Origin of the sequence: Pseudomonas sp. BTN1 (assembly GCF_001907715.1) — a bacterium.
Taxonomy (GTDB): Bacteria; Pseudomonadota; Gammaproteobacteria; order Pseudomonadales; family Pseudomonadaceae; genus Aquipseudomonas; species Aquipseudomonas paracarnis.
This window is the reverse complement of the sequence record NZ_MPBM01000024.1, coordinates 167,240-223,324: the sequence shown is the minus strand read 5'-3', so window position 1 is coordinate 223,324 and position 56,085 is coordinate 167,240. Positions and strand designations below refer to the sequence as shown.

The following is a 56,085-nucleotide window of genomic DNA, read 5'->3' as shown; positions in this document are numbered from 1 at the left end:
CTGTTCGATAAATCGGAAACGTCGTTCGAACTTGGCATTGGCACCGCGCAAGGCGGTTTCCGGGTCGACCTTGAGGTGACGGGCCAGGTTGACCGCGGCAAACAGCAGGTCGCCGACTTCATCGGCGATGGCTGCCGAGTCGTTATCGGCCATGGCTTCGAGCACTTCGTCCAACTCTTCGCGCACGTTATCCACCACCGGCAACGCGGACGGCCAGTCGAAACCGACCTGGCTGGCGCGCTTTTGTAATTTGGCCGCACGGGATAACGACGGTAAGGCGGTGGGCACATCATCGAGCAGGGAGAGTTGCTCGGGAGCGTCGGACTTTTCTGCGCGCTCCTCAGCTTTGATCTGCTCCCAGCGTTCCTTGACCTGTTCTTCGCTCAACTGCGGGATATCCAGCGGTGCGTACAGGTCGCCGGTTGGGAACACGTGAGGATGCCGGCGAATCAACTTACGGGTGATGCCGTCGATCACGCCGGCAAATTCGAAGCGCCCTTCTTCCCGCGCCAGTTGGCTGTAATACACCACTTGGAACAGCAGGTCGCCCAACTCACCTTGCAGGTGATCGAAATCGCCGCGCTCGATGGCGTCGGCCACTTCATAGGCCTCCTCCAGCGTGTGCGGGACGATGGTCGCGTAGGTTTGCTTGATGTCCCACGGGCAGCCGTATTGCGGGTCGCGCAGGCGGCTCATCAGGTGCAGCAGGTCTTCGAGTGAATACATCGTATCTCTTTCCGCTGAAAATCCAATGTGGGAGCTGGCTTGCCTGCGATGCTCGCGACTCGGTGCTTCAGTTAAACCGAGGTGATGCTATCGCAGGCAAGCCAGCTCCCACATGAAGCAGCTAACACAATTCAGTTCGCGCCCATCCAGCTATTCATGGGGTGCGGTTGCGCCGGGTTTCGATGATGTTCGGCAACTGGGAAATCCGCCCCAGCAACCGTCCCAGTGCGTCCAACCCCGGAATCTCGATGGTCAGGGACATCAACGCAGTGTTGTCTTCCTTGTTCGAACGGGTGTTGACCGCCAGCACGTTGATCCGCTCGTTGAGCAGCACTTGCGAGACGTCACGCAGCAAGCCGGAACGGTCGTAGGCACGGATGATAATGTCCACCGGATACGTGAGCACCGGCACCGGCCCCCAGCTGACCTGGATGATCCGCTCCGGTTCGCGCCCGCCCAACTGCAGCACCGAGGCGCAGTCCTGGCGGTGAATGCTCACGCCACGGCCCTGGGTGATGTAGCCGACAATGGCGTCGCCCGGCAACGGCTGGCAGCAGCCGGCCATTTGCGTCATCAGGTTGCCCACGCCCTGGATCTGGATATCGCCACGCTTGCCCGGCTTGTAGCCAGTGGCTTTGCGCGGGATCAGCTCCAGCTGTTCGTTGCCGCGCTCAGGCTCGACCAGTTGCTGGGCCAGGTTGACCAGTTGCGCCAGGCGCAGGTCGCCCGCGCCGAGGGCGGCAAACATGTCTTCGGCGATCTTCATGTTGGCCTTTTCGGCCAGCTTGTCGAAGTCCACCTGAGGCAGGCCCAGGCGCGCCAGTTCGCGTTCAAGCAAGGTCTTGCCGGCGGCGACGTTCTGGTCACGCGCCTGTAGCTTGAACCAGTGGACGATCTTCGCCCGCGCCCGCGAAGTGGTGATGTAACCCAGGTTCGGGTTCAGCCAGTCGCGGCTCGGCGTACCGTGCTTGCTGGTGATGATCTCGACCTGTTCACCGGTTTGCAGGCTGTAGTTGAGCGGCACGATGCGCCCGTTGATCTTGGCGCCGCGGCAGTTATGCCCGATTTCGGTGTGCACGCGGTAGGCAAAGTCCAGCGGCGTGGCGCCCTTGGGCAAGTCGATGGCGTGGCCGTCAGGCGTGAAGATATAGACCCGGTCCGGCTCGATATCCACCCGCAGTTGCTCGGCCAGGCCGCCGATGTCGCCGAGTTCTTCGTGCCATTCCAGCACTTGGCGCAGCCAGGAGATCTTCTCTTCGTACTGGTTGGACCCGGCCTTGACGTCGGTGCCCTTGTAGCGCCAGTGCGCGCACACCCCCAGCTCGGCCTCTTCGTGCATGGCGTGGGTGCGGATCTGCACTTCCAGCACCTTGCCTTCAGGGCCGATCACGGCGGTGTGCAGCGAGCGGTAGCCGTTTTCCTTGGGGTTGGCGATATAGTCGTCAAATTCCTTGGGGATGTGGCGCCACAGGGTGTGGACGATACCCAGCGCGGTGTAGCAGTCGCGCATTTCCGGCACCAGCACGCGCACCGCACGCACGTCGTAGATCTGGCTGAAGGCCAGGCCCTTGCGCTGCATTTTGCGCCAGATGGAATAGATGTGCTTGGCGCGGCCGCTGATGTCCGCGTCCACGCCGGTGGCCTGCAGCTCCGAACGCAACTGGCCCATCACGTCGCTGATAAAGCGCTCGCGGTCCAGGCGCCGCTCATGCAGCAGCGTGGCGATCTGTTTGTACTGGTCAGGTTCCAGGTAGCGGAAGGACAAATCCTCCAGCTCCCACTTGATATGGCCGATGCCCAGGCGATGGGCCAGCGGCGCGTAGATGTCGAAGACTTCGCGGGCCACACGGTTGCGCTTTTCGTCATCGGCGGTCTTCACCGCACGGATCGCGCAGGTACGCTCGGCCAGCTTGATCAGGGCGACGCGTACGTCGTCGACCATCGCTACCAGCATTTTGCGCAGGTTCTCTACCTGGCCCTGGGTGCCCAGCACCATCGACTGCCGCGGGCTGAGGCTGGCGCTAATGGCCGCCATGCGCAGCACGCCGTCGATCAGCTTGGCCACCACCGAACCGAAACGCTGGCCAACGGTGGCCAACGGAATATGCCCTTCGCGTACGCCGCGATAGAGCACGGCGGCGATCAGCGAATCCTGGTCCAGCTTGAGATCGGCCAGGATCTCGGCGATTTCCAGGCCAGTGCGAAAACTTGAGGTGCCTTCGGCCCACAGGTTCTTGGCCGCATTGTCTTGCTGTTCAGACTCACGAGCGAACTCGCAGGCTGCTTTCAAGGCTTCACGGTCCAGTGCCGGGTCGACACTGACGGCATGATCCAGCCATGCCTCGAGATTGATACTGCCGTCGGTGTTGATCGGCTGGTGTGCTCTCACCTGTACCATCTTGCTTACCTTCCCTACGACGCACCTTCGATGCGCCAAAATCATCGCCGACTTTACTGCGAGCTCCGTGGCAGTGTTCAGGCCCTGGAGAACGCAGGCCAGTCGGATTAAACGGGCATCCTAGCCCGCTTCAAATAACGCCATGGCCTCGACATGCGCGGTCTGCGGAAACATGTCGAGGATCCCGGCACGCTTTAGCCGGTAGCCTTGCTTGACCAACTCAACCGTGTCCCGCGCCAGCGTGGCTGGGTTGCAGGACACATACACCAGGCGCTTGGCCCCCAAGGCGGCGAGTTTGCGCACAACCTCCAGGGCACCATCGCGGGGTGGGTCCAAGAGTACCGCAGAAAAGCCCTGTTTGGCCCATTCTGCGTCGGTCAAAGGCTGGGACAAATCGGCCTGAAAAAACTGTGCGTTATGCAAATGGTTGCTGACGGCATTGAGGGCCGCACGGTCCACCATGGCCTGTACGCCCTCCACCGCCACCACTTCGCGTACGTGGCGAGCCAGTGGCAGGGCGAAATTGCCCAGGCCGCAAAACAGGTCCAGTACCCGTTCGTCGGCTTGTGGCGCCAGCCATTGCAGCGCTTGGGCGACCATCGCCTGATTGACCCCGGCGTTGACCTGCACAAAGTCGCCCGGACGGTACGCCAGCTCCAGATCCCACGCCTCCAAACGGAAGCCCAGGGCCTGACCCGGCTCGACGGGCTCCGGCTGCCCTTCCCCGTGCAGCCACAATTGGGCGTCATGGAAGGTGCAGAATTCCTTGAGGATCTGCAGGTCAGTCTCGGACAACGGCGCCATATGCCGCAGCAACACGGCGATGGACGAGCCGCTGAACAACTCGACATGCCCCAACCCCTGCGGTTTGCTCAAGCGACGCAGCATCGTTGGCAAACGCTGCATGATCGGTTGCAAGGCCTGTACCAGCACCGGGCAATCATCGATAGCGACGATGTCCTGACTGGCCACGGCGCGAAAACCCACTTCGAGTTGCTTCGCCTTGGCGTCCCAACGCACGGCTACGCGGGCGCGGCGCCGATAACCGAACTCCGGCCCGCTCAACGGCGCGGCCCACTCTTGCGGTTCGACACCTGCCACCCGCGACAGTTGCTCGGCGAGCATGCGCTGTTTCAGGGCAAGTTGCTGGTCGTGAGGCAGATGCTGCACGCTGCAGCCGCCACAGCGGCCAACATGAGCGCAGGGCGCAGGGCGCCGCAGCTCACTCGCCTGGAACACCCGCTCGGTGCGCGCCTCGACCACTTTGCCATGGGCGCCCAACAACCGTGCTTCCACCTCTTCGCCGGCCAACGCACCATTCACAAACCAGGTGCGGCCTTCAAAGAACACGATGCCTCGGCCATCATTGGCCAGGCGCTCGATGGTCAGGCGTTGTTTCTTGCCCACCGGGATCTGCGGGGCCCGGCTGCCGCCCGTTGGCTGGAAGCGCAAGCCTCTCTCGTGCTTGGCCATCAGTTGGGTTCGTCGAAAATGCCGGTCGACAGGTAACGGTCGCCTCGGTCACAGATGATCGCGACGATCACCGCGTTTTCCACTTCTTTGGACAAGCGCAACATACCGGCCACGGCGCCACCGGAGGACACGCCGCAGAAGATGCCTTCTTCACGGGCCAGGCGGCGCGTGGTGTCTTCGGCTTCGCGCTGGGCCATGTCGATGATGCGGTCTACCCGCGTGGCGTTGTAGATCTTCGGCAAATATTCTTCGGGCCAACGACGAATACCCGGGATGGCCGCGCCTTCCATCGGTTGCAGGCCGACGATCTGAATCGCTGGGTTCTGCTCCTTGAGGTAGCGCGAGTTGCCCATGATGGTACCGGTGGTGCCCATGGAGCTGACGAAGTGGGTGATGGTGCCCTGGGTCTGGCGCCAGATCTCCGGGCCGGTGCTGGTGTAGTGCGCCTCGGGGTTGTCGCCGTTGGCGAACTGATTGAGCACCACGCCACGGCCTTCGGCGGCCATGCGCTCGGCAAGATCGCGGGCGCCTTCCATGCCTTCTTCCTGAGTCACCAGGATCAGTTGGGCACCATAGGCGGTCATCGCCGCCTTGCGCTCGGCACTGCCGTTGTCGGGCATGATCAGCACCATCTTGTAACCCTTGATCGCTGCGGCCATGGCCAGGGCGATCCCGGTGTTACCGGAGGTGGCTTCGATCAGGGTGTCGCCGGGTTTGATCTGCCCACGCAACTCGGCGCGGGCGATCATCGACAGTGCCGGGCGGTCTTTGACGGAGCCGGCCGGGTTGTTGCCCTCGAGTTTGAGCAACAGGGTATTGCTGGTTTCACCCGCCATGCGTTGCAAGCGGACCAGGGGCGTGTTGCCGACACAATCGGCGATTGTTGGGTACTGCAAGGTCATGGCGTATTCGCAATCCAGACTGCGGGGCGCACATCATACCGGGAAAGGCCGGCGGGCCATATCACGCAAAGTGTGGTGCTTATGGCTTAAAGGCATAAGCCGGGTTTATGTCGGGTCGCCATGGTTGCGCTGGAATACTTCATCGCCCATCGCAGCAATCTGCCCTTCGATCAGCGCTTCAAAGGGTTTGAGCAGTGGCTCAAACGACGTCGGCGCTTCCAATACCTGCAACGCTTGCGTGATTGCTTCGACCGTCGACAAGGCGCCAGGCCCCGGCGCCTTGCGCAAGCGATAGCGGGAAACGCCGCCTTCGGCCAATGTCACCCGGGGCAACGCCGCCAGCAAGGGGTTGAGGTGCAGCAGTTTGCGCGCCTTGCGCCAGGTGCCATCGGGAACCACCAACAGCAGTGGCTGATCGTCAGGTGCGTAGGCGTGCAGCGGCTCGGCTTCATCCGCCGGAAACAACAGGCGTGCCCGATAGCCAGGCGGGTTCAATAGCGTCGCCAGGTCATCAAACACCTCCCCCACCACCAACTGCGCGTTGTTCAGGCCCAACGCCGCCAGCCGCGCAGTATTGAGCGCATGGCCGACCTCGCTCGGGTGCTGCAACACCAACACGCGGGTGCGGCTGTCGAGGTGGGGGATCAGCGCACACAGGCAGTGCGTGGTCGGGCGCAGGCAGCGCGGGCAATGGGGTCGGGACATGGTGTGTTCAGGCCTGGTTGAGCTGGGTCTTGAGCAAATCGCGGAAGGTCTGGATCAGGGGCTCGCGGCTGCGGCCACGGCGCATGATCAGCGAAAACGGCGCCTGGTAGCCGAAGGTGGCCGGCAGCAAAACGCGCAGGTCGCCCTTGTCAGCCCAGGCCTGGGCGTAGTGTTCGGGCAGGTAGCCAATATAAGCGCCCGACAGCACCAGAATCAGTTGCGCCTCCATACTTTCCACCGTGGCAGCGCTGTGCTTGAAGCCGTGGCGCGCCAGCTCGGCCTGGCTCCAGTAACCTCGCCCGACCATGCGTTGCTGGGTGATCACTTGTTCCGGGATGCGCCGCTCGTTGAACAATGGGTGCCGGTTGCTGCAATACAACCAGTGCTGTTCGCGGTACAGCGGCATGTAGACCAGCCCGCTCATACGGTTGGAGAACGCACCGATGGCCAGGTCCAGGCGATTGTCCTGGACCCCCAGTTGCAATTCGTAGGGGCTCATCACCGACAGGTGTAAATGCACTGCCGGGTGCTCCAGGCTGTAGGCGCCAATCACTTCGGCGAACGGCAAGGCCTTGTCGCTGACGGTGGAGTCGAGCACCCCGAGCTTGAGGGTGCCGCGCAATTCGCCTTTCAACGCAGCGGCGTATTGCTCGAAACCTTCGAGTTCGCCCAACAGGCGCAGGGTTTCCTGATGAAACAGCTCGCCCTTGCTGGTCAGGCTGAAGCCGCCACGGCCACGATGGCACAGCACCAGGCCCAAGGCTGACTCGAGTTGGCTCATGTAGGTGCTGATGGCCGACGTCGACAGGTTGAGCTCGTGCTGGGCGTTGGCAAACCCTTGGTGGCGCACGACGCTGACGAAGATGCGCAGGAGTTTCAGGTCGGGCAAGGCGTTGGCCATGGGGGCTCCAATGAAGCGTGACGCAGAGCATCACAGGATGCATCCCCACGCAGAGCGTGGGAACGATCAACTGTAGGAGCGAGCTTGCTCGCGAAAAACCTGAGAACGCCGCGTACATTCCGGATGTGCGCATCATCGTTGACGTTTTTCGCGAGCAAGCTCGCTCCTACAGAGACCATGGAGTTTACCCCAGGCTTTAGTTTAGAAAAATCTGAACTAAGTATTTGCCTCTGCCGATTCTTCCTAAGCCAGGCTTTTCGCAGAATCGGCCATCAATAAACAAAACAACGATGAGGCAATCCCGTGGACAAGATTTTCCACCAACCACTGGGCGGCAACGAAATGCCGCGCTTCGCCGGCATCGCCACCATGATGCGCCTTCCCCACCTGCAAACCGCCAAGGGCCTGGACGCCGCCTTCGTCGGCGTGCCTCTGGATATCGGCACCTCGCTGCGCGCCGGTACGCGCTTCGGCCCACGGGAAATCCGTGCCGAGTCGGTGATGATCCGCCCCTATAACATGGCCACCGGCGCTGCCCCCTTCGACTCATTGTCGGTGGCCGATATCGGCGACGTGGCGATCAATACCTTTAACCTGCTCGACGCGGTGCGCATCATCGAAGAAGCCTACGACGAGATCCTCGAGCACAACGTCATCCCCCTGACCCTGGGTGGCGACCACACCATCACCCTGCCGATCCTGCGGGCGATCCACAAAAAACATGGCAAGGTCGGGCTGGTGCACATCGACGCCCACGCCGACGTCAACGACCATATGTTCGGCGAGAAAATTGCCCACGGCACCACCTTCCGCCGCGCCGTGGAAGAGGGCTTGCTCGATTGCGACCGCGTGGTGCAGATCGGCCTGCGCGCCCAGGGGTATACCGCCGAAGACTTCAACTGGAGCCGCAAGCAAGGCTTCCGTGTGGTCCAGGCCGAAGAATGCTGGCATCACTCCCTCGCGCCGCTGATGGCCGAAGTGCGGGAAAAAGTCGGCGGCGGCCCGGTGTATCTGAGCTTTGACATCGACGGCATCGACCCCGCCTGGGCGCCCGGCACCGGCACCCCTGAAATCGGCGGGCTGACCACCATCCAGGCCATCGAAATCATCCGTGGCTGCCAGGGCCTCGATCTGATTGGTTGCGACCTGGTAGAAGTTTCGCCGCCTTACGACACCACCGGCAATACCTCGTTGCTGGGCGCCAACTTGCTGTACGAGATGCTCTGCGTACTGCCTGGCGTCGCGCATCGCTGATAAGGCGAATGCGCTGAGAACAATAAAAACCGCGTCTTCACACTCAGAACCAAGGGGATCGCACAGATCCCCGACAACGATGTACCTGACTTTCGCTCGCGTGTTTACCGAGCCAGCTGCCGCCTGATCGCCCATAAAAAATATAATCGGAGAACCGCCGTCATGGCTTTGGATTTATTCGTCGTACTCATCTACGCCGCCGGCATGCTGGTGCTCGGCTACTACGGCATGCGTCGCGCCAAAACCCACGAAGACTACCTGGTCGCCGGCCGTAACCTCGGCCCGTCACTGTACATGGGCACCATGGCCGCTACGGTGCTGGGCGGTGCCTCCACCGTTGGCACCGTGCGCCTGGGGTATGTGCATGGTATTTCGGGTTTCTGGCTGTGCGCCGCGCTCGGCGCGGGCATCATTGCCCTGAACCTGTTCCTGGCCAAGCCGCTGTTGAAGCTGAAAATCTTCACCGTCACCCAGGTCCTGGAAAAACGCTACAACCCCATGGCCCGCCAGGCCAGCGCGGTGATCATGCTGGCCTACGCGCTGATGATCGGCGTGACCTCGATCCTGGCCATTGGCACCGTGCTGCAAGTGCTGTTTGACCTGCCGTTCTGGATGTCGGTACTGGTGGGCGGCGGCGTGGTGGTGGTGTATTCGACCATCGGTGGCATGTGGTCGCTGACCCTCACTGATATTGTGCAATTCGTGATCAAGACCGTCGGCCTGATGTTCATCCTGTTGCCGATCTGCCTGTACCGCGTCGGTGGCTGGGATGAACTGGTGGCCAAACTGCCGGCGTCGAACTTCAGCTTCACCGCTATCGGCTGGGACACGATCATCACCTACTTCATGATCTACTTCTTTGGCATCCTGATCGGCCAGGATATCTGGCAACGGGTCTTCACCGCCCGTGACGAAAAGGTCGCCCAGTACGCAGGCACTTTCGCCGGCTTCTATTGCATCCTGTACGGCCTGGCCTGTGCGCTGATCGGCATGGCTGCCCATGTGCTGATCCCGGACCTGGACAACGTCAACAATGCCTTCGCCGCGATCGTCAAAGCTTCGCTGCCGGACGGCATTCGCGGCCTGGTCATCGCCGCCGCGCTGGCCGCCATGATGTCCACCGCCAGCGCCGGCCTGCTCGCCGCCTCCACTGTGTTGACCGAAGACCTGCTGCCCCGCCTGCGCGGCGGCAAGGCGTCGAGCCTGCGCATCAACCGCCTGTTCACCCTGTTGACCGGCATTGCCGTGCTGGGTATCGCATTGGTGGTGAACGATGTGATCAGCGCCCTGACGCTGGCCTATAACCTGTTGGTGGGCGGTATGTTGGTACCCTTGATCGGCGCGATCTTCTGGAAGCGCGCGACCACCTCGGGCGCAATCACGTCCATGAGCCTGGGCTTTGTGACCGCGCTGGTGTTTATGTTCAAGGATGGGCTGGATGCAAACACGCCGATCTACTACAGCCTGGCAGTGGCGCTGGTGAGCTTTGTACTGGTGAGTTTGCTGTCGCGTCGGCCGGCCAAGGTGGCGGCTGCGGTGGTTTGAGCTATAACAGGGACGGGGATATTTTCTTCAGCGGGCGCGACGTCGGAGGTCGCGCCCGTTTTTTTCGCCTAGTGCAATACAACTGTGGGAGCGGGCTTGCTCGCGAAAGCGGTGTGTCATTCAACCTTTCCGTTGGCTGATACACCGCTTTCGCGAGCAAGCCCGCTCCCACATTCTTTAGCGGCGACGGGGCCGACGTTGCTCGTCATCCGTGCGAATCGGCACCGGTTGCAGCGGAGGCTCGATCAAGCCCAACGCAACGCCAAGGTCGTGGAGCCAGTTTTGGATTTTCTCTTTCATGATTGCCCCCTTTGAGGGTAGTGCTGGCCGGCGTGAGTTCTGTCGCCGTTTCCTACAGTGATAGTAGCCCTAAGTCCTAGGTAATGCTTGAAGGAAACCACAACGAACTATTACTGAATTGATCCGAATCCTGACGGATCGTTCAAGCAATCGCGCGAGTGTCTTGCACGCACAGTGGGTTGCCGTCTTGCTGCAGGTCGATCCATGCATTGAGGTTAGCGCCGAGCATACCCTTTCGCCACATCAGCCAGGTGGTCGCAGTGGCAAAAGGCCCGGTCAGCGGATGAACGGACACGCTGTCCTTGCCGGGAAGGCTTGCGAGCATGGATTCAGACATCAACGCCACGCCGGAACCTGCGATCACGCAAGCGAGCATGCCTTGGTAGGACTCGATCTCGATCGCCCGCCCCATCGCCACTCGCTCATGGGAAAACCAGGTTTCCAGGCGCGTGCGGTAGGCGCAACTGCGCCGGAACGTGAACACCGCACGGCCCGCCACATCCTGGGGGCCACGCACCGGCGGATGATCGGCCTCGCAAATCAGCACCAGGCGCTCTTCGCACAGCGGTACGCCATCCAGGGTGGTGATGGTCAGCGGGCCGTCGACGAAGGCTGCGTCCAGGCGCCCGGTAATCAGCCCTTCCAGCAACTCCCCACTGGGTGCCGACTGCACCTGAAGGTTCACCATGGGGTAAGTCTTGTGATAGCGCGCCAGCAGCTTCGGCAAATGAACTGCGGCGGTGCTGTACATGCTGCCCAATACGAAATCACCGGCCGGTTGCCCGCCTTGTACGGCGCCGTGGGCTTCATCATGCAGCGCCAGCAGGCGAGTGCTGTAGTCCAGCAGTACCTTGCCCGCCGGAGAAAGCTGCAAACGCTGGCGCTCGCGCACGAACAGGTCGACACCCAATTGCTCTTCCATTTGTTTAAGCCGGGTCGACAGGTTGGACGGCACGCGGTGCAGGCGCTCGGCGGCACGGGTAATGGAGCCCTCTTCCGCCACAGCCTGGAAAATGCGCAATTGACTGAACTCCATTACTTTCTCCAAAACTGAACAAGTTACTCACTATTATTCAATTTTACAGAAAGTCAATCCGTCTTAGCCTGCAAGGCATTCGCTTCTTTGCAGGAAACCTGAACATGTCCCCGCTGATTCGTTTACTCGCCAGCTCCGTCGCCCTGATGATGGCCATGGGCATTGGCCGCTTCGCCCTGACTCCGCAAATGCCGCATTTGCTCAGTGAAGGCCAGATCGACCTGACCGGCGCCGGCCTGCTCGCTGCCGCCAATTACCTGGGTTATTTCGTCGGCGCGGTGGACTCGATCTTTGCCCGTAGTCATCAGCATGTGCGCGGGCGCCTCTACGGCGGCTTGTGGCTGTGCGTATTGCTGACCCTGGCGTCCTACTGGGCTAACGGGTTCTGGCCGCACTTGTTGCTGCGCTTTGGCGCCGGGGTCGCCAGTGCCTGGGCCCTGGTGATGATTACCAGCCTGAGCCAGCCACTGGCGATTGCCGCCGGCCGCCCGCGCCTGGGTGCGTTGGTGTTTGCAGGGCCGGGGTTGGGGATTGTGCTGACGGGGCTGCTGGCGTTGGTTTCCAACCTATTAGGGCAAAGCTCTGCCACGCTGTGGTTGCTCTACGGGACGGTAGCGCTGGTGATGCTGCTGGCGATCCTGCCGTTTTTACCCAAGCCGGCCGTCACTGTTACCCAGATCTCCAGCGCGGGGAGCAACGGCAGCATCGCGCACCTGTGCTGGATTTATTTCCTGTACGGCCTGGGCTACATCATCCCCGCGACTTTTCTGTCGCAGATGGCCAGCGCTCAATTCAACGGGGCCTGGCAGGCCGATCTGTTCTGGCCCTGCTTTGGCCTGGCGGCCGCGCTGGGAGTGGGGGTGGCCAGCCTGCGCCGCAAGCACCCGAACACCACCCGTCGCTGGCTGATGGCGACTTTATGGCTGCAAGCGGCCGGGGTATTTGCCTGCCTGCTGGGCAATGGCTGGGGCTTGGCGCTGGGCGTGTTGCTGTGCGGTGCGCCATTTTTGGCCTGCATGCAGTTGGTGATGGCGCGATTAAGGGAGGTCGCACCCCATGGCTACCAACGCAGCACGGGGCTGCTGACCGCCAGCTTCGCCGTCGGCCAATTGAGCGGGCCACTATTGGCGTCGGTCAGCAGCCACCTCAGTGGCGGCCTGCAACCGGCGTTGGTCGCTGCCGGTACCGGGTTGTTATTAGCCGGTTCAGTACTGATCAACCGCCCTCTACCGCCGCAGCCGATTTGCACACAAGTGGCCAGCGGTGCAGCAAATGGCGGTTAGGCACGTGCCCCACGCCATGTCCATCAGCGCCAACCCGGCGGACCAGCCTTGAAGCGTGGCCCAGTTGCTCAGGTCATAGGTGCCATAGGCCACCAAGCCAAGCAAGGCGCCCAAACGCGCAGCGCGCTGCCAACTGGCGCTGGGCAAGATCACCAACACCACGCAACCGAGGACATACAGGAGATAGAACAATATCGCAGGCAACAGGCGTGGCTGATCAAGCATCAGCGTGCCGAGCAGGGATTTATAGGTGGAGCCCATGAGCACGCCAAGCCAGAGGCCGTCGAGGACCAGGAAGGCGAGCAAGGTGCCGAGGTAGGCAAAAACCGTTCTTTTCGACATGACACAACCCTGTAGGAGCGAGCTTGCTCGCGAAAAACGTACATCCGACGCCACACTGCGCCTGGAATATTTTCGCGAGCAAGCTCGCTCCTACAGGAGAGCAGCCTGTACTCAGCTTAGTTCAATGCGGTCCGCATGAATCACGATCTGCCCTTGCTTGTAGAGCGCACCAATGGCCTTCTTGAAGTTGCCCTTGCTCACGCCGAACAAGTTGCTGATCACCGCCGGGTCGCTTTTGTCGCTGACCGGCAGGGTGCCGTTGTTGTCACGCAACTTGGCGAGGATCTTCGAGTTCAGGCTGGAGGCCGCTTCCTGGCCCACCGGTTGCAGGCTCAGGCTGATGTTGCCATCGGCGCGGATCTCTTTGATGAAACCCTTCTCTTCCTTGCCCGGACGCAGGAACTTGAACACTTCGTTCTTGTGGATCAGGCCCCAGTGCTTGTTGTTGATGATCGCCTTGAAGCCCATGTCGGTGGCTTCGGCCACCAGCAGGTCGACTTCCTGGCCCACCTGGTAGTTGGCTGGCGTCTTGTCCAGGTAACGGTCAAGGCGAGCGGTGGCGGTGATGCGCTTGGTGTGCTTGTCGAGGTAGACGTGCACCACGCAATACTCACCTGCGGTCAGCTGGCGTTTTTCTTCCGAATACGGCAGCAGCAGATCCTTGGGCAAACCCCAATCAAGGAATACGCCAATGCTGTTGACTTCCACAACTTTCAAACTGGCGAATTCACCGACTTGAACTTTGGGTTTTTCGGTGGTGGCGATAAGTTTGTCATCGCTGTCCAGATAAATGAAAACGTTGAGCCAGTCTTCATCTTCACTGGGAATATCTTTAGGGATATACCGATTAGGCAAGAGGATTTCCCCATCTTGCGCACCATCGAGGTACAAACCAAAGTTAGTGTGCTTGACCACTTGCAAGCTGTTGTAGCGCCCGACTAAAGCCATTTCCAATACCCTCATTGCGTGGGCGGCATTCTACCCGAGTTGGGCCCTGCACGCGCGCGCGCCTGAAAAATCGCGGGCTGGCATGGCGTTCCAATGGCAGCGCCCCACTCGTCTGATCGTTCGGTTCACTTTGAGCAGGCCATCAGCGGGCCACCCGGCCTGTGGTTTCCAGCTAAAACAGTAAGTTAGCGCTTTATTTCGGCGTTGAACTTCGGCTATTTCCAGCGCTGGATATTAATCCTGAGGGATATTTGCCAAGCAATTGTCAAGTATTTCCTGTACGATGCCTGGCCAAGTTAATTTTCTACAGGTTAGTGGCCGCCATGCGTGTAAAAGCATCCAACAGCAAAGCAAAGCCAGCTCCCGCCGTTGAAACCAGCGAATCGATCAATAGCCAGATTGCTGCGTTCCTCAAGTCCGGCGGCGAAATCCAGCAAATTGCCAAGGGCGTGAGCGGCCAGACTTTCGGCCCGTCCAAGCAGATCAGCCTGGGCAAGAAGTAATAGTCATACCCTCGCACTGTATCTGGTCCCTAAGCGTCTTGCCTTCAAGGCGCTAGGACTAGAGTTGCAACCCCCTCCTCACACCTTCAATACGCAGCTAATCGACGAACGGGCCTCAACGCCAGGCATTCGCCGGTATCCTTGCACACGTCTAGCACGGGCATCCGCCTGAATCTTTCCGTTACTGCTCCTCGCTTTTCATGGAGTGAAGCATGCTTAAACGCTGTATTTTCGTGGTCAGCCTCCTGGTCGCCAGCCCTTTGGCCCAAGCGCATATCTTCCAGCGTGAACTGGGTGACTTCGACCTGAAATTAGGCACCACCCCCAGCCGCACCATGGCCCAGGGCCTGGTCAAGCCGACCGCCCCTGGCAGCGACTCGTTCCACGGTGGCCTGGACCTTACCCACGACAGCGGCCTGTATTTCGGCCAGTTTTCCCCAAACATGGGCCTGTCGTCGGCCAATAACCTTGAAGTCGACTCCTACATGGGCTTCAAGCGTCCGTTCGACCAGACCCTGGGCTACGAAGTCGGCTTGATCCACTACAGCTACCCCAAGGTCAGCCCCCTCGACAGCCAGGAGTTCTACGGCGGGCTGAACCTGTTGGGCAACCGCTTTGGCGTGTCCTTCAGCAACGACCCCGACCGCCAGGACAGTACCCTGTTTGCCGACCTGGGCGGTACCCAGCCTTTCGGCATCGGCGTCAGCATGAAGTACACCACCCATCAACTGGGCACACCGGTCTCGGTAGAGAACGGCGCCATCAGCAGTTTCAGCGATTGGTCGGTGCAGTTTTCCCGGGCCTGGAAAGGCATTGACCTGGACCTGATCTACAGCGGCTCCAGCCTCAGCGGCAGTGACTGCTCGGCCTACTCCGGACACAACTCGCAATGTGATGGGCTGTTGACCTTGAAGGCCGCGCGGTCGTTTTATTGATGGGCTGAACTGTCGCACCCCGCGCAGGTTCACATGCATTAACGCCCTCCATGCAAGGACCTGCCCATGTTGCGCCGGCTCAAACTCCTGATGGTACTGCTGACCCTGAGCCTGGTGCTCGCCGGCTGCAATCGCGTGGGCCTGGCCTACCGTAACCTCGACGTGATCATCCCCTGGACCCTCAACGACTACCTGGACATGAATGCCGGGCAAAAGAGCTGGTTCAACGACACCCTCAAGGAACACCTGGCCTGGCACTGCACCACGCAATTGCCTGGCTACCTGGACTGGCTCGACCGCCTGCAGCAGATGGTCGACAGTAACCAGGTCACCGACGCCGCATTGCAAACCCGTACTGTCGAAGCCAAACAGGCAATTGCCGAGATTGCTCGGGAAATCACGCCCTCAGCTGTGCAATTGCTGCAAGGCCTGGACGATCAGCAGGTCAAAGACATGAGCGATGCTCTGGCCAAGGACCTGCGCAAGCGCCAGGACGAATACCTCAAGCCACCACTGGCTCAACAAATCAAGGAACGCGCCGAGCGTATGAGCAAGCGCCTGGACGCCTGGATCGGCCCGTTGAGCCCAGGCCAGCAAAACCGCGTCACGGCCTGGTCGGCCGAGTTGGGCGCGCAAAACCAAGCGTGGATCGGCAACCGCGCCCATTGGCAGGCGCAATTTATCGAGGCGCTGCAACAACGCCACAATGCCGATTTCCCGCAGAAAATCCAGCAACTGCTGGTGGACCGCGAAAGCCTGTGGGCCCCGCAATACCGCGCCGCCTACGCACAGACCGAAGCCGCCGCGCGCGGCTTGCTCGTGGACGTGATGGCCCAAAGCTCCCCAGCGCAGCGCGTGAAACTCACCCAGAAAATCGACAAGGTCCGCAGCGACTTCCAGGCGCTCAAATGCCTGAAAAGCGCACAGTCTTGATGGATGCTTGCGGTCAGAACCATAGGCGCACGCCAACCACCCAGTGCAGTTGGTTAACGTCTTCGTCTTCGTCCCGTGCGTATTGCGCGGTCTGGCCATAAGTGCGGTTCCAGCTGAGACCGACATAAGGCGCAAACTCGCGCCGAACTTCGTAGCGCAAGCGCAGGCCCAGTTCACTTTCCGCCAAGCCCGAACCAACGCCGCGTTGCGGATCGTTCTGCGCATAGAAGTTGAGTTCGGCGGTCGGCTGCAGGATCAGGCGATTGGTGAGCAGAATGTCGTAGTCACCCTCAAGGCGTGCGGCGGTATGCCCCGATTCGCCGACAAACAACGTGGCTTCGGCCTCGAAGTTGTAGAGCGCCATGCCTTGTAGGCCAAAGGCCGCCCAGCTCTGGCTAGCACCGGGCTTGAAGTCCTGGCGCACGCCGCCGACCACATCCCACCACGGGCTGATTGCGTGCCCCCATAACGCTTGGGCTTCGGCGCTTTCAGTGCGGCCGGCGCTGCGTTCGCCTTCACTGCGTAGCCACAACCGGTCGATGTCACCGCCGACCCAACCCTTGATGTCCCAAGTCTGCGCGTTGCCGTCGCCACCCTGCCATTCCAACTGGTTGACCAGTAGCATCGAGTTGACGCCGCTGTCGTGCACCTGATGCCCTCCCGGCGCGTTGTAGACCGCTGCACGGTCTGCGTCGGTCAGCGCCGGAATCGGCGTACGGCTTTGCGTCAGCGCTGGCGTCGCCGGGCTCATGCCCTGAAATTCATCCTCGGCCGCCAACGCCCATGGGGCGAACCCCAGCGTGGCGAAAGCGATGCAAAGGGACGAGACGCAACGGTTCATGCTCGCTTCCTTATTCATGCACGCGCACCTCGCGGAACATGCCCATTTCCATGTGGTACAGCAGGTGGCAGTGATAGGCCCAGCGCCCCAAGGCATCGGCGGTGACGCGGTAACTGCGACGGGAGCCCGGTGGCATGTCGATGGTGTGTTTGCGCACCAGGAACTGGCCGTTTTCGTCCTCCAGGTCGCTCCATAAGCCATGCAGGTGAATCGGGTGGGCCATCATGGTGTCGTTGACCAGCACCACCCGCACGCGCTCGCCATAAGTCAGTTGCAAGGGCTCGGCATCGGAAAACTTCACGCCATTGAACGACCAGGCGAACTTTTCCATATGCCCGGTGAGATGCAATTCGACGGTGCGGGAGGGGTCGCGGCCATCGGGGTCTTCGAAGGTACTGCGCAGGTCGGCATAGGTGAGCACCCGGCGGCCATTGTGGCGCAGGCCGATTCCAGGGTCGTCCAGCTTGGGCACCGGGTTCATCGCCTGCATGTCTACCAGCGCGTTGTTCTGCTCGCTGGCGGGGTGTTTCTGCATCGCCATCGCGCCCATGGCACTGTGATCCATGCCTTCCATGCCCGGCATATCGGCCATGGCACCGTGGTCCATGCCGCCCATGCCCATGTCCTCCATGGTCAGCCACGGGCGCGGATCAAGCAGTGGAACTGAGGCGGTCGCTCCCATCTGCCGGGCGAGGGTGCCACGGGCATAGCCTGTGCGGTCCATGGACTGAGCAAACAGCGTGTAAGCCTCTGCCACAGGCTCGACCAGCACGTCGTAGGTTTCCGCCACGGCGATACGGAACTCGTCGACACTTACCGGCTTTACCGGCTGACCATCCGCGGCGATGACGGTCATTTTCAACCCTGGAATGCGCACATCAAAATAGGTCATCGCCGAGCCATTGATAAAACGCAGGCGAATCGTTTCCCCCGCCTTGAACACTCCGGTCCAGTTCTGTCCAGGCGGCTGGCCGTTGACCAAGTAGGTGTAGGTCTCGCCGCTGACGTCCGCAAGGTCGGTGGGGTTCATCTTCATTTGCGCCCACATCAGCCGGTCGGCAGCCGTGGCCGACCAGCCCTGCTTGCCCACATCCCGGATAAAATCGCCCAGGGTGGGTTTGTGCAGGTTGTAGTAATCGGACTGCTTCTTGAGGGTTTTCATCAGGGCGACGGGGTCTTCGTCGGTCCAGTCCGACAGCATCACCACGTAATCGCGCTGGTAGCTATAAGGCTCGGGTTCCTTGGGATCGATAACCAGCGGACCGTACACGCCCTGCTGCTCCTGAAGCCCGGAATGGCTGTGGTACCAGTAGGTGCCGTGCTGCTTGACCTTGAACTGGTAAACGTAAAGGCCGCCCGGTTCGATGCCCTTGAAGCTCAGGCCGGGCACGCCGTCCATGGTCGATGGCAACAGGATGCCGTGCCAGTGGATCGAAGTGGGCTCGCCAAGGCGGTTTTTCACGCGCAGGGTCACGGTGTCGCCCTCCCGCCAGCGTAACAGCGGGCCGGGCAGGCTGCCGTTGACGGTCAACGCGGTGCGCGGTTGGCCTGTCAGGTTGACCGGGGTCTGGTCAATAAACAGGTCAAACTCGCTGCCGGCGAGCACCGTGGGCTGGCCGGGGCTGATCAGTGCCCACACAGGGGGGCGCCAAAGCCCGAGCCCGCCCAACAGGCCGCCTGCGGCCAGGCCTTTGACGAATGTGCGTCTGGAGGTTGTGGAGTGCATGCCGATTCAAGTCCGTGAGTTGAATGGCAGCAGATTAGGAGTCGCCGGCTGTCAGCAACCTTAGCGGCAGATTACCGATTCGACAGGTTCACCCGGCACCCTCAGGGGCGCCGGGGGCATAAGAGGATCAGGCGATCTGGGCTTTTGAGGCCACTTCCGCGAACGTTGCCGGATCAAGCGCATCCGCTTGTTCATCCAACACCTGACGCGGATGATCATTGCCCGGAATCGAACTGTCGATCAGCGCCAGCAATTGCGCCCCCAGCGCCGTCAGGATGAAGTTCTCGCCATTGCCGCCCTCTTCCTCAGGCCGAGACTCAATAAAGCCACGCTTGAACAGCAGCGCCTCGTAGTCGGCAGCGGTCTTCTTCAGCGCGTCCAGGTTGCCAGTGTCCTCGCCGGCCGTCGCCTTCTCGGCCGCTTCCTGTTCGGCGTATTTGCGCGGGGCAAAGCTGCCCTCGCCGTTCTGCACTTCATGCAGCAGACGTTCGATCAGATCCCAATTGTAAGTCGTCATCCTGATTCCTCCTGCAGGCCGATGGAGTTAGCCCGTCTTAGGGAGTGACACGTTCCGGCACGGGCCGTTCAACCAAACGGACGGGCGTCATTTCTCTGAACTTTGCAGAGGTTTGCCACCTCAACTGCACATCACTGCCAAGGAAGTCCGACCATGAAAACCTTGATGAAGCTGACTCTCGCCGCCACGCTGATAAGCGCCCTGCCCGCCTGGGGCTGCACGCCCGAGGAGGCCACGACCAAGCGGGAGGAACTGGCCAAGGAAGTGTCCAAGCTCACCGAGCAGAACCCGACCAAGGCCAAGGAGATGAATGACCAGTTACAGAAGATGGACCTGGATACCGAAAGCGCCGAGTTTCCCGACAAGTGCCAGTTGATCGATGCGCGGCTCAAGGAGCTCAGAGAAGCTGCGGGGAAGCGTTGAGCACAGCGCGACGCTGATGGCGAAAAAAAACCGGACATCGTCCGGTTTTTTTAGGCCCGCCTGCTTATTCGGCAGCCGGTGCTTCTGGCTTGCGGCGCTTGAGCGGCGCCATGCCGTCCTTGCTGACGAGCGACAGGTTGTCGGTCTTCGGCCGGTTGGCGATCTTGCGCTTGGTCGGCGACTTGGCGCCGGTTTTCTTCTTGTCGCCCTTGGCGTCGGTCTTTTTCTTCTTCACGCCAACGGCCTTGCCCGACGCCTTGACCTTCTTCGGCCCGGTGTACGTGCCTTTGACTTCCTTGATGGTGCGGCGCTCGAACGACTGCTTCAGGTAGCGTTCGATGCTCGACATCAGGTTCCAGTCGCCGTGGCAGATCAGCGAGATAGCCAGGCCATCGTTGCCGGCCCGTCCGGTACGGCCGATACGGTGCACGTATTCGTCGCCGCTGCGGGGCATGTCGAAGTTGATCACCAGGTCCAGGCCGTCGACGTCGAGGCCGCGCGCGGCGACGTCGGTGGCCACCAGAATCTTCACGCCGCCCGCCTTGAGACGGTCGATGGCCAGCTTGCGGTCCTTCTGGTCTTTCTCGCCGTGCAGCACGAACGCCTTGTATTCCTGCGCAACCAGGCGCCCGTAGATACGGTCGGCGGCGGCACGGGTGTTGGTGAACACGATGGCCTTCTGGTAGGTCTCGTTGGCCAACAACCAGTTCAGGATCTGTTCTTTGTGCACGTTATGGTCAGCGGTGACGATCTGCTGACGCGTGGTGGCGTTCAGGTCGCTGACGTTGTTGACCTGCAAGTGCTCAGGGTTGTTCAGCACCTTGGCGACCATGTCGCGCAGGGTCGAACCACCGGTGGTGGCGGAGAACAGCATGGTCTGCTGGCGGTTGACGCACTCACCGACCAGACGTTGCACATCATCGGCAAAGCCCATGTCGAGCATGCGGTCGGCTTCGTCGAGCACCAGCACTTCGACTTCCTTGAGGTCGAGGTTGCCAGCGTTGAGCTGCTCGATCATGCGCCCTGGGGTGCCGATCAGGATGTCCGGTACCTTGCGCAACATCGCGGCCTGGACCTTGAAGTCTTCGCCACCGGTAATGATGCCGGACTTGATGAAGGTGAACTGCGAGAAGCGCTCGACTTCCTTCAGGGTCTGCTGGGCCAGCTCGCGGGTCGGCAGCAGGATCAGGGTCTTGATGCTGACGCGCACTTTGGCCGGGCCGATCAGGCGGTTAAGTACCGGCAGGACGAAAGCGGCGGTCTTGCCGCTGCCGGTTTGCGCCGTCACCCGCAGGTCACGCCCTTGCAGCGCGAGCGGGATGGCCGCTGCTTGCACAGGCGTAGGCTCGACAAATTTAAGCTCGGCCACGGCTTTAAGCAGGCGTTCGTGCAGGGCGAATTGGGAAAACACGGGTGCTACCTCGAAGAAATACAAATATCAGCTGCATAGGTTACCGGTTTCGGGCGCCCAAACCGAGTTTCTTTACGCGAACGGGGCTAATCAGCTGCTTTTTTGTCAGCGATTTTGTCCAGAGCGTCAACTTTGTTGCACTTAAATGCTCTAATCGCCCCGTGTTGTCTTACAGAAGAATCGGTTCACGCATGGATATCAAACAGCTCTGGCTCAACGTCCAAGACCTTTGGGGCGCCCTAGATGAACACCCGGTCCTGCATTCCAGCCTCGGCTTGCTGGTGTTGCTGGTGGTGGCATTGGTGGTGGGACGGGTCGCCCGTTACCTCATCCTGCACGCGGTCAAATTGCTCGGCCGGCAGCCGGCCCTGCACTGGCTGAACGACCTGCGGCATAACAAAGTCTTCCATCGCCTGGCGCAAATGACGCCGTCGCTGGTGGTCCAGTTCGGTCTGTACCTGGTGCCGGACCTGAGCAAGACCGCCATCCTGTTCATCGGCAACGTCGCCCTGGCGATCAGCATTCTGTTCATGGTTTTGGCCATGAGTGCCCTGCTCAACGCGCTGCTGGATATCTACGCACGCACCGAACACGCACGCACCCGCTCGATCAAGGGCTATGTGCAATTGGCGAAAATGGTGCTGTTCGTGTTCGGCGCGATCATCATCGTCGCCACCCTGATCGACCGCTCGCCACTGTTGCTGCTCTCAGGCCTGGGTGCGATGTCGGCGGTGATTCTGTTGGTGTACAAGGACACCCTGCTGTCGTTCGTCGCCAGTGTGCAATTGACCAGCAACGACATGCTGCGCGTCGGTGACTGGATCGAAATGCCCCAGGTCGGGGCCGATGGCGATGTGGTGGATATCACGCTGCACACGGTGAAGGTGCAGAACTTCGACAAGACCATCGTCTCCATCCCCACCTGGCGCCTGATGTCCGAGTCGTTCAAGAACTGGCGTGGCATGCAGGCCTCCGGTGGGCGCCGTATCAAGCGCAGCCTGTACATCGACGCCAGCGGCGTACGCTTCCTGAACGATGAGGAAGAAGTGCGCATGACCCAGGTGCACTTGCTCAGCGGCTACATCAGCCGCAAACAGGCCGAACTCAAGGCCTGGAACGAGGCCCAGGGCCACAGCGCGCAACTGTCGGCCAACCGTCGGCGCATGACCAACCTCGGCACCTTCCGCGCCTACGCCCTGGCGTACCTGCAAAGCCACCCGGACATCCAGCCGAACATGACCTGCATGGTGCGCCAGATGCAAACCACCGCCCAGGGCGTGCCGCTGGAGATCTACTGCTTTACCCGCACCACGGCGTGGGGCGATTACGAGCGGATCCAAGGCGATATCTTCGATTATCTATTGGCAGTGTTGCCGGAGTTCGGGCTGAGCCTGTATCAACAGCCGAGCGGCAACGACCTGCGGGCCGGCGTGCTGCCTGCATTGGCCGGGGCCACTCAGGTACCCGTGGCCGAAACGGCATGAGGTGATGCACGCGGGATTACGGCAGTGATGCCGTAATCTCCTTGCGGCACACCCCAAGCACTTCATCGGCCAGGGCGGAATCATCCGGGCACGCCCGCGACAACATGATTGCGCCGATGGCATGGGCCATGCTGTCGAGCATTTTCGCCCGCACGTCTTCTTTTGGCCCGTCATGAGCCGCGTTGTACTTTGCCTCCAGGGCCTGCAGGGTATTTTCCAAACCCTCGGCAAAGGTCGCCTTCAGCGTGTCCGACTGACGGGCGGCATCGGCACACAACGCCGCCAATGTGCATCCGCCGCCGCGATGGTCGCGGTGCTGCCTGGACAGGTAAACCTCGAAAAACTGCTCCACCTCCCTCTCCGCGCTGTCGGCCAGTGACTGCGCCAGGCTGTTAGCGGCTGCTTCCGCCATCAAGTCCGCCTTGGAACCGAAGTGCTTGTAAAAGCCGCCTTGGGTAAAACCGGCCGCAGCCATCAACTCGGCCACGCCCACCCCATCGAAACCCCGCTCGCGAAACAACTCGGAAGCTGTCGCGACGATATGGGCCCGATTGCTCTGTGACTGCGCCTTGGTGATCTTCATGTCTGTGGTCCTGACAGCGTGCGAGATAGGCATATTACTATGATGTCGATCATAATCAAAACCGTTGACAGCTTTGATTATGATCGACATCATAAAACCTCCTCGCACTCACAGAGCATCACACCATGAGTACTTCCAACACCGTTCTGATCACTGGCGCTTCGACCGGCATTGGCGCCGCCTACGCCGAACGCTTTGCCGCACGCGGCCACGACCTCGTACTGGTCGCCCGTGACATCACGCGCCTGGAAGCGCTCGCTGCCCGACTGCGCGAACAGCATGCCGTCAGCATTGATATCCTCCCCGCCGACCTGACCCAGACCGCTGACCTGGCAGCAGTTGAAGCGCGCCTGCGCGAGGACGCCAACATTGGCACCCTGGTCAACAATGCCGGCGCCGCGCAGTCCGGCGGTTTTATCGAACAGTCCACCGACAGCGTCGCGCAGTTGGTCGCCCTCAACACCACTGCACTGGTGCGCCTGGCCAGTGCCATCGCCCCGCGCCTGGCGGCAGCGGGCAACGGCGCTATCATCAACATTAGCTCGGTAGTGGGCCTGGCCCCGGAATTCGGCATGACGGTATACGGCGCGACCAAGGCGTTCGTGCTGTTCCTGTCCCAGGGCATGAGCCTGGAGCTGGCGCCCAAAGGCGTGTACGTGCAAGCCGTGCTGCCCGCCGCCACGCGTACCGAGATCTGGGAGCGGGCGGGCATTGACATCAACACCCTCACGGACGTGATGGAAGTGGGCGATCTGGTGGACGCGGCGTTGGTGGGTTTTGATCGCCGCGAGCCGGTGACCATTCCGCCGTTGCAGGACGGCGCCCGTTGGGACGCGTTGCAGGCTGCGCGGCAAGGCTTGCTGGCACAGATCAAGCAGTCCCAGGTTGCCGAGCGTTACCTGGCCAACGCCTGAACAACCGGTAGCAGGCGTGCTGCGCGCCTGCCCCTTCTCACCGAAGCAACGAGCGTTGAACCATGAAGGCATTTTCCATCGAACGGTACGGCAAACAGCCCGGCCGCCTCACCGAGGCCCCCGCGCCTGTTGTGGGTGAGCATGACGTGCTGGTTCAGGTGCGGGCCAGCAGCGTCAATGTGCTGGATGCAAAAATCGCCAAGGGCGAATTCAAACTGATCCTGCCCTATGCGTTGCCGTTGACACTGGGCAATGACCTGGCCGGCGTGGTGCTCAGCGTCGGCGCGGCGGTACGACGCTTCAAGCCGGGGGACGAAGTCTACGCTCGCCCGCCCCAGCAACGTATCGGCACCTTCGCCGAGCGGATTGCCGTGCACGAAGACGCACTGGCGCGCAAACCCGACAACATCACCATGGAGCAAGCCGCGGCCCTGCCCCTGGTCGCGCTCACGGCGTGGCAGGTGCTGGTGGAAACCGCGAAGCTGAAGAAAGGCCAGAAAGTGTTCATTCATGCGGGCTCAGGCGGGGTGGGCAGTATCGCCATCCAGTTGGCCAAGCATTTGGGCGCTTTTGTCGCGACCACCACCAGCACCGCCAATGTGGAGTGGGTCAAAGCGTTGGGCGCAGATGTGGTGGTCGACTACAAACAGCAAGCCTTCGAGACCGTGCTGCGGGATTACGATGTGGTGCTGAACAGCCTGGGCCCAGATGCGCTGGCCAAGTCACTGAAGATTCTCAAGCCCGGCGGTCAGCTCATCTCCATCTCCGGCCCACCGACGCCCGCCTTCGCCCGCGCCCAGAACCTGCCCTGGTTATTGGGCCTGGTCATGGGTGTGTTGAGCAGCAGTATCCGCAGGAAAGCGCGCAAGCAAGGCGTGAGCTATGACTTTGTCTTCATGCGGGCCAGTGGCGCGCAACTGGATGAAATCACCACGCTGGTCGAGTCGGGGATTATCCGGCCGGTCATCGACCGAACCTTCCCTTTCGAATCCACAGCCGCGGCCCTGGACTACGTCGAACAAGGCCGTGCCAAAGGCAAAGTGGTGATCACGATGGCGACGGCACCGCCCGGCGCACACCCAGCCGGCTGATCCACACCGCCCCCAGAATCACCAGACCGCCCAGGGCCAGACGGCCCAGAGGTTCGTGCTGGTTCCAGATCAGCAGGTTCAGCAGCAACCCCACCGGCACATGCAGGTTGTTCATCACCGCCAGGGTGCCGCCATTGACCAGGCAGGCGCCCTTGTTCCACCAGTACATGCCCAGCGCGGTACTGACCACTCCGAGGAACACCAGCACGCCCCATTGCAGCGGCGCTTGCGGCAGGAAGTCAGCCTTGGCGAACAGCAGGAACGCCGGCAACACCACCATCAAGGCGCCCAGGTAGAAATAACCGAAACGCCGGAAGTGCGGCTGGTCACTGGGATAACGCGCCACCAGGTGCTTGTACATGACTTGCCCGGCGGCGTAGGTGAAATTGGCCAATTGCAGCAGCAAGAACCCCATCAGGAAATGCGGGGTGATCTGATCGAAACGAATCACCGCCGCACCGCCCACCGCCACCAGGGCCGCCACAAGCGCCCAGGGATTGAAGCGGCGATTAAGCGCGTCCTCGATCAGGGTCACATGCAGCGGCGTGAGGATGGTGAACAGCAGCACTTCCGGCACCGTCAGCACACGAAAGCTCAGGTACAGACATACGTAGGTCACGCCGAACTGCAATGCACCGATCACCAACATGCCGCGCATGAACGCGGGCTCCACCGAGCGCCAGCGCGTCAGCGGAATAAAGATCAGCCCGGCCAGCACCACGCGCACCAGCACCGCAAAGTAACTGTCGACGTGACCGGCGAGGTATTCGCCAATCAAGCTGAAGGAAAATGCCTGAATCAGGGTGACAACCAGTAGATAGCCCATGCGCGCCTCGTTTCGAATGGGCGCGACATTAAAGCTTTTTGGTTTTTGAAGAAACTCGGCGCAAAAAAAACCCGACCTCGCTAAAGCGGCAGTCGGGCGGGAGCACTCAGGAGCAAAAGTGCAAAGGGAGGTTCGATACGCGTACTTGAAGGGTTTGCGTGGGGCTATATAAGCAGCACGGGATTATCTGACGATTAACGCCTCAGGCCACCTGGGCCAGTTGCGCCTTGGCATGATTGAGGCCCTTCTCCTGGAAGTCGCCGCCCAGGTTGACGCCTTCGGCGTGAATGAAGGTAACGTCATGAATGCCGATAAATGCCATGACCTGGCGCAGGTACGGTTCCTGGTGATCCGAGGTGGCGCCAGTGTGGATACCACCGCGTGCGGTGAGCACGATAGCGCGCTTGCCGGTCAACAGACCCTGGGGCCCGGTGGTGGTGTATTTAAAGGTCACACCCGCCCGCAACACGTGATCCAGCCAGGCTTTAAGGGTGCTCGGAATGGCGAAGTTGTACATCGGCGCGGCCATCACCAACACGTCGGCGGCCAGCAGTTCGTCAGTTAACTCGTTGGAGCGGTCCAGGGACACCTGTTCGTCGTCGTTACGCTGCTCCGCCGGTTTCATCCAGCCGCCCAGCAGGTTGGCATCCAGATGGGGTACCGGATTGAGCGCTACGTCGCGCACGGTGATGCGGTCTGCCGGATGGGCGACTTGCCATTGGCTGATGAACTGTTGGGTGAGCTGGCGGGAAATGGAATCCTGCTGGCGCGCACTGCTTTCGATGATCAGAACATTGGACATGGCTTCGTAGGCTCCATCGGTAATTGCTGTAAGTCGATGGAGAGAAGGTTAACCGGGGCCTATTCGATAAAAAAGCGCAAAAAACTGCTACAACCCATCTAGAAATTTGTTTATAAGCGGAGTATTCCTGTGAGCACGCTCCGCTGTTGCTTTATTTTGGCGCGCAGTCCAGGGCAATACGCATCTTGATGATGGCGCGGTTGAACTTGACCGTGGTGTTAGTGCTTTTGCCAGCAGGCACGGTCACGGTACGACGGCGTGGCGATTCCGGGCCGTTGGTAAAGGTGACCTTGCACACCGCGTCCTGGGCGCCGTAGTTGTTCAGCTGGATCGAACTGATGTCGCCGTCCACATCGGAGGCGGTGTAGTCAATGCTCACGCCATCGATCTTTTTCGTCACGTCGATAGGATAGGCAAACGCGCTCATCGGCAGCAACGCCAGCAACACACAACACAATTTTCTCATTCGGCAGTCTCCAATAAGGACCGCCAGCTTAGGACAAGAGGAGCTCATCTTGAAAGCGCCCCGCGTTACCCTCGATCAATGGCGCACCTTGCAAGCCGTGGTCGACCATGGCGGCTTTGCCCAAGCCGCCGAAGCGCTGCATCGTTCGCAATCTTCAGTGAGCTACACCGTGGCGCGCATGCAGGACCAACTCGGCGTCCCCTTGCTGCGTATCGACGGGCGCAAGGCGGTGCTGACCGAGGCCGGTGAGGTGCTGCTGCGCCGATCCCGCCAACTGGTGAAAAACGCCAGCCAGCTGGAGGACCTCGCTCATCATATGGAACAGGGCTGGGAAGCCGAAGTGCGCTTGGTGGTGGACGCCGCCTACCCCAGCGCACGTCTCGTTCGCGCATTAACCGCCTTTATGCCGCAAAGCCGTGGCTGCCGGGTGCGCCTGCGCGAAGAAGTACTGTCCGGCGTCGAAGAGTTGCTGCTCGACGGCATGGCGGACCTGGCCATTTGCGGTTTTATCATCCCGGGCTACCTGGGCACGGAAATGAGCGATGTGGAGTTCGTCGCCGTGGCCCACCCCGATCACTCGCTGCATCGCCTCAACCGTGAGCTGAGTTTCCACGACCTGGAGAGCCAGATGCAGGTGGTGATCCGTGACTCCGGCCGCCAACAACCGCGCGACGTCGGCTGGCTCGGCGCCGAACAGCGCTGGACCGTCGGCAGCCTCGCTACCGCGGCCACCTTCGTCGCCAGCGGCCTGGGCTTTGCCTGGCTGCCCCGGCACATGATCGAGCGCGAACTCAAGGAGGGCGTGCTCAAGCAGCTTCCCCTGGAAAAAGGTGGCAGTCGCAACCCGACGTTTTACCTGTACTCCAACAAAGACAAACCCTTGGGGCCCGCCACGCAGATCCTCGTGGAATTGCTGCGCACCTTTGACACCGCTCCCCTGGACGCGCCCTTCGCCGCCCCCCAACAAGCCTGAAACGGAGTTCATCCATGGCCTGGTTCGACCATGAAGGCTGCAGCCTGCATTACGAAGAATATGGCCATGGCAACCCGCTGATCCTGATCCACGGCCTGGGCTCCAGCAGCCAGGATTGGGAACTGCAAGTACCGGTACTCGCCCGACACTATCACCTTATCGTGGTTGACGTGCGCGGCCATGGTCGCTCGGACAAACCCCGGGAGCGCTACAGCATCAAGGGGTTTACCTTCGACCTGATCGCGCTGATCGAACACCTCGACCTGCCAGCGGCCCACGTGGTGGGTTTATCCATGGGCGGCATGATCGCCTTCCAACTGGCGGTGGATGAACCCCGGCGGGTCAAGAGCCTGTGCATCGTCAACAGCACGCCTGAGGTCAAGGTGCGCAGTGCCGATGACTATTGGCAGTGGGCCAAACGCTGGACCCTGGCCCGTGTGCTCAGCCTGGGCACCATCGGCAAGGCCCTGGGCGATCGGCTGTTCCCCAAACCTGAGCAGGCCGACCTGCGCCGCAAGATGGCCGAGCGCTGGGCAAGAAACGACAAACGTGCTTATCTCGCCAGCTTCGACGCCATTGTGGGCTGGGGCGTGCAGGAACAACTGTCGAGAATTGCCTGTCCAACCCTCGTCATCAGCGCCGACCATGACTACACCCCCGTGGCGCAGAAAGAAATCTATGTAAAACTGCTGCCCGATGCGCGGCTGGTGGTCATCGAAGATTCCCGCCATGCCACGCCCTTGGATCAACCCGAGGTCTTTAACGCGACCTTGCTCGACTTTCTAAAGACCGTCGAAACCACTACCCAGGATCACTGACCCATGCTGAAAAAAATCGCCTTCTTTGCCGGTTCCGCCTTGTTTGCTGCCAACCTAATGGCAGCTGAGCCGGCCAAGGCGCCACATGTTTTGCTCGACACCACCAACGGCCAGATTGAAATCGAACTGGACCCGGTCAAGGCGCCGATCAGCACCAAGAACTTCCTGGCCTATGTCGACAAGGGCTTCTACACCAATACGATCTTTCACCGCGTGATCCCGGGCTTCATGGTCCAGGGCGGCGGGTTCACCCAGCAAATGTCACAAAAGCCGACCGAAGCACCGATCAAGAACGAAGCCAGCAATGGCCTGCATAACGTGCGTGGCACCTTGTCCATGGCTCGCACCAATGACCCGAACTCGGCCACCAGCCAATTCTTCATCAACGTGGCAGACAATGCCTTCCTCGACCCGGGCCGCGATGCCGGTTATGCCGTGTTCGCCAAAGTGGTCAAGGGCATGGACGTGGTCGACATCATCGTCAACTCCCAGACCACCACCAAGCAAGGCATGCAGAACATGCCTATCGATCCTGTGATCATCAAGTCGGCCAAGCGCATCGACTGAGGTCCGCAGGCAGCTTTGCACGGTGCCCGCATGGCACCGTGCACCTTTTGAAAGGAGAGCCCGCCAGGCGGGCGTCAAACCTAATGCTCTATCGTCGTTTTGAACAACTGATCGATATTTTCCGCGACGCCCCCAGCGCGGCCCCTCCCGAAAAAGTCCTGCCGTTCTATCTCTATTACCTGCGCCAGGTGTGGCCGTGCTTCGCCGCGCTGCTGGTGGTGGGGCTGGTCGGCGCCCTGATCGAAGTCGCGTTGTTCAGCTACCTGAGCCGCATCATCGATCTGGCCCAGGGCACGCCACCGGCGAATTTCTTCCAGACCCACAGCGCCGAGCTGATCTGGATGGCCGTGGTGGCCCTGTTGTTGCGCCCGCTCTTCAACGGCCTGCATGACTTGCTGGTGCACCAGACCATCAACCCCGGCATGACCAGCCTGATTCGCTGGCAGAACCACAGCTACGTGCTCAAGCAGAGCCTGAATTTCTTCCAGAACGACTTTGCCGGGCGCATCGCCCAGCGGATCATGCAAACCGGCAACTCCTTGCGTGACTCGGCGGTGGCGACCGCAGAAGCTATCTGGCACGTGTCGATCTACGCCATCAGTGCCCTGGTGTTGTTTGCCGAGGCCGACTGGCGGCTGATGATTCCGCTGATCACCTGGATCGTTTGCTACAGCCTGGCCCTGCGTTACTTCGTGCCTCGCGTGAAAGAACGCTCGGTGGTCTCCTCGGAGGCGCGCTCCAAGTTGATGGGCCGAATTGTTGACGGCTATACCAATATCACCACCTTGAAGCTGTTCGCCCATACCCAGAATGAACAGGAATACGCCAAGCAAGCGATCATCGAGCAGACCGAAAAAACCCAACTGGCCGCCCGCGTGCTCACCAGCATGGACACCGTAATCTGTATTCTGAACGGCCTGCTGATCGTCACCACCACCGGCCTGGCCCTGTGGCTGTGGACACAGTCGCTGATTTCCGTGGGCGCGATTGCCCTGGCCACAGGCCTGGTGATCCGCATCGTCAACATGTCCGGCTGGATCATGTGGGTGGTCAACGGCATCTTCGAAAACATCGGTATCGTGCAGGACGGTCTGAAGACCATCGCCCAGCCACTGGCCGTGGTCGATCGTGAAAACGCTCCCCGCCTGACGGTGCCCCACGGCCAGGTACGCTTCGAGCAGGTGGACTTCCACTACGGCAAGAAGAGCGGAATCATTGGCGGCCTCAACCTTGAGATCAAGGCCGGGGAAAAAATCGGCTTGATCGGCCCGTCCGGCGCGGGCAAGTCGACGCTGGTCAACCTGCTGCTGCGCCTGTACGACCTGCAGGGCGGGCGCATCCTCATCGACGGCCAGGACATTGCCGAGGTCGCCCAGGAAAGCCTGCGCGCGCAAATCGGCATGATTACCCAAGACACCTCGTTGCTGCACCGCTCGATCCGCGACAACCTGCTGTATGGCAAGCCCGACGCGACTGACGAGGAACTCTGGGCGGCGGTGCACAAGGCCCGCGCCGATGAGTTCATCCCACTGCTGTCGGATTCCGAGGGCCGCACCGGGCTGGATGCCCATGTGGGTGAGCGCGGCGTGAAACTCTCCGGCGGGCAACGCCAGCGTATCGCTATCGCACGCGTGCTGCTCAAGGACGCGCCGATCCTGATCATGGACGAAGCCACCTCTGCGCTGGACTCGGAAGTGGAAGCGGCGATCCAGGAGAGCCTGGAAACCCTGATGCAGGGCAAGACGGTGATTGCGATTGCACACCGGTTGTCGACCATCGCACGAATGGACCGCCTGGTGGTGCTGGAAAAAGGCCAGATCGCCGAGAGCGGCAGCCATTCCGAGTTGCTGGCATACGGCGGGCTTTATTCGCGGTTATGGCAGCATCAGACCGGGGGTTTTGTCGGCATAGACTGATTTCGCTGGGTAAAGCCCCGCTCAATTCCGAACAATTCTGACAGCTTTCTCTATCTGGCTGGTCTTGCGACACAATCCTGCTGTACTGCAATCAGGCCCCAGGAGGGCCCTGATTTAAGGCGGCAGGGAAGCCACACAGACCGTTAATCAGATAGAGCAATCTAAGGAAGTGTTCATGTCACTGTTCAAACGTTCCGTAACGGAAGGACTGGGTACGTTTTGGCTGGTGTTGGGTGGCTGCGGGAGTGCGGTGTTGGCCGCAGCGTTCCCCAACGTCGGCATCGGCCTGCTCGGGGTGTCCCTGGCTTTTGGGCTCACGGTGCTGACCATGGCATTTGCCATCGGGCATATCAGCGGCTGTCACCTTAACCCGGCCGTCTCGGTGGGGTTGGTGGTCGGCGGCAGATTCCCGGCCAGGGAGTTGCCGGCCTACATCGTGTCGCAAGTGATCGGTGGCGCCATCGCCGCCGCACTGCTGTACTTCATCGCCAGCGGCAAACCCGGGTTCGAACTGGCCTCCGGGCTGGCAAGCAATGGTTATGGCGAGCATTCACCCGGAGGTTATTCAATGGCGGCAGGCTTTGTCTGTGAGCTGGTGATGACGGCGATGTTCGTGCTGATCATCCTTGGCGCCACCGACCGTCGAGCCCCGGCAGGCTTCGCGCCCATCGCCATTGGCCTGGGGCTGACGCTGATCCACCTGATCTCCATCCCGGTGACCAACACCTCGGTCAACCCGGCCCGCAGCACAGGGCCTGCGTTGATTGTCGGCGGCTGGGCGCTGCAGCAACTGTGGCTGTTCTGGCTCGCGCCGATCCTCGGCGCGGTGATCGGCGGCATTACGTACCGATGGTTGGGTGCAGAAAAAACAGCTTGACCCAATCCCTGTAGGAGCGAGCTTGCTCGCGAAAAACGCCAACGATGACGCGGTGCTTATAGCTGTAATCCCGCGTCGTCTGCACGTTCTTCGCGAGCAAGCTCGCTCCTACAAGGTGTTTTACGTTCCGTCAGAGTGCCGATAAGGCAGGGCCGCCCTCGCCTCTTCGGCATACGCCAGAACCCCCACCCGCTCTCGCTCAAGAAAATCCTCCACGGCACTCTTCAACCCCGGGTGGCGCAAGTAGTGCCATGACCGCGTAATCACAGGCTCAAACCCGCGAATCAATTTGTGCTCCCCCTGGGCACCCGCATCGAAGCGTTGCAGGCCGTGGGCGATGGCGTAGTCCATGCCTTGGTAGAAACAGGTCTCGAAATGCAGGCGGTCGAATTCCGCCAGGCAGCCCCAGTAGCGGCCATAGAAGCTGTCGCCGCCAAGCAGGCTGAAGGCCATGGCCACCGGGCGCGTGCCTTGTTTGGCCAAGACTACGCGGATGGCTGCGGGCATGCGCTCAGCCAGCAGGCTGAAAAATGCGCGGGTCAGGTAGGGCGATTGCCGGCGCACCGCGTAGGTGTTGGCGTAGCAGGCATAGACAAAATCCCACTGGGCTTCGCTCAGCTCATGGCCTTGCAACCACTCGAACTCGATACCCTGCCCTGCCACTTGTTCACGTTCTTTGCGCATCTGTTTGCGCTTGCGTGAACTCAGGGCGTCGAGGAAATCCTGGAAGTCGCGGTAGCCTCGGTTTTGCCAATGAAACTGGCAACCCAAGCGCTGCAACCAGCCGGGGTGTTGGGCCATGGCTTGATCGGCGAGGGCATCGGTAAAGTTGATATGGGCGCTCGACAGGCCTTCGATCTGCAGATAACCCGGCAGGCTATTGAGCAACTCAAAAGCGTCGGCGGCACTGGCAGCCAATACCCGCGGCCCACCGACCGGGCTGAACGGCACGGCCGTCAGCAACTTGGGGTAATAGTCGATGCCGGCGCGCTCGCAGGCGTCGGCCCAACCATGATCGAACACGTACTCGCCATAAGAATGCCATTTGCGATAACCCGGCAATGCCGCCATCAACCGGTCGCCTTCCCAGTGCAGCAAGTGCTCCGTCTGCCAGCCCGAATGCGGGCCGATGCTGGCGCTGTCTTCCAGCGCACTCAGAAACCCATGCTGCATAAACGGCTGAGCCTGTGGCATCAGGGCATCCCACGTGTGCGCAGCGATATCGGACAAGCTGTCCAGGCGTTGCAGCGGCATCGGCATCCTCATTGTTTCTTGGCATGAAAACCTGGCGAGTATCGCCGATCACAGCCGCGCGCACATCCTCAAAACACGCGGACAGACGTCAAAACCCTTAGTTCCGTAGCGTAACGATTTGTCATCTAGATGAAATCACTTAGCCACTACTCCGTCATAAACGGTCGCGATACTGACGCCAGTTTTTAGAGCGTCCGGGTCTACCGGGCGACATTTTTTCCGTCCGTCATGGGTCGGTTGTGTCCTGGAGGGTGTTGCCCTCCCTCCTCACTTTCGGAGATTGATATGCGTCTTGCTTCCACTAAAACTGCGGCGGTCCTGTGTGGCGGCCTGTTGCTGGCACTGAGCGTTCCGGCCAGCGCTGCAGTCGACGCTAAATTGCTCGACATGCTCAAGGCCAACGGCCAGATCACCGCGGCGCAGTACACCGAACTGCAAATGGAACTGGCCAGGGATCAGAAAGAGCAGCAGATCGCACGCCAGGCTCAACAAGAGACCAACGAGCAGATCGCGGCCACCGCGAAAAAAACCAACGAGCTGAGCAGCTTCGACCAGAAATTGGCTTGGGCAGCCAAGACCCAGTTCAAGGGTGACGTGCGCTTCCGCCAGGAAACCATAAAGATCGACGGCGAACCCAACAACGGTGGGCGTGACAAGGACCGTCAACGCATTCGTGCCCGCCTGGGTGCCTACACCGAAATCAACCCGCAGGTGGACACCGGTATCCGTATCGCCACCGGCGGCGGCGATGATGCACGCTCCACCAACCAGGACCAGGATGGCTACTTCGATAAGAAGTCGATCTGGCTGGACCTCGGCTACATCGACTACCACCCGGACCAGATCAAGAACCTGCACGTGATCGGCGGCAAGATGCTGCAGCCGTGGGTGAACATGGGCGATGTGATCTGGGATAGCGACATCAACCCTGAAGGCCTGGCCGTCACCTACAAATACCCACTGGGTAGCAGCGCGGAGCTGTTCGGTAGCCTGGGTAACTACAACCTCAAGGACAACGTCGACGGTGACGGCGTGCAATTTCGCCATGACCTGCGCCTGACGTCCGGCCAGTTGGGTACGCGTTTCTCGGTCACCGACAACCTGAAAATGACCTTGGGCGGCAGCATCTACGCCTACAAGAACGACGAAGACAGCCGCTGCACAACCACCACCACGCCTTGCGCATTGGCGGTCAACGGCAACTCGGCCAACAACGAATTCCGCCTGTACGAAGGCTTTGCACAAGCAGACATCGGTGGCCTGGCTGTGCCGCTGTCGTTCTACGGCCAGTACGTAAAAAACAACGATGCGGTGACCGACCAGGACACCGCCTGGTTGCTGGGTGCCAAGTCCAAGGTGTTCGGTTTGAACCTGGACTACAACTACCGCGACGTTCAACGTAATGCCGTCGTCGGCGCCTTCACCGATTCGGACTTCGCCAACGGCACCACCGGCTCGCGCGGTCACAAGATGAAAGTCAGCTACGACATCGACAAGAACTTCGCCATCGGCGCCACCTACTTCCTGACCAAGGCTGACTTTGCCAGCCGGACCCAGCGCGATGCCGACACCAACACCTTGCAGTTGGATGCTGAAGCCAAGTTCTAACGCTTAACATGTAGGAGCGAGCTTGCTCGCGAAGAACCCACAGGCAACGCGGTTCTCCAGGATACCCGCGTTATCGTTGACGTTCTTCGCGAGCAAGCTCGCTCCTACATGATGTCTTTACGCCGCTCGGCCGCCAGTTGTTCAGCCAGCGCATCCACACCCTCCACCGGCTCCTGCGGCATACGCTTGAGCGTTGCCTGCATCAGGCGCATCTGACGGATAAAGCGCCGGCAGTTCGGGCAGAACATCAAGTGATGACGCACCAGCAGACGCTCCCGAAAGGTCAATTGCCCATCGAGGTAGTCACTGGAACGCGCTACTTGTTCTTTACAGGTCAACATTCACCCGTTTCCTCAAAATGCTCCACCGTGGCGAAGACTTTAAGCCGCGCTCGATGCAACAGCACACGGACGTTGGAGAGTGAAAGGGTCAGAAGATTACAGATTTCTTCCAATTCCAGGCCCTGGCGTTCACGCAGTACCAGCACACTGCTTTGCAATTCGGACAAACTCAGAATCGTATGCTCCAGGCACTTGCGCAATTCATCTTCGGTCAGCAGCGCTTCCGGGGTGTCCTGGTGCCAAGCGTAAGGGGCGACAGCCCAATGGCCATCATCCGGGCTGAAGCGGTCATCGCCGATAGTGCCGTGAGGCGAGGGTAAATCGTCGAGAAGGACTTCCCGACGATTTTGTTTGTAACGGCTCTTTGCGGAATTGGCAGTGATCGTCAATAACCATGTCTTGAGGCTAGATCGCCCTTCGAACTTGGCCAGGTTGCGCACCACCGAGAGCCAGGCATCTTGCACCACCTCATCGGCATGGCGCTGGCCGACGATGGCATACGCCACTGCCCGCATCGCACTCTGGTACGTGTTGACCAAATCCTTATAAGCCCGCTGCTCACCCTTGAGCAGGCGTTCAAGCAGGTGCGCATCGTCCGCTGCGGCCATCGTTTACCTCAATCTTGCCGTGGAAATACGCTCAATGTGGGAGCTGGCTTGCCTGCGATCCAGACAACTCGGTGATTCAGGCACACCGAGCCGATGCCTTCGCAGGCAAGCCAGCTCCCACAGTTGACCGCGTCCGGCCACATACTCAGCGTTTGCGCAGAATCACACTGCCAATCGAATACCCGGCGCCAAAGGAGCTGAGTACGGCAACCGCGCCCTTGGGCAGGTCATCCTGATAAGTGTGGAACGCAATCACCGAGCCGGCCGAGCTGGTATTGGCGTAAGTATCGAGGATCACCGGTGCTTCTTCTACTGACGCGTCGCGCCCCAGCAGTTTCTTCACGATCAGATGGTTCATGCTCAGGTTGGCCTGGTGCAGCCAGAAACGCTTCACATCAGTGACACTCAGCTGGTTTTCTGCCAGGTGCTCGCCGATCAATTCGGCCACCATCGGGCAGACATCACGGAACACCTTGCGGCCTTCCTGCACGAACAGCTTGTCGGGGGCGCCGATGCCCTCTTCAGCCGTGCGATTGAGGAAGCCAAAGTTGTTGCGGATGTTGTTGGAGAACTTGGTCAGCAGCTTGGTACTCACCACGTCGAACTGATGTTCGGACGTCGCCAGGTCAGCACGCTCCAGGATCACCGCCGTGGCAGCATCACCGAAGATGAAGTGGCTGTCACGGTCACGAAAGTTCAGGTGGCCGGTGCAGACTTCCGGGTTGACCATCAGGATCGCCCGGGCCTGGCCCAACTGGATGCTGTTGGCCGCGTTCTGGATGCCGAAGGTGGCCGAGGAACACGCCACGTTCATGTCGAAACCGAAACCCTGGATACCCAAGGCTTCCTGGACTTCAATGGCGATCGCCGGGTAGGCGCGTTGCAGGTTGGAGCAGGCGACAATCACGCCGTCGATGTCGGCGGCGGTCTTGCCGGCGCGCTGCAGGGCTTGTTCGGCGGCACCGATGGCCATCTGGCAAAGCACCGACCATTCATCGTTGCTGCGCTCGGGCAGGCGCGGAGCCATGCGCTGTGGATCGAGGATGCCGTCCTTGTCCATCACAAAACGGCTCTTGATGCCGGATGCCTTTTCGATGAATGCCGCGCTCGACTCGGTCAGCGCCTGCACATCGCCACGTTCGATAGCGGCGGCGTTGTCGGCGTTGAACTGTTGTACGTAGGCATTGAAAGACTGCACCAGCTCTTCGTTGGAAATGCTGTTGGCCGGGGTGTACAGGCCAGTGCCGCTGATGACGACGTTATGCACGGTCGTTCCTCTAAATCTGTCAGGCAGAAGATATTGGTACCGTCGTACCAAAATTAAAGTCGTTTGATGTCATCCAGCGGGCATCAAACTGGCAATGCTTTTATTCAATCTTGTGACCGCGAAGTTTGCCACAACACCGGGGATTTGGCGCTATAGGCCAAACAAACACCTTGCGGCAAGGGCTTCAGGGCTCTACCTGGCTCCACTGCTTGCTCAGGCGTTTATCGGAAATCGGCACTTTGGTACCCAACTGCTGGGCAAACAGCGACACCCGGTACTCCTCCAGCCACCAGCGGTACAGCTCCAACTGCGGGTCGCGCTTGCCTTCCTGGGTATGTTTGTTCACGCGGTTCTGGTACTGCGCCCACAGGCCGCCCAATTCGCTGCTCCACACGCGGTCCTTTTGCACCTGGCTCGGCAGTTTTTCCAGACGCAGTTCGATAGCCTTGAGGAAACGCGGCAGTTCCTTGAACCACTGGGCCGGGGTTTCCCGCACAAAACCTGGATACACCAGGTTGCTCAGTTGCTGCTTGATATCGTTCAAGGCCACGGCCTGGGCCAGGTCGATCTTGCCCTTGAAACGTTTTTGCAGGCCGTGCCAAAGTTTCAGCACTTCCAGGGTCAGGCGCGCGAGGCGTTCGGCGTGCTCAGCCCAACTGCCGCGCTTGCGTTCAGCCAAGGCCGCCAGGCCCGCGCCATCGCGTGGCAGGCTGGCTTCGCCTTCAAGTACACAGGTATCGAGGCTGGCCAGCAGGATGTCTTCCACCAGCGCGTCGATTCGCCCCAGTTCACGGTACATCAAGCCCAGTTCGGTCAGGCCCGGCAATTTGCCGCGCAGGAATTTCGCCGGCTCCGCCAATTGCTGCATCAGCAGGCGCTGCAAGGCGCGACGGTGCTGGAACTCGGCTTCGGCAGCGGTGGAGAAGCGCCCCTCCTTGACCGTGCCGTTCTCTTCCACCAGTGCCGGATACACCGTCATCGACAGGCCGGCGATGTTCTGCTGGGTCTTTTGCGCCACCGCCGCAAACACCTTGGCCTCTACCGGCTGCTGGCTTTTCGCGGTTTGCGGCACGGCCAAGGCCGCCTGGCTGGCTTCGGCGAACCGTGCGGTGAGCTCGGCCAAGTCACGGCCTTCGCCGAGGAACTTGCCCTGGCCGTCGACCACTTCCAGGTTCATCTTCAGGTGGTTTTCCACCTGTTGCGCCGCCTCGGCCCACGCCTCATCGCTGACCCGCGCACCGGTCATGCGCAGCAATTCACGCCCCAGCGCCTGGGGCAGAGAGCCCTGGCCGAATTCGATACGTTGCAGCGCAGCCTTGACGAAGTCCGGCACCGGCACGAAGTTTTTGCGCAGCGCCTTGGGCAAGTTGCGCACCAGAGCGATGCACTTGGCTTCGATCAACCCCGGCACCAGCCACTCCAGGCGCTCGGCTGGCAACGCCGGCAACAACGGCGCCGGCACCCGCAGGGTCACGCCGTCACGGGGGTGGTTGGGTTCGAAGTGGTAACTCAAGGCCAGGGCCAGGTCGCCCAGGTGCAAGGTGTCCGGGTAATGCGCGGCGGTGACTTCACTGGCCTCGCGGGCCAGTACGTCTTCTTCACGCATGATCAGCAGTTGCGGGTCTTTCTGGCTGTTGACCTTGTACCAACTGTCAAAGGTGGCGGTCTGGTGAATCTCTGCGGGCAGGCGCGCATCGTAGAAGGCGTACAGGGTTTCTTCGTCGGCCAGGATGTCGCGACGGCGGGCCTTGGCTTCCAGCTCGTCGAGTTGCTCCAGCAGTTTCTGGTTGGCCGTCAGGCACTTGGCCCGGGACTGAATCTCGCCGCGCACCAGGCCTTCACGGATAAACAACTCACGGGACACCACCGGGTCAATCGGCCCGTAATGCACCGGCCGACGCCCTACCACGATCAGCCCGAACAGGGTGATCTGCTCAAAGGCCACCACCTGGCCGCGCTTCTTCTCCCAATGGGGTTCGAAGTGGTTTTTCTTGATCAGATGCCCCGCCAGCGGCTCGATCCAGTCGGCATCGATCTTCGCCACCATGCGTGCATAGAGCTTGGTGGTTTCCACCAGTTCGGCGGTCATCAGCCATTGCGGGCGCTTCTTGCCGATGCCCGACGACGGGTGAATCCAGAAGCGACGCTGGCGCGCCCCGAGGTAATCGCCGTCTTCGGTCTTCTGGCCGATCTGGCTGAGCAGGCCGGACAGTACCGCTTTATGCAGCTTCGGATAGTCGGCGGGCTCTTTGTTGAGGCTCAGCTGCATGTCGCGGCAGATCAGGCTCAATTGACGATGGGAGTCGCGCCACTCGCGCAGGCGCAAGTAATTGAGGAAGTTTTTGCGGCACCAGTTGCGCAACGGGCTGGCGGTCAGTTCCTGGCGCTGCTCCTCGAAACCGCGCCACAGGTTGACCAACCCGGCGAAGTCCGAATCCGGGTCTTTCCACTGTGCGTGGGCTTGGTCGGCCGCTTGTTGACGCTCTGGTGGGCGCTCGCGCGGGTCCTGGATCGACATGGCGCTGGCGACGATCAACACTTCCTGCAAACTGCCGAGCTTGGCCGCTTCCAGCAACATGCGGCCCATGCGCGGGTCCACCGGCAAGCGGGCAAGCTGGCGGCCCAACGGCGTGAGCTGGCTGTTGCGGTCGACCGCCGAGAGTTCTTGCAGCAGGTTGAAACCGTCGCTGATGGCCTTGCCATCCGGCGGTTCGATAAACGGGAAATCGGTGATCTCGCCCAGGCGCAGGTGCAGCATCTGCAGGATCACGGCAGCGAGGTTGGTGCGCAGGATCTCCGGGTCGGTAAATTCCGGGCGCCCGATAAAATCTTCTTCGCTGTACAAGCGCACGCAAATACCCGGTTCAACCCGGCCGCAACGGCCTTTACGCTGGTTGGCGCTGGCCTGGGAAATCGCCTCGATGGGCAGGCGCTGCACCTTGGCGCGGTAGCTGTAGCGGCTGATGCGTGCCGTGCCGCTGTCGATCACATAGCGAATGCCCGGCACCGTCAGCGAGGTTTCCGCAACGTTGGTCGCCAGTACCACGCGCCGGCCTGGGTGGGACTGGAAAATGCGCTGTTGCTCGGCCGGTGATAGCCGTGCGTACAACGGCAAAATCTCGGTGTGCTTGAGCTGGGCCTTGCGCAGCATGTCGGCCGCATCACGAATCTCGCGCTCGCCGGGCAGAAACACCAGCACATCGCCGGGGCTGCGTCGCTCGCTGCGCTCATAGGCGGCGATTTCATCGAGGGTGGCGAGGATCGCCTGGTCGACGGTCAGGTCGTCCTCGACGCGGTTGCCCTCCTCGTCCTGTTCCAGGGTGAGGGGGCGATACCAGGTGTCCACCGGGAAGGTACGGCCCGACACCTCGACTATTGGCGCATCGTCGAAGTGCTTGGAAAAGCGCTCCAGGTCGATGGTCGCCGAGGTGATGATAACCTTCAGGTCGGGGCGGCGCGGCAACAGGGTCTTGAGGTAGCCGAGCAGGAAGTCGATGTTCAGGCTGCGTTCGTGGGCTTCGTCGACGATGATCGTGTCGTAGCGCTCGAGGTAGCGGTCGTTCTGGGTTTCGGCCAGCAGGATGCCGTCGGTCATCAGCTTGATCAGGGTGTTGGAGTCACTCTGGTCTTCGAAGCGCACTTGGTAACCGACCAGCGCACCCAATGGCGTGGCCAGCTCTTCAGCGACACGGCTGGCGACACTGCGCGCTGCGATCCGGCGTGGCTGGGTGTGGCCGATCAGACCGTACTGGCCGCGACCGATTTCCAGGCAGATTTTCGGCAACTGCGTGGTTTTACCCGAGCCGGTCTCGCCAGCAATGATCAGCACCTGGTGCTTGTTCAGCGCGTCTTTGATCTCATCGCGCTTGGCAGCAATCGGCAGGCTGTCGTCGTAGCGAATCACCGGCAGGCTGGCGCGCCGCGCCGTGACCTGGGCGCACGATGCCTGCATGCGCGCCACCCACTGCGCCAGCTTGTCCTCATCGGGCTTCTTGCGCAGCTCAAGCAACTGCCGGCGCAAACGGTGGCGGTCGGCGAGCATGGCGTGATCGAGGGCTTTGAGCAGTTGGTCGAGGGTGGGTGCTTGGTCTGTCATCAGCTATTTCGACGGTCATCTATTTATGCACGGCCGGCAAGTGTGGCAGAAAAGCAGCCATCTGGCAGGCAGTTGAGCTTCAACGGGTGTAAACCGAACCAAAATGTGGGAGCGGGCTTGCTCGCGAAAGCGGTGTGTCAGTCACAGATGTATCAACTGAACCACCGTATTCGCGAGCACGCCCGCTCCCACAGGGGCAATAGGTTATAGCGGGTCTTTGCGGCGGTAGGGGAATACGTCGATCACCTTACCGGCACGAATCGCGTCCTGCAGGCCCTTCCAGTAATCGGCGTTGTACAACTCGCCATGCAACTCGTCGAACAACTTGCGCTGGCCGGCGTCGGCAAACAGGAACGGCGGGAATTCCTCGGGGAACACGTCCAGCGGGCCGATGGAGTACCAGGGCTCGGAGGCCATTTCATCCTCGGGGGTGCGCGGCGCGGGGATATGGCGGAAGTTGGCTTCGGTGAGGAAGCAGATTTCGTCGTAGTCATAGAACACCACACGGCCGTGGCGGGTGACGCCAAAGTTCTTCAGCAGCATGTCGCCGGGGAAGATATTCGCTGCCGCCAGTTGCTTGATCGCCAGGCCGTAATCCTCCAATGCTTCGCGCACCTGAGCGGGGTTGGCGTTGTCGAGGTAGAGGTTGAGCGGGGTCATGCGTCGCTCGGTCCAGCAGTGGCGGATAAGCACGGTATCGCCCTCCACTTCGACGGTACCAGCGGCGACTTCCAGCAGCTCGGCCAGGCACTCGGGCTCGAACTTGCTCAAGGGGAAGCGGAAGTCGGCGAACTCCTGGGTGTCGGCCATGCGCCCTACCCGGTCGACGCTTTTCACCAGGCGGTACTTTTCGATCACCGTGGCGCGGTTGACGTTTTTCGACGGCGAGAAGCGGTCCTTGATGATCTTGAACACCGTATTGAAACCCGGCAGCGTAAACACGCTCATGACCATGCCGCGCACGCCGGGGGCCATGATGAACTGGTCATCGGTGGTGGCCAGGTGGTTGATCAGCGCGCGGTAGAACTCGGATTTGCCGTGCTTGTAGAAACCGATGGAGGTGTACAGCTCGGCAATGTGCTTGCCCGGCAGAATGCGCTTGAGAAAGCCAATGAATTCCGCTGGCACGGGCACGTCGACCATGAAATAGGAACGGGTGAACGAGAAGATGATCGACACGTCGGCTTCGTCGGTGATCAACGCATCGATCTGAATGCCACGCCCTTCGCGGTGCAGCAGCGGAATCACCAACGGCCATTGTTCGTCGCGGGTGTAGATGCGCCCCACGAGGTAGGCGCCTTTGTTGCGATACAGCACCGAGGAAAACAACTCGACCTTGAGGTCCGGGTCCTTGCACACCCAATCCGGCAGGTTTTCCCGCAACTGGGCTTCGAGGCGGCGCAGGTCGGCGGGCAGGTCGGCGTAGGGCTCGCTGAAGCGGTAGTCAGAGAAAACCTGCGCGAGCATGTCCGCTATTTTACCGGCCGGCGTGTAGATACGTGTTTGCGCCGCCCGCGCCCGGCGCAGGCTCGGCCGGGTAGTGTGGATGAACATGCAGCCGTCGCTGATCAGGTCATGGCTGAACAGGCCGCAGAAGATCGAGTTGTACCAGGTCTCGGACAGTTCATCGTCAAATCGCAGGTCGATCAGGCCGATATAGGCGCTTTTTACCAGGGGCCACTGGCCGATGTCATGCAACGGCGCAGGGTCAAAACTGGCGCGCAGGCGGGTCGTGACCTCAGCGACTTTCTCTTCATAGAGGTTGATGCGCGCGGCCGACGCGGCCTGCCCCTGCTGCCACTGGGCCTTCTCGAAACGCTCACGGGCGCCATCGGTGATCTGGCGGAAGTGTTCACGGTAATCGTCGAAACCGTCGAGGATCATCCGGGCGATAGCGAGGGCGGACTGCGACATGCGGGAAACCTCGAACGGGTATCTGGAAGCCCAGAGCTTAGCCAGTGAACCGAGGCAGGAGAAGAATGATTTTGCGCAGGGGTGAACTGACTGCAATTAGCCATTGTGCCGACCTGCCCGCTGGGCAACACTTCTGCGCCCCATTTGGCGTAGGAGTTTTCCGTGAGACCTGTTGACACCCTGTATCTGCTGGGGCTGGCCGCCATTTGGGGCGCGAGTTTCCTGTTTATGCGCATCATCGCCCCGGAAATCGGCACAGTGCCCACCGCGTTTTTCCGCGTGTCGATTGCCGCCGCGGGCTTATTAGTGATCCTGGCGATGATGCGCGTGAGCTGGGATTTCAAGGGCAAGTTCAAGACGGTCCTGTTGCTGGGCGTGATCAACTCGGGGATTCCCGCGACGATGTACTCGGTGGCGGCACAGGTACTGCCGGCAGGTTATTCGGCGATTTTCAACGCCACCACGCCGCTGATGGGCGTGCTGATTGGCGGGCTGTTCTTCAGTGAGCGCCTGACGCCATCGAAAATCGCAGGGGTCGCCCTGGGGCTGTTTGGCGTTGCCGTGCTCACGCGTGCGGGGCCGGTGGCCTTTGATCTGGAATTATTGATGGGCGCACTGGCGTGCCTGCTGGCAACCACGTGCTATGGCTTTGCCGGTTTCCTGGCGCGGCGTTGGCTGGACCAGCGCGGCGGGTTGGACAGCCGTCTCTCGGCCTTGGGCAGCATGTTGGGGGCGACGTTGTTTCTGTTGCCGTTCTTTGCCTACAGCGCCATCAGCCATCCACCGGCGAGCTGGGGCGGCTGGCAGGTGTGGTCGTCTCTGCTGGGATTGGGGCTGGTATGTACGGCGTTCGCCTACATTCTGTACTTCCGCCTGCTGTCGTCCATCGGCCCGGTCAAGTCGATGACCGTGACCTTCATGATTCCGCCGTTCGGCGTGTTGTGGGGTGCGTTGCTGTTGGATGAGCCGCTGTCCATGGCCCACCTGTATGGCGGTGTGCTGATTGCCGGGGCGTTGTGGTTGGTGCTGCGCCCGCAAAAACTGTAGGAGCGACCAATCTCGCTCCTACAGGGGTGGGTTTATTGCTTACGGAATACAAACACCAAGCCGACGATGATCAACGCCATTCCCAGCACGCTCAACAAGGCCAGGCGATTACCGAAGATCAGGTAGTCCATCACCGCCGTCACTGCTGGCACCAGGTAGAACAGGCTGGTGACATTCACCAGGTTGCCCCGGGCGATCAGGCGGTACAGCAACAACGTCGCCAGCACGGACACCACCAGCCCCATCCACAGGACCGGCAGGTAAAAACGTGCACTGTGTTCAAAGTGGAACGGCTGGAACGGCACGAACACCGCGCACAGTAGCAGCCCGGCCAGGTATTGCAGCGGCAGCGTGCCGAAGGGGTTGTCGGTGATGCGCTTTTGCATGATAGAGCCAAACGTCATGCTCGCCAGCGCCAACAGCCCCAACACCATCCCGGCCAGAGACATGCCCGCCAACCCGATGCCCTGGTACACCACCATGATCAAGCCCGCCAACCCCAACCCCAGGCCGAACAACCGGCGCCAGGAGCGTTGGCGCTCCATCAGTACCACGGTAAGGATCGGCTGCACGCCCATGATGGTCGCCATCACCCCGGGGGTGACGTTGAGGTCCAGGGCCAGCAGATAGAAAATCTGGTAGGCCCCCAGCAAAACCAGGCCCGTCGCCGCCGCATACAGCAAGGGTTTGCCGGGACGAGGCAGCTTCAACTTGAGGATGGGTACCAACACCACCAACCCCATCAGGGCGATGGCAAAGCGGATCAGCAGAAAGGCAAAGGGCGAAGCATGGGCCAAGCCCAACTTGGAGAAGATCGCCCCGCTGCTCCACAGCAGGACAAACACGCTCGTCGAGGCCGCCGCGGCCACGGATTGTTTCGAAAGCACAGACATGGTTACCACCTGTTATCAGGCTAAAAAGCCGACTCAGTAAAAACTGAATTTCAGTAGGTTTTTTTCAGGCAGGCACGGGGCAACAGCGAATCGCTGATCAGCCCGAAATGCCAACACCCGGCGGTGATACGACTGCGTACACCGGCGTGCTACTGACAGGTGGGGGGTAGTGACTGATCTGCGCAGGCTGCTTGCCACGGCACGGCACGACCACAGCGTTGACCGCTGAATCGACTACCGCTATGCGCTGGGAAGCTGGCATGTGCTGATCTTTTTGAAGGGATAAAGACGCGATGACTATAACCAGCCGCAAATACATTTTGCAATCCTTTCCCCTCACCCTGTGGGTGGAGGAGTTTTCATGCCGTCCAGGCAGACCGCTCGCTATAATGCCGCCCAGTTTTTTTCAAGGATTTCACATGATTGCTTTGCCCTGGCTGTACCTCACCCTACTTTCCATTGGCTATGTCGTGGCTTTGATCTACGGCCAACTGGGCGTACTGGCGGCGGTCTCCATCGCACTGTTGCTGGTGGCCGGGTACGCCGTGCGCCAGCAACGCAACCCTTGGGCACGCTACTTGGGCCACGGCTTGTTTATCGTCCTGGCCCTGGGCCTGGCGATGCACTGGCTACCGGGCTTCTATAACGGCCGCGGTATTGCGCCCCAGCGATTTACTCCGGACTCAGTGCCCTTCTCGATGTACCTGAACCAGGACAAACCCCTGATCGGCTTCTGGCTGTTGCTGGCCTGCCCGTGGATTGTGGCGCGGCGCTCATTGCGCCTGTCGATCTGCGTCACAGCCATGGCCCTGACTCTGGCCGCTATCGCCGCCTTGGGTGGCGCGGCCCTGCTGGGGATGATCAGTTGGGCGCCCAAGTGGCCGGACGAGGCGTGGCTGTGGGTGTTGAACAACCTGCTGCTGGTGACGTTGGTCGAAGAAGCGCTGTTTCGCGGGTATATCCAGGGCGGCCTGAGCCAACGCTTCAAACACCTGCCCTATGGCGAGAACCTCGCGCTGCTGCTGGCCTCGCTGTTATTCGGCCTGGTGCATTTTGCTGCGGGTTGGCAGTGGATGCTGCTGGCGGGTATTGCGGGCGTGGGCTACGGCCTGGCGTATCGGTTCGGCGGGCTAGGCGCGGCGATTGCCACGCATTTTGGCTTGAATCTGCTGCACTTCGGGTTGTTTACCTACCCGATGCTCGCCGGCTAAGCCTGCCTTCTACAGAGGCAACGCTGTTCGCAGGATTGTTGCAAAAATAAGTTAAATAAATGCCCCGCATGGCCGATACCCCCTGAAAGCCTTGCGGATTGAACAATCATGCGTAATAACCAACCCGTTACCCAGCGCGAACGTACCTTCCCCGCTCAGCAACGGTTGATCTCCACCACAGATGCCAAGGGTGTGATTACCTACTGCAACGACGCCTTTGTCGAAATCAGTGGGTTCACCCGCGAAGAACTGGTGCGCGCGCCACACAACCTGGTGCGTCACCCGGATGTGCCGCCGGCCGTGTTCGCGCATATGTGGTCCACGCTCAAACAAGGCTTGCCATGGATGGGCATTGTCAAGAATCGCTGCAAGACCGGTGACCACTATTGGGTTAACGCCTATGTGACGCCGGTCTTCGACGGTAACCAGGTGATCGGCTACGAATCGGTGCGCATCAAGCCCACCGCCGAGCAGATCCGCCGGGCCGAAGCGCTCTATCAACGCATCAACCAAGGCAAGTCGGCCGTCCCCCAACGGGACAAGTGGCTGCCGGTGTTGCAGGACTGGCTGCCGTTTATCCTGGTCAGCCAGTTAAGCTTCATGATCGGCGCCACCCTCACCTCCCAATGGGGCTTTGCCCTGGCAGCGGCGCTGTCGGTGCCGTTGGGCCTGCTGGGCTTGAGCTGGCAACAGCGCGGTCTCAAGCGTTTGCTGCGCCTGGCCGAACAGACCACGTCCGACCCGTTGATCGCGCAGATGTACACCGACAGCCGTGGCGCACAAGCGCGCTTGGAAATGTCGATCCTCAGCCAGGAAGCGCGTCTGAAGACCTGTCTTACCCGCCTGCAGGACACCGCCGAGCACCTCAACGACCAGGCCGCGCAATCCAACACCCTGGCGCACAACAGCTCCAGCGGCCTGGAACGCCAGCGCGTGGAAACCGAACAGGTGGCCACTGCGGTAAACCAGATGGCGGCGACCACCCAAGAAGTGGCCAGCCACGTGCAGCGCACCGCCGACGCCACCCAGGAAGCCAACCGCCTGACCGGCCGCGGCCGCGATATCGCTGGGGAAACCCGCGAGGCGATTCAGCGTCTTTCGGCAGCCGTTGGAGAGACCGGTGTGACCGTCACGCAACTGGCCAAAGACAGCGATGAAATCGGCGGCGTGGTTGATGTGATCAAAGGCATTGCCGACCAGACCAACCTGCTGGCACTCAACGCCGCTATCGAAGCCGCGCGTGCCGGTGAGATGGGCCGTGGTTTTGCAGTGGTCGCCGATGAAGTGCGCCAACTGGCGCAGCGTACGGCCGAATCCACCGGGCAGATCCATACCCTGATCGCCAAGCTGCAACACACCGCGGCTGCGGCCGTGCAAACCATGGACGCCGGGCACCGCCAAGCCGAAGAAGGTGTGGCACGGGTGATGGAAGCAGACCAGGCCTTGGTAGGTATCAGTGAGGCGGTGGCCAATATCACCGACATGACCACCCAGATTGCCGCAGCTACCGAAGAGCAAAGTGCGGTGGCCGAGGAGATCAGCCGCAACATCAGCACCATTGCGCTGTTGGCGGACCAGACCTCGGAGCAGGCGATGAACTCGGCGCAACTGAGTGAAGAGTTGACGCATACCGCCAATACCCAGTATTCGCTGGTAGAGCGTTTTAACCGATAAACTGCTATCGCAGGCAAGCCAGCTCCCACACTGGACGGTATTCACCGATAGAAATAGGTGAACCCAGCCCAATGTGGGAGGGGGCTTGCCCCCGATAGGGCGCTAACAGGTCCGGAGAAACTCAGCCACCTGCACCGCCGCCGCCTCCAAGTGCTGCTCATGGCTAAACCCCGAAGCCTTCAGCGGCTTCAAGTCATGGTCCCCCGCCGCCAACCACATCACCTCAATGCTCTCTGACAAGTCATAACTCTGCACCGCCGCACGATTGCCCAAGGCATCGCGCTCGCCCTGCACAATCAAGGTGGGCGTCATAAGCGCAGCCAAGTGCTCCACCCGGGGTTTCTCTGGCTTGCCCACCGCATAGAACGGATAGCCCAGGCACACCAACCCATCGGCGCCCAGTTCATCGGCCAGTAAACTGGCCATCCGCCCGCCCATGGACTTGCCACCCATCGCCAGTTTCCCAGCGACATGACGTCGCACCTCGGCATACACCTCGCGCCAGCACTCCAGCAGTTTCGGCGCCGGATTCGGGGGGCGTTTGCCGCCGTCCACGCGACGCTGGGCCATGTACGGAAACTCGAAGCGCAACACGCTCACGCCATGCCCGGCAAGGCGTGCGGCCATATCGTTCATGAACGCCGAGTCCATCGGTGCGCCAGCGCCGTGGGCCAGGATCAGCGTGACCGGCTCACCCGACGTCGCGCCGGTGGCGACATCCCACAACCAGCCATGTTCCCGTACACACTGCGCCCATTGATCCCCGTCAATACTGGCCTTGTGCTCTTTGCCCATGCTTGCCTCGCTTTTTAGTCTGCCTATAACTCCAGCCCAAGTGCCGCACTTGCTTGGGTTGAACCGTGGATGGGGAACCATGAACACTACTTTAAGTACCGCCTATAACTACAAGGTGGTCCGCCAATTCGCCATTATGACGGTGGTGTGGGGCATCGTCGGCATGGGGCTCGGGGTTTTTCTCGCTGCCCAATTGGTTTGGCCTGCGCTCAACTTCGATTTGCCTTGGACCAGCTTCGGCCGCCTGCGCCCTTTGCACACCAACGCGGTGATCTTCGCGTTCGGTGGCTGTGCGCTGTTCGCCAGCTCCTTTTACTCGGTGCAACGCACCTGCCAGACGCAGCTGTTCGCGCCGAGAGTCGCCGCGTTCTGCTTCTGGGGCTGGCAGCTTGTGATCCTGCTGGCCGCGATCAGCCTGCCACTGGGCTACACCAGCTCCAAAGAATACGCCGAGCTGGAATGGCCGATCGACATCCTGATCACCATTGTCTGGGTCGCCTACGCCATCGTGTTCTTCGGCACGATCATGAAGCGCAAGACCAAGCATATCTATGTGGGCAACTGGTTCTTCGGCGCGTTCATCATCACCGTGGCCATCTTGCATATCGTCAATAACCTGGAAATCCCGGTCAGCCTGACCAAGTCCTACTCGCTGTACGGCGGTGCGACGGATGCCATGGTGCAGTGGTGGTATGGGCACAACGCGGTAGGCTTTTTCCTCACTGCGGGTTTCCTCGGCATGATGTACTACTTTGTGCCCAAGCAGGCCGAGCGTCCGGTGTATTCCTATCGCTTGTCGATTGTGCACTTCTGGGCGCTGATCACCCTGTACATCTGGGCCGGCCCTCACCACTTGCACTACACCGCCTTGCCGGACTGGGCGCAGTCCCTGGGCATGGTGATGTCACTGGTGCTGCTGGCGCCAAGCTGGGGCGGCATGATCAACGGCATGATGACCCTCTCGGGTGCCTGGCATAAGTTGCGCAGCGACCCGATCCTGCGCTTCCTCGTCGTCTCCCTGGCCTTCTACGGCATGTCGACCTTCGAAGGCCCGATGATGGCGATCAAGACCGTCAACGCCCTCTCCCACTACACCGACTGGACCATCGGCCACGTACACGCCGGGGCGCTGGGCTGGGTGGCGATGATCTCCATCGGCGCGCTGTACCACATGATCCCGAAAATCTTCGGTCGCGAGCAGATGTACAGCCTCGGCCTGATCAACGCGCATTTCTGGCTGGCCACCATCGGCACCGTGCTCTACATCGCGTCGATGTGGGTCAACGGCATCGCCCAGGGCCTGATGTGGCGTGCGGTCAACGAAGACGGCACCCTCACCTACTCCTTCGTCGAAACCCTGGTGGCCAGCCACCCTGGCTTCATCGTGCGTTTGGTGGGCGGTGCGATCTTCCTCAGCGGCATGTTCCTGATGGCTTACAACACATGGCGCACCGTGCGTTCGGCGCAACCTGCCGAAGTCACAGCTGCCGCGCAGATGGCCTGAGGAGTCGATGATGAAACACGAAACGATTGAAAAGAACGTCGGCCTGTTGATGCTGCTGATGGTGCTCGCCGTGAGCATCGGCGGCCTGACCCAGATCGTCCCGCTGTTCTTCCAGGACGTGACCAACAAGCCGGTCGAAGGCATGAAGCCCTACACCGCGCTGCAACTGGAAGGCCGCGACATCTACATCCGTGAAGGCTGCGTGCAGTGCCACTCGCAGATGATCCGCCCGTTCCGCGCCGAGACCGAGCGCTACGGCCACTACTCGGTGGCCGGCGAAAGCGTGTGGGACCACCCGTTCCTGTGGGGCTCCAAGCGTACCGGCCCGGACCTGGCCCGCGTCGGCGCACGCTACTCGGACGACTGGCACCGCGCGCACTTGTACAACCCGCGCAACGTGGTGCCAGAGTCGAAAATGCCGGCCTACCCATGGCTGGTCACCGCCGCCGTCGACAGCAGCCACACCGAGACCAAGTTGAAAGTGATGCGCACCCTCGGCGTGCCGTACACCGACGACGACATCAACGGCGCCGTCGCCAGCCTCAAGGGCAAGACCGAGATGGACGCGCTGGTTTCCTACCTGCAAGTGCTCGGCACTGCCATCAAGAGCAAGAGGTGAGCCATGGGATTTGAATTCGATGCAGGCACCATCCGCGGCCTTGGCACGCTGGTGGTCGCCATCGCCTTTATCGGCCTGTCGCTGTGGGTGTTCAACAACCGCCGCAACGCGGAATTCGAGCAGGCGCGCCTGCTGCCGTTTGCCGATGAACCTTCCCCACCCGACGCTCAAGCAGAGCCAGCCACAAGGAGCACTCGGCCATGACTACGTTCTGGAGTACATGGATCTGCGTATTGACCCTGGGCAGCCTCATCGGCCTGACCTGGCTGTTGGTCGGCACTCGCAAGGGCGAGACCAAGGGCAGCGTCGACCAGACCATGGGCCACGCCTTCGACGGTATCGAGGAATACGACAACCCGCTGCCCCAGTGGTGGTTCATGTTGTTCGCCGGCACCCTGGTGTTTGCCGTCGGCTACCTGATCCTCTACCCGGGCCTGGGCAACTGGAAAGGTGTACTGCCGGGCTATGAGGACGGCTGGACCCAGACCAAGGAATGGGACAAGGAAATGGCCAAGGCCGACGCCAGGTTCGGGCCGATCTTCGCCAAGTTCGCGGCCATGCCGGTAGAAGAAGTGGCCAAGGACCCGCAAGCATTGAAGATGGGCGGTCGCCTGTTCGCCTCCAACTGCGCGGTATGCCACGGCTCGGACGCCAAGGGCGCCTATGGCTTCCCCAACCTGGCGGACAGCAACTGGCGCTGGGGCGGTTCGGCCGAGGCCATCAAGGCCACCATTCTGAACGGTCGCCATGCGGCGATGCCGGCCTGGGGTGAAGTGCTGGGCGAGGACGGGGTGAAGAACGTCGCCGCTTACGTGCGCCACGACCTGGCCAAGTTGCCGTTGCCCGCCGACAACACCGCCGACCTGGCAGCCGGCCAAGCCGCCTTCAGCACCACCTGCGTGGCGTGTCATGGTCCGCAAGGTCGCGGCGTGGAAGCCATGGGCGCGCCCAACCTGACCGAGCCTGCCGGGTTTATCTACGGCACCAGCCTGGCACAGTTGCAGCAGACCATCCGCCATGGTCGCCAGGGCCAGATGCCGGCCCAGGACGTGCTGCAAGGCAATGACAAGGTGCACCTGCTGGCGGCTTACGTGTACAGCCTGTCCCATAACGCTGATGGTGCAACGCCAGATAGCCAACCGCAGTAAAAGCCTTATCTGTGGCGAGGGAGCTTGCTCCCTCGCCACAGGCACAAGTCGCGACCAAGTGTCGCACCCCTTCCAAACCCAACTTTCCCCTCCTCCTATTCGGGTCTACGCTTGTTCCCACAGTGGAGCAATTCTGGCGTAGACGACGGTATTCGTTGCGCCCCCTAAAATTCCTGTCCACTTGATCAGCTTTCTATTTCGGTCTTTATCCTTACACCAAACATGGAAAGGGCGCAGAATCTGGCGTGGAACGCATTGATACAGGTCAGCCATTGCGTTGCAATGGCCCCTCGGTTTCTACATACTTGCGGCCGATTTTACCTATAAAAAAACCTAAACCGTGGAACCTTAGAATGAGCACAGCAATCAGTCCGACTGCTTATAACTATAAGGTAGTCCGCCAGTTCGCCATCATGACGGTGGTCTGGGGGATCCTTGGCATGGGGCTCGGGGTGTTCATCGCCTCGCAACTGGTTTGGCCGCAATTGAATTTCGACCTGCCCTGGACGACCTTCGGCCGCCTGCGCCCGCTGCACACCAACCTGGTGATCTTCGCCTTCGGCGGATGTGCACTGTTTGCCACCTCCTACTATGTCGTGCAGCGCACCTGCCAGACGCGACTGATTTCCGATGGTCTTGCCGCCTTCACCTTCTGGGGCTGGCAGGCGGTCATCGTCGGCGCCATCATCAGCCTGCCCCTGGGCTACACCACCACCAAGGAATACGCTGAGCTGGAATGGCCGATCGCCATTTTGCTTGCCATTGTGTGGGTGACCTACGGCCTGGTGTTCTTCGGCACCATCGTCAAGCGCAAGACCAAGCACATCTACGTAGGCAACTGGTTCTACGGGGCCTTTATCGTGGTCACGGCGATGCTGCACATCGTCAACCACGCCTCCCTGCCGGTGAACCTGTTCAAGTCCTATTCGGCCTATTCCGGCGCAACGGACGCGATGATCCAGTGGTGGTACGGCCACAACGCCGTAGGCTTCTTCCTCACCACCGGTTTCCTGGGGATGATGTACTACTTCGTGCCCAAGCAGGCCGAGCGTCCGATCTACTCTTATCGCCTGTCCATCGTGCACTTCTGGGCGCTGATCACCCTGTACATCTGGGCCGGCCCTCACCACTTGCACTACACCGCCTTGCCGGATTGGGCACAGTCCCTGGGCATGGCGATGTCGATCATCCTGCTGGCGCCAAGCTGGGGCGGCATGATCAACGGCATGATGACCCTCTCGGGCGCCTGGCATAAGCTGCGCACCGACCCGATCCTGCGGTTTCTGGTGGTGTCCCTGGCGTTCTACGGCATGTCGACCTTTGAAGGTCCGATGATGGCGATCAAGACCGTCAACTCGCTGTCCCACTACACCGACTGGACCATCGGCCATGTACACGCCGGGGCGCTGGGCTGGGTGGCGATGATCTCCATCGGCGCGCTGTACCACATGATCCCCAAACTGTTCGGCCGCGTGCAGATGCACAGCGTCGGGCTGATCAACGCACACTTCTGGCTGGCCACTATCGGCACCGTGCTCTACATCGCGTCGATGTGGGTCAACGGCATCACCCAGGGCCTGATGTGGCGTGCGATCAACGATGACGGCACCCTCACCTATTCCTTCGTCGAAGCGCTGCAAGCCAGCCACCCGGGCTTTATCGTACGTGCCCTGGGCGGTGCGTTCTTTGCCAGTGGCATGCTGTTGATGGCCTACAACGTCTGGCGCACCGTGCGTGCCAGCGACCCTGTAGAAGCCGAAGCCGCCGCCAAGATCGCCGTTGTGGGAGCTCACTGATGAAGCATGAAGTCGTCGAGAAGAACATCGGCCTGCTGGCCTTCTTCATGGTCATCGCCGTGAGCATTGGCGGCCTGACCCAAATCGTCCCACTGTTTTTCCAGGACGTGACCAACAAGCCGGTCGAAGGCATGAAGCCGCGCACCGCCCTTGAACTGGAAGGCCGCGACGTTTACATCGCCAACGGTTGCGTGGGCTGCCACTCGCAGATGATCCGCCCCTTCCGCGCCGAAACCGAACGCTACGGCCACTACTCGGTCGCCGGTGAAAGCGTGTGGGACCACCCGTTCCTGTGGGGTTCCAAGCGCACCGGCCCGGACCTGGCCCGTGTGGGCGGGCGTTACTCCGATGACTGGCAGCGTGCGCACCTGTACAACCCGCGCAACGTCGTGCCTGAGTCGAAAATGCCGGCGTACCCGTTCCTCGTGGAAAACAAGCTCGACGGCAAGGACACCGCGAAGAAGATGGAAGTCTTGCGCACCCTGGGCGTGCCCTACACCGACGAAGACATCGCCGGTGCGGCCGCCGCCGTGAAGGGCAAGACCGAAATGGACGCATTGGTGGCCTACCTGCAAGGCCTTGGCACCATCATCAAAAGCAAACGGTGACCTACATGGATATCGGGATGATTCGTGGCCTGGGCACCGTTGTGGTGATGGTGGCCTTTATCGGCCTGGCGTTGTGGGTGTTCAGCCCACGGCGCAAGTCGGAGTTTGACGACGCGACCATGCTGCCCTTCGCAGATGACCCCGAAGCCATCAAGCACGTCGAGCAAGCTTCTAGGAGTAACAAAGAATGACTACGTTCTGGAGTCTGTACGTCACAGTCCTCAGTCTGGGTACCATCTTCGCCCTGACCTGGCTGCTGCTGTCGACCCGCAAGGGCCAGCGCACCGAGCAGACGGACGAGACCGTCGGCCACTCGTTCGACGGCATCGAGGAGTACGACAACCCGCTGCCCAAGTGGTGGTTCATGCTGTTTGTCGGCACCATCGTCTTCGCCCTTGGTTACCTGGTGCTCTACCCTGGCCTCGGCAACTGGAAGGGCCTGCTGCCAGGCTACAACTACCTCGACAACGACAAGCAAACCCCGTTCGCCAACGGCCAGACCGGCTGGACCGGCGTGCACGAGTGGGAAAAGGAAATGGCCAGGTCGGAGGCCAAGTTCGGGCCGATCTTCGCCAAATTCGCGTCGATGCCGATTGAAGAAGTCGCCAAGGACCCGCAAGCCTTGAAGATGGGCGGCCGCCTGTTCGCCTCCAACTGCTCGGTGTGCCACGGCTCCGACGCCAAAGGCGCCTACGGCTTCCCCAACCTGACCGACGCCGACTGGCGCTGGGGCGGTGAACCCAACACCATCAAGGAAACCATCATGAAGGGCCGCCACGCGGTGATGCCGGGCTGGGCCGAAGTCATCGGTGAGCAAGGCGTGGCTGACGTAGCAGGCTTTGTGGTGACCCAACTCGATGGCCGCAAACTGCCGGAAGGCGCCAAGGCCGATGTGGCCAACGGTGAGAAACTCTTCGCCGCCAACTGCGTGGCCTGCCACGGCCCGGCCGGTAAAGGCACCCCAGCCATGGGCGCGCCCGACCTGACGCATCCGGGTGCGTTCATCTACGGTTCAAGCTTCGCGCAACTGCAGCAGACCATCCGTTATGGCCGCCAGGGCCAGATGCCGGCGCAGGAGCAGTTGCAGGGCAATGACAAAGTGCACTTGCTTGCGGCGTATGTGTATAGCTTGTCTCATGGGGATAAGAAGGCTGAGGAGCAGTAAAGTTAGCTGCAACACGCCATGGCCTCGCCACTGAAGAGCGGCGGGGTCATTTCTTGAAAAGCTTAGATCCGGGGTGGGAGCTGGCGTGCCTGCGAAAGCGCTCTGTCAGTCACAAATA

General features: G+C 60.9%; 53 protein-coding genes (1 of these 53 running past the window's edge). 27 read left to right on the top strand and 26 right to left on the bottom strand.

All coding sequences use genetic code 11. The features are described from left to right. From mazG to BMH52_RS11480, 6 genes are all read right to left on the bottom strand, one after another. Positions 1-726, bottom strand: partial view of a nucleoside triphosphate pyrophosphohydrolase gene (mazG, locus tag BMH52_RS11505; protein WP_014719403.1) — the 5' portion only. 108 nt of this gene lie to the left of the window's left edge; 726 of the gene's 834 nt are visible here — the first part of the coding sequence; it begins with the start codon at positions 724-726; its stop codon lies off the left edge, out of view. Between the two features lie 154 nt (positions 727-880). Then, entirely contained in the window at positions 881-3,124 is a 2,244-nt protein-coding gene (gene relA, locus BMH52_RS11500; protein WP_005790193.1) for a GTP diphosphokinase, read from the bottom strand. A 120-nt stretch (positions 3,125-3,244) separates the two neighbouring features. After that, positions 3,245-4,597, bottom strand: a complete 1,353-nt coding sequence (rlmD, locus tag BMH52_RS11495) for a 23S rRNA (uracil(1939)-C(5))-methyltransferase RlmD (RefSeq protein WP_073843750.1) — start codon at positions 4,595-4,597, stop codon at positions 3,245-3,247. Further along, complete coding sequence (cysM, locus tag BMH52_RS11490) at positions 4,597-5,499, bottom strand: cysteine synthase CysM (protein ID WP_073843748.1); 903 nt, start codon at positions 5,497-5,499, stop codon at positions 4,597-4,599. Before cysM ends, rlmD begins: the two co-directional genes overlap by 1 nt. A 105-nt stretch (positions 5,500-5,604) precedes the next feature. Further along, positions 5,605-6,204 (bottom strand): tRNA-uridine aminocarboxypropyltransferase, encoded by a 600-nt coding sequence (locus tag BMH52_RS11485; RefSeq protein ID WP_014719405.1) that lies wholly within the window; start codon positions 6,202-6,204, stop codon positions 5,605-5,607. Positions 6,205-6,211: 7 nt separating this feature from the next. Further along, positions 6,212-7,105, bottom strand: a complete 894-nt coding sequence (locus tag BMH52_RS11480; RefSeq protein WP_014719406.1) for a LysR family transcriptional regulator — start codon at positions 7,103-7,105, stop codon at positions 6,212-6,214. A 303-nt stretch (positions 7,106-7,408) separates the two neighbouring features. On the opposite strand from BMH52_RS11480, the gene speB reads away from it, so the two are divergent. Together speB and BMH52_RS11470 are read left to right on the top strand one after the other, a co-directional pair. After that, entirely contained in the window at positions 7,409-8,359 is a 951-nt protein-coding gene (gene speB / locus BMH52_RS11475; protein WP_014719407.1) for an agmatinase, read from the top strand. A gap of 162 nt (positions 8,360-8,521) precedes the next feature. Beyond that, the gene (locus BMH52_RS11470; protein WP_014719408.1) at positions 8,522-9,904 is read left to right on the top strand and encodes a sodium:solute symporter; all 1,383 of its coding nucleotides are present in this window, start codon (positions 8,522-8,524) and stop codon (positions 9,902-9,904) included. A gap of 177 nt (positions 9,905-10,081) precedes the next feature. Here the strand turns inward: BMH52_RS11470 and BMH52_RS29560 are convergent, their stop codons facing one another. Together BMH52_RS29560 and BMH52_RS11465 are read right to left on the bottom strand one after the other, a co-directional pair. Continuing rightward, complete coding sequence (locus BMH52_RS29560; protein WP_003193089.1) at positions 10,082-10,204, bottom strand: PA1414 family protein; 123 nt, start codon at positions 10,202-10,204, stop codon at positions 10,082-10,084. Between the two features lie 142 nt (positions 10,205-10,346). Further along, entirely contained in the window at positions 10,347-11,240 is an 894-nt protein-coding gene (locus BMH52_RS11465) for a LysR family transcriptional regulator (RefSeq protein ID WP_032903115.1), read from the bottom strand. Positions 11,241-11,344: 104 nt separating this feature from the next. On the opposite strand from BMH52_RS11465, the gene BMH52_RS11460 reads away from it, so the two are divergent. Further along, the gene (locus BMH52_RS11460) at positions 11,345-12,523 is read left to right on the top strand and encodes an MFS transporter (protein WP_073843746.1); all 1,179 of its coding nucleotides are present in this window, start codon (positions 11,345-11,347) and stop codon (positions 12,521-12,523) included. Here the strand turns inward: BMH52_RS11460 and BMH52_RS11455 are convergent. Both BMH52_RS11455 and BMH52_RS11450 read right to left on the bottom strand, forming a co-directional pair. Continuing rightward, complete coding sequence (locus BMH52_RS11455) at positions 12,467-12,865, bottom strand: DUF2177 family protein (RefSeq protein WP_058410744.1); 399 nt, start codon at positions 12,863-12,865, stop codon at positions 12,467-12,469. The two genes, BMH52_RS11460 and BMH52_RS11455, sit on opposite strands and share 57 nt — an antisense overlap. Positions 12,866-12,976: 111 nt before the next feature. Continuing rightward, a complete protein-coding gene (locus tag BMH52_RS11450) occupies positions 12,977-13,813 on the bottom strand; it encodes a S1 RNA-binding domain-containing protein (protein ID WP_019820451.1) in 837 nt (278 codons plus the stop codon). A gap of 323 nt (positions 13,814-14,136) precedes the next feature. Between BMH52_RS11450 and BMH52_RS11445 the strand changes: the two genes are divergently transcribed. From BMH52_RS11445 to BMH52_RS11435, 3 genes are all read left to right on the top strand, one after another. Further along, on the top strand, positions 14,137-14,316 hold the full coding sequence (locus BMH52_RS11445) for a hypothetical protein (RefSeq protein ID WP_003193095.1): 180 nt from the start codon (positions 14,137-14,139) through the stop codon (positions 14,314-14,316). Between the two features lie 212 nt (positions 14,317-14,528). Then, entirely contained in the window at positions 14,529-15,251 is a 723-nt protein-coding gene (locus BMH52_RS11440) for a TorF family putative porin (RefSeq protein WP_019820453.1), read from the top strand. A 66-nt stretch (positions 15,252-15,317) separates the two neighbouring features. After that, on the top strand, positions 15,318-16,184 hold the full coding sequence (locus tag BMH52_RS11435; protein WP_073843744.1) for a DUF6279 family lipoprotein: 867 nt from the start codon (positions 15,318-15,320) through the stop codon (positions 16,182-16,184). Positions 16,185-16,197: 13 nt separating this feature from the next. On the opposite strand, the gene BMH52_RS11430 is transcribed toward BMH52_RS11435, so the two are convergent. The 3 genes from BMH52_RS11430 to BMH52_RS11420 all read right to left on the bottom strand — a co-directional run bounded on the left by BMH52_RS11430 (position 16,198) and on the right by BMH52_RS11420 (position 19,268). Then, positions 16,198-17,025, bottom strand: coding sequence for a copper resistance protein B (locus BMH52_RS11430; RefSeq protein ID WP_073843742.1), 828 nt, complete (start codon positions 17,023-17,025; stop codon positions 16,198-16,200). Positions 17,026-17,035: 10 nt separating this feature from the next. Beyond that, positions 17,036-18,751 (bottom strand): copper resistance system multicopper oxidase, encoded by a 1,716-nt coding sequence (locus BMH52_RS11425; protein ID WP_073843740.1) that lies wholly within the window; start codon positions 18,749-18,751, stop codon positions 17,036-17,038. 127 nt (positions 18,752-18,878) lie between these two features. Continuing rightward, on the bottom strand, positions 18,879-19,268 hold the full coding sequence (locus tag BMH52_RS11420; protein ID WP_014719416.1) for a hypothetical protein: 390 nt from the start codon (positions 19,266-19,268) through the stop codon (positions 18,879-18,881). Positions 19,269-19,421: 153 nt separating this feature from the next. Here BMH52_RS11420 and BMH52_RS11415 point away from each other — a divergent pair, with 153 nt between their 5' ends. Beyond that, on the top strand, positions 19,422-19,691 hold the full coding sequence (locus BMH52_RS11415) for a hypothetical protein (RefSeq protein WP_072433675.1): 270 nt from the start codon (positions 19,422-19,424) through the stop codon (positions 19,689-19,691). A gap of 64 nt (positions 19,692-19,755) precedes the next feature. On the opposite strand, the gene BMH52_RS11410 is transcribed toward BMH52_RS11415, so the two are convergent. Next, on the bottom strand, positions 19,756-21,102 hold the full coding sequence (locus BMH52_RS11410) for a DEAD/DEAH box helicase (protein ID WP_003193110.1): 1,347 nt from the start codon (positions 21,100-21,102) through the stop codon (positions 19,756-19,758). A gap of 191 nt (positions 21,103-21,293) precedes the next feature. On the opposite strand from BMH52_RS11410, the gene BMH52_RS11405 reads away from it, so the two are divergent. Further along, positions 21,294-22,586, top strand: coding sequence for a mechanosensitive ion channel family protein (locus tag BMH52_RS11405; protein ID WP_014719419.1), 1,293 nt, complete (start codon positions 21,294-21,296; stop codon positions 22,584-22,586). A 16-nt stretch (positions 22,587-22,602) separates the two neighbouring features. Here the strand turns inward: BMH52_RS11405 and BMH52_RS11400 are convergent, their stop codons facing one another. Continuing rightward, entirely contained in the window at positions 22,603-23,169 is a 567-nt protein-coding gene (locus tag BMH52_RS11400) for a TetR/AcrR family transcriptional regulator (RefSeq protein ID WP_073843738.1), read from the bottom strand. 125 nt (positions 23,170-23,294) lie between these two features. Here BMH52_RS11400 and BMH52_RS11395 point away from each other — a divergent pair, with 125 nt between their 5' ends. After that, positions 23,295-24,083, top strand: a complete 789-nt coding sequence (locus BMH52_RS11395) for an SDR family oxidoreductase (RefSeq protein WP_073843735.1) — start codon at positions 23,295-23,297, stop codon at positions 24,081-24,083. A gap of 62 nt (positions 24,084-24,145) precedes the next feature. Further along, positions 24,146-25,174, top strand: a complete 1,029-nt coding sequence (locus BMH52_RS11390; protein WP_073843733.1) for an NADP-dependent oxidoreductase — start codon at positions 24,146-24,148, stop codon at positions 25,172-25,174. On the opposite strand, the gene BMH52_RS11385 is transcribed toward BMH52_RS11390, so the two are convergent. The 3 genes from BMH52_RS11385 to BMH52_RS11375 form a co-directional block, all read right to left on the bottom strand. Then, positions 25,131-26,000 (bottom strand): carboxylate/amino acid/amine transporter, encoded by an 870-nt coding sequence (locus BMH52_RS11385; protein WP_014719423.1) that lies wholly within the window; start codon positions 25,998-26,000, stop codon positions 25,131-25,133. The two genes, BMH52_RS11390 and BMH52_RS11385, sit on opposite strands and share 44 nt — an antisense overlap. Before the next feature lie 202 nt (positions 26,001-26,202). Beyond that, entirely contained in the window at positions 26,203-26,802 is a 600-nt protein-coding gene (locus BMH52_RS11380) for an FMN-dependent NADH-azoreductase (RefSeq protein WP_073843731.1), read from the bottom strand. 151 nt (positions 26,803-26,953) lie between these two features. After that, positions 26,954-27,268 (bottom strand): 3-phosphoglycerate kinase, encoded by a 315-nt coding sequence (locus BMH52_RS11375; RefSeq protein WP_014719425.1) that lies wholly within the window; start codon positions 27,266-27,268, stop codon positions 26,954-26,956. Between the two features lie 49 nt (positions 27,269-27,317). Here BMH52_RS11375 and BMH52_RS11370 point away from each other — a divergent pair, with 49 nt between their 5' ends. The 5 genes from BMH52_RS11370 to aqpZ all read left to right on the top strand — a co-directional run bounded on the left by BMH52_RS11370 (position 27,318) and on the right by aqpZ (position 32,419). Then, the gene (locus BMH52_RS11370; protein WP_014719426.1) at positions 27,318-28,241 is read left to right on the top strand and encodes a LysR family transcriptional regulator; all 924 of its coding nucleotides are present in this window, start codon (positions 27,318-27,320) and stop codon (positions 28,239-28,241) included. A 14-nt stretch (positions 28,242-28,255) separates the two neighbouring features. After that, positions 28,256-29,059, top strand: a complete 804-nt coding sequence (locus tag BMH52_RS11365; RefSeq protein ID WP_019820467.1) for an alpha/beta fold hydrolase — start codon at positions 28,256-28,258, stop codon at positions 29,057-29,059. Positions 29,060-29,062: 3 nt separating this feature from the next. Then, entirely contained in the window at positions 29,063-29,626 is a 564-nt protein-coding gene (locus tag BMH52_RS11360; protein WP_073843729.1) for a peptidylprolyl isomerase, read from the top strand. 83 nt (positions 29,627-29,709) lie between these two features. Further along, positions 29,710-31,542 carry an ABC transporter ATP-binding protein gene (locus tag BMH52_RS11355; RefSeq protein ID WP_019820468.1) on the top strand — a complete coding sequence of 611 codons (1,833 nt, stop codon included), beginning with the start codon at positions 29,710-29,712 and terminating at the stop codon, positions 31,540-31,542. A 175-nt stretch (positions 31,543-31,717) separates the two neighbouring features. Continuing rightward, positions 31,718-32,419 (top strand): aquaporin Z, encoded by a 702-nt coding sequence (aqpZ, locus tag BMH52_RS11350; protein ID WP_019820470.1) that lies wholly within the window; start codon positions 31,718-31,720, stop codon positions 32,417-32,419. 120 nt (positions 32,420-32,539) lie between these two features. Here aqpZ and BMH52_RS11345 read toward each other — a convergent pair whose 3' ends face one another. Beyond that, a complete protein-coding gene (locus BMH52_RS11345; RefSeq protein ID WP_014719431.1) occupies positions 32,540-33,673 on the bottom strand; it encodes a GNAT family N-acetyltransferase in 1,134 nt (377 codons plus the stop codon). A gap of 285 nt (positions 33,674-33,958) precedes the next feature. Between BMH52_RS11345 and BMH52_RS11340 the strand changes: the two genes are divergently transcribed. After that, positions 33,959-35,281, top strand: a complete 1,323-nt coding sequence (locus tag BMH52_RS11340; protein ID WP_003193136.1) for a putative porin — start codon at positions 33,959-33,961, stop codon at positions 35,279-35,281. Between the two features lie 104 nt (positions 35,282-35,385). Here BMH52_RS11340 and BMH52_RS11335 read toward each other — a convergent pair whose 3' ends face one another. The 5 genes from BMH52_RS11335 to aceK form a co-directional block, all read right to left on the bottom strand. Then, positions 35,386-35,622: an anti-sigma factor gene (locus tag BMH52_RS11335; protein WP_014719432.1), complete on the bottom strand. Its 237-nt coding sequence runs from the start codon at positions 35,620-35,622 to the stop codon at positions 35,386-35,388. Further along, positions 35,616-36,230 (bottom strand): RNA polymerase sigma factor, encoded by a 615-nt coding sequence (locus BMH52_RS11330; RefSeq protein ID WP_014719433.1) that lies wholly within the window; start codon positions 36,228-36,230, stop codon positions 35,616-35,618. Before BMH52_RS11330 ends, BMH52_RS11335 begins: the two co-directional genes overlap by 7 nt. A 145-nt stretch (positions 36,231-36,375) precedes the next feature. Then, positions 36,376-37,497, bottom strand: a complete 1,122-nt coding sequence (locus BMH52_RS11320) for a beta-ketoacyl-ACP synthase III (RefSeq protein WP_003193141.1) — start codon at positions 37,495-37,497, stop codon at positions 36,376-36,378. A gap of 184 nt (positions 37,498-37,681) precedes the next feature. Continuing rightward, positions 37,682-41,593 carry an ATP-dependent RNA helicase HrpA gene (gene hrpA, locus BMH52_RS11315; protein WP_073843727.1) on the bottom strand — a complete coding sequence of 1,304 codons (3,912 nt, stop codon included), beginning with the start codon at positions 41,591-41,593 and terminating at the stop codon, positions 37,682-37,684. Positions 41,594-41,797: 204 nt separating this feature from the next. Further along, a complete protein-coding gene (gene aceK, locus BMH52_RS11310) occupies positions 41,798-43,507 on the bottom strand; it encodes a bifunctional isocitrate dehydrogenase kinase/phosphatase (RefSeq protein ID WP_014719436.1) in 1,710 nt (569 codons plus the stop codon). A 162-nt stretch (positions 43,508-43,669) separates the two neighbouring features. On the opposite strand from aceK, the gene BMH52_RS11305 reads away from it, so the two are divergent. After that, on the top strand, positions 43,670-44,554 hold the full coding sequence (locus BMH52_RS11305; protein WP_014719437.1) for a DMT family transporter: 885 nt from the start codon (positions 43,670-43,672) through the stop codon (positions 44,552-44,554). 32 nt (positions 44,555-44,586) lie between these two features. Here BMH52_RS11305 and BMH52_RS11300 read toward each other — a convergent pair whose 3' ends face one another. Then, positions 44,587-45,447, bottom strand: a complete 861-nt coding sequence (locus tag BMH52_RS11300; protein WP_073843725.1) for a DMT family transporter — start codon at positions 45,445-45,447, stop codon at positions 44,587-44,589. A 419-nt stretch (positions 45,448-45,866) separates the two neighbouring features. Here BMH52_RS11300 and BMH52_RS11295 point away from each other — a divergent pair, with 419 nt between their 5' ends. Both BMH52_RS11295 and BMH52_RS11290 read left to right on the top strand, forming a co-directional pair. Continuing rightward, positions 45,867-46,658: a CPBP family intramembrane glutamic endopeptidase gene (locus tag BMH52_RS11295; RefSeq protein ID WP_019820478.1), complete on the top strand. Its 792-nt coding sequence runs from the start codon at positions 45,867-45,869 to the stop codon at positions 46,656-46,658. 108 nt (positions 46,659-46,766) lie between these two features. Further along, positions 46,767-48,332: a PAS domain-containing methyl-accepting chemotaxis protein gene (locus BMH52_RS11290; protein WP_014719440.1), complete on the top strand. Its 1,566-nt coding sequence runs from the start codon at positions 46,767-46,769 to the stop codon at positions 48,330-48,332. Between the two features lie 102 nt (positions 48,333-48,434). On the opposite strand, the gene BMH52_RS11285 is transcribed toward BMH52_RS11290, so the two are convergent. Continuing rightward, positions 48,435-49,127, bottom strand: a complete 693-nt coding sequence (locus BMH52_RS11285; protein WP_019820480.1) for an alpha/beta family hydrolase — start codon at positions 49,125-49,127, stop codon at positions 48,435-48,437. Positions 49,128-49,206: 79 nt separating this feature from the next. On the opposite strand from BMH52_RS11285, the gene ccoN (BMH52_RS11280) reads away from it, so the two are divergent. From ccoN (BMH52_RS11280) to ccoP (BMH52_RS11245), 8 genes are all read left to right on the top strand, one after another. Further along, positions 49,207-50,631 carry a cytochrome-c oxidase, cbb3-type subunit I gene (gene ccoN / locus BMH52_RS11280; protein WP_019820482.1) on the top strand — a complete coding sequence of 475 codons (1,425 nt, stop codon included), beginning with the start codon at positions 49,207-49,209 and terminating at the stop codon, positions 50,629-50,631. A 10-nt stretch (positions 50,632-50,641) separates the two neighbouring features. Then, positions 50,642-51,250 (top strand): cytochrome-c oxidase, cbb3-type subunit II, encoded by a 609-nt coding sequence (gene ccoO, locus BMH52_RS11275; RefSeq protein ID WP_003193159.1) that lies wholly within the window; start codon positions 50,642-50,644, stop codon positions 51,248-51,250. A gap of 3 nt (positions 51,251-51,253) precedes the next feature. Further along, a complete protein-coding gene (locus BMH52_RS11270) occupies positions 51,254-51,454 on the top strand; it encodes a cbb3-type cytochrome c oxidase subunit 3 (RefSeq protein WP_003193161.1) in 201 nt (66 codons plus the stop codon). Next, the gene (gene ccoP, locus BMH52_RS11265) at positions 51,451-52,398 is read left to right on the top strand and encodes a cytochrome-c oxidase, cbb3-type subunit III (RefSeq protein ID WP_073843723.1); all 948 of its coding nucleotides are present in this window, start codon (positions 51,451-51,453) and stop codon (positions 52,396-52,398) included. Before BMH52_RS11270 ends, ccoP (BMH52_RS11265) begins: the two co-directional genes overlap by 4 nt. A gap of 353 nt (positions 52,399-52,751) precedes the next feature. Beyond that, complete coding sequence (ccoN, locus tag BMH52_RS11260; protein ID WP_014719443.1) at positions 52,752-54,194, top strand: cytochrome-c oxidase, cbb3-type subunit I; 1,443 nt, start codon at positions 52,752-52,754, stop codon at positions 54,192-54,194. After that, positions 54,194-54,802, top strand: a complete 609-nt coding sequence (gene ccoO, locus BMH52_RS11255) for a cytochrome-c oxidase, cbb3-type subunit II (RefSeq protein WP_003193167.1) — start codon at positions 54,194-54,196, stop codon at positions 54,800-54,802. The genes ccoN (BMH52_RS11260) and ccoO (BMH52_RS11255) overlap by 1 nt, the downstream gene beginning before the upstream one ends. 5 nt (positions 54,803-54,807) lie before the next feature. Next, positions 54,808-54,993, top strand: coding sequence for a CcoQ/FixQ family Cbb3-type cytochrome c oxidase assembly chaperone (locus BMH52_RS11250; RefSeq protein ID WP_003193169.1), 186 nt, complete (start codon positions 54,808-54,810; stop codon positions 54,991-54,993). Beyond that, positions 54,990-55,967, top strand: coding sequence for a cytochrome-c oxidase, cbb3-type subunit III (gene ccoP / locus BMH52_RS11245; protein ID WP_014719444.1), 978 nt, complete (start codon positions 54,990-54,992; stop codon positions 55,965-55,967). Before BMH52_RS11250 ends, ccoP (BMH52_RS11245) begins: the two co-directional genes overlap by 4 nt. The last annotated feature ends 118 nt before the right edge of the window (positions 55,968-56,085 follow it).

What these genes read in the sequence shown, in the direction of transcription:
- relA (WP_005790193.1), bottom strand. Translation starts at nt 3,124, where the DNA reads ATGGTACAGGTGAGAGCACACCAGCCGATCAACACCGACGGCAGTATC.
- rlmD (WP_073843750.1), bottom strand. Translation starts at nt 4,597, where the DNA reads ATGGCCAAGCACGAGAGAGGCTTGCGCTTCCAGCCAACGGGCGGCAGC.
- cysM (WP_073843748.1), bottom strand. Translation starts at nt 5,499, where the DNA reads ATGACCTTGCAGTACCCAACAATCGCCGATTGTGTCGGCAACACGCCC.
- BMH52_RS11485 (WP_014719405.1), bottom strand. Translation starts at nt 6,204, where the DNA reads ATGTCCCGACCCCATTGCCCGCGCTGCCTGCGCCCGACCACGCACTGC.
- BMH52_RS11480 (WP_014719406.1), bottom strand. Translation starts at nt 7,105, where the DNA reads ATGGCCAACGCCTTGCCCGACCTGAAACTCCTGCGCATCTTCGTCAGC.
- BMH52_RS11470 (WP_014719408.1), top strand. Translation starts at nt 8,522, where the DNA reads ATGGCTTTGGATTTATTCGTCGTACTCATCTACGCCGCCGGCATGCTG.
- BMH52_RS29560 (WP_003193089.1), bottom strand. Translation starts at nt 10,204, where the DNA reads ATGAAAGAGAAAATCCAAAACTGGCTCCACGACCTTGGCGTTGCGTTG.
- BMH52_RS11465 (WP_032903115.1), bottom strand. Translation starts at nt 11,240, where the DNA reads ATGGAGTTCAGTCAATTGCGCATTTTCCAGGCTGTGGCGGAAGAGGGC.
- BMH52_RS11460 (WP_073843746.1), top strand. Translation starts at nt 11,345, where the DNA reads ATGTCCCCGCTGATTCGTTTACTCGCCAGCTCCGTCGCCCTGATGATG.
- BMH52_RS11455 (WP_058410744.1), bottom strand. Translation starts at nt 12,865, where the DNA reads ATGTCGAAAAGAACGGTTTTTGCCTACCTCGGCACCTTGCTCGCCTTC.
- BMH52_RS11450 (WP_019820451.1), bottom strand. Translation starts at nt 13,813, where the DNA reads ATGGCTTTAGTCGGGCGCTACAACAGCTTGCAAGTGGTCAAGCACACT.
- BMH52_RS11445 (WP_003193095.1), top strand. Translation starts at nt 14,137, where the DNA reads ATGCGTGTAAAAGCATCCAACAGCAAAGCAAAGCCAGCTCCCGCCGTT.
- BMH52_RS11440 (WP_019820453.1), top strand. Translation starts at nt 14,529, where the DNA reads ATGCTTAAACGCTGTATTTTCGTGGTCAGCCTCCTGGTCGCCAGCCCT.
- BMH52_RS11435 (WP_073843744.1), top strand. Translation starts at nt 15,318, where the DNA reads ATGTTGCGCCGGCTCAAACTCCTGATGGTACTGCTGACCCTGAGCCTG.
- BMH52_RS11430 (WP_073843742.1), bottom strand. Translation starts at nt 17,025, where the DNA reads ATGAACCGTTGCGTCTCGTCCCTTTGCATCGCTTTCGCCACGCTGGGG.
- BMH52_RS11425 (WP_073843740.1), bottom strand. Translation starts at nt 18,751, where the DNA reads ATGCACTCCACAACCTCCAGACGCACATTCGTCAAAGGCCTGGCCGCA.
- BMH52_RS11420 (WP_014719416.1), bottom strand. Translation starts at nt 19,268, where the DNA reads ATGACGACTTACAATTGGGATCTGATCGAACGTCTGCTGCATGAAGTG.
- BMH52_RS11415 (WP_072433675.1), top strand. Translation starts at nt 19,422, where the DNA reads ATGAAAACCTTGATGAAGCTGACTCTCGCCGCCACGCTGATAAGCGCC.
- BMH52_RS11405 (WP_014719419.1), top strand. Translation starts at nt 21,294, where the DNA reads ATGGATATCAAACAGCTCTGGCTCAACGTCCAAGACCTTTGGGGCGCC.
- BMH52_RS11400 (WP_073843738.1), bottom strand. Translation starts at nt 23,169, where the DNA reads ATGAAGATCACCAAGGCGCAGTCACAGAGCAATCGGGCCCATATCGTC.
- BMH52_RS11395 (WP_073843735.1), top strand. Translation starts at nt 23,295, where the DNA reads ATGAGTACTTCCAACACCGTTCTGATCACTGGCGCTTCGACCGGCATT.
- BMH52_RS11390 (WP_073843733.1), top strand. Translation starts at nt 24,146, where the DNA reads ATGAAGGCATTTTCCATCGAACGGTACGGCAAACAGCCCGGCCGCCTC.
- BMH52_RS11385 (WP_014719423.1), bottom strand. Translation starts at nt 26,000, where the DNA reads ATGGGCTATCTACTGGTTGTCACCCTGATTCAGGCATTTTCCTTCAGC.
- BMH52_RS11380 (WP_073843731.1), bottom strand. Translation starts at nt 26,802, where the DNA reads ATGTCCAATGTTCTGATCATCGAAAGCAGTGCGCGCCAGCAGGATTCC.
- BMH52_RS11375 (WP_014719425.1), bottom strand. Translation starts at nt 27,268, where the DNA reads ATGAGAAAATTGTGTTGTGTGTTGCTGGCGTTGCTGCCGATGAGCGCG.
- BMH52_RS11365 (WP_019820467.1), top strand. Translation starts at nt 28,256, where the DNA reads ATGGCCTGGTTCGACCATGAAGGCTGCAGCCTGCATTACGAAGAATAT.
- BMH52_RS11360 (WP_073843729.1), top strand. Translation starts at nt 29,063, where the DNA reads ATGCTGAAAAAAATCGCCTTCTTTGCCGGTTCCGCCTTGTTTGCTGCC.
- BMH52_RS11355 (WP_019820468.1), top strand. Translation starts at nt 29,710, where the DNA reads ATGCTCTATCGTCGTTTTGAACAACTGATCGATATTTTCCGCGACGCC.
- aqpZ (WP_019820470.1), top strand. Translation starts at nt 31,718, where the DNA reads ATGTCACTGTTCAAACGTTCCGTAACGGAAGGACTGGGTACGTTTTGG.
- BMH52_RS11345 (WP_014719431.1), bottom strand. Translation starts at nt 33,673, where the DNA reads ATGCCGCTGCAACGCCTGGACAGCTTGTCCGATATCGCTGCGCACACG.
- BMH52_RS11340 (WP_003193136.1), top strand. Translation starts at nt 33,959, where the DNA reads ATGCGTCTTGCTTCCACTAAAACTGCGGCGGTCCTGTGTGGCGGCCTG.
- BMH52_RS11335 (WP_014719432.1), bottom strand. Translation starts at nt 35,622, where the DNA reads ATGTTGACCTGTAAAGAACAAGTAGCGCGTTCCAGTGACTACCTCGAT.
- BMH52_RS11330 (WP_014719433.1), bottom strand. Translation starts at nt 36,230, where the DNA reads ATGGCCGCAGCGGACGATGCGCACCTGCTTGAACGCCTGCTCAAGGGT.
- hrpA (WP_073843727.1), bottom strand. Translation starts at nt 41,593, where the DNA reads ATGACAGACCAAGCACCCACCCTCGACCAACTGCTCAAAGCCCTCGAT.
- aceK (WP_014719436.1), bottom strand. Translation starts at nt 43,507, where the DNA reads ATGTCGCAGTCCGCCCTCGCTATCGCCCGGATGATCCTCGACGGTTTC.
- BMH52_RS11300 (WP_073843725.1), bottom strand. Translation starts at nt 45,447, where the DNA reads ATGTCTGTGCTTTCGAAACAATCCGTGGCCGCGGCGGCCTCGACGAGC.
- BMH52_RS11295 (WP_019820478.1), top strand. Translation starts at nt 45,867, where the DNA reads ATGATTGCTTTGCCCTGGCTGTACCTCACCCTACTTTCCATTGGCTAT.
- BMH52_RS11290 (WP_014719440.1), top strand. Translation starts at nt 46,767, where the DNA reads ATGCGTAATAACCAACCCGTTACCCAGCGCGAACGTACCTTCCCCGCT.
- BMH52_RS11285 (WP_019820480.1), bottom strand. Translation starts at nt 49,127, where the DNA reads ATGGGCAAAGAGCACAAGGCCAGTATTGACGGGGATCAATGGGCGCAG.
- ccoN (WP_019820482.1), top strand. Translation starts at nt 49,207, where the DNA reads ATGAACACTACTTTAAGTACCGCCTATAACTACAAGGTGGTCCGCCAA.
- ccoO (WP_003193159.1), top strand. Translation starts at nt 50,642, where the DNA reads ATGAAACACGAAACGATTGAAAAGAACGTCGGCCTGTTGATGCTGCTG.
- BMH52_RS11270 (WP_003193161.1), top strand. Translation starts at nt 51,254, where the DNA reads ATGGGATTTGAATTCGATGCAGGCACCATCCGCGGCCTTGGCACGCTG.
- ccoP (WP_073843723.1), top strand. Translation starts at nt 51,451, where the DNA reads ATGACTACGTTCTGGAGTACATGGATCTGCGTATTGACCCTGGGCAGC.
- ccoN (WP_014719443.1), top strand. Translation starts at nt 52,752, where the DNA reads ATGAGCACAGCAATCAGTCCGACTGCTTATAACTATAAGGTAGTCCGC.
- ccoO (WP_003193167.1), top strand. Translation starts at nt 54,194, where the DNA reads ATGAAGCATGAAGTCGTCGAGAAGAACATCGGCCTGCTGGCCTTCTTC.
- BMH52_RS11250 (WP_003193169.1), top strand. Translation starts at nt 54,808, where the DNA reads ATGGATATCGGGATGATTCGTGGCCTGGGCACCGTTGTGGTGATGGTG.
- ccoP (WP_014719444.1), top strand. Translation starts at nt 54,990, where the DNA reads ATGACTACGTTCTGGAGTCTGTACGTCACAGTCCTCAGTCTGGGTACC.